At 59.4% G+C, this 56,480-nt stretch carries 57 protein-coding genes (1 of these 57 running past the window's edge); 31 read left to right on the forward strand and 26 right to left on the reverse strand.

What is annotated here, in order from left to right; all coding sequences use genetic code 11:
• The coding region (locus HGP14_RS27135; RefSeq protein WP_168832973.1) for a sulfatase-like hydrolase/transferase at positions 1–682 on the reverse strand (682 nt) is incomplete at its 3' end.
• A 273-nt stretch (positions 683–955) separates the two neighbouring features.
• Between HGP14_RS27135 and HGP14_RS27140 the strand changes: the two genes are divergently transcribed.
• From HGP14_RS27140 to HGP14_RS27170, 7 genes are read left to right on the forward strand one after another with little or no spacing between them, the layout of a single operon-like run.
• Positions 956–2,302: an extracellular solute-binding protein gene (locus tag HGP14_RS27140; RefSeq protein WP_168832974.1), complete on the forward strand. Its 1,347-nt coding sequence runs from the start codon at positions 956–958 to the stop codon at positions 2,300–2,302.
• A 54-nt stretch (positions 2,303–2,356) separates the two neighbouring features.
• Positions 2,357–3,658 carry a carbohydrate ABC transporter permease gene (locus HGP14_RS27145; protein WP_168832975.1) on the forward strand — a complete coding sequence of 434 codons (1,302 nt, stop codon included), beginning with the start codon at positions 2,357–2,359 and terminating at the stop codon, positions 3,656–3,658.
• Positions 3,659–3,660: 2 nt separating this feature from the next.
• Positions 3,661–4,503: a carbohydrate ABC transporter permease gene (locus tag HGP14_RS27150; protein ID WP_168832976.1), complete on the forward strand. Its 843-nt coding sequence runs from the start codon at positions 3,661–3,663 to the stop codon at positions 4,501–4,503.
• Entirely contained in the window at positions 4,503–5,558 is a 1,056-nt protein-coding gene (locus tag HGP14_RS27155; protein ID WP_168832977.1) for an ABC transporter ATP-binding protein, read from the forward strand. The genes HGP14_RS27150 and HGP14_RS27155 overlap by 1 nt, the downstream gene beginning before the upstream one ends.
• Positions 5,558–6,337 (forward strand): glycerophosphodiester phosphodiesterase, encoded by a 780-nt coding sequence (locus HGP14_RS27160; protein WP_168832978.1) that lies wholly within the window; start codon positions 5,558–5,560, stop codon positions 6,335–6,337. Before HGP14_RS27155 ends, HGP14_RS27160 begins: the two co-directional genes overlap by 1 nt.
• Positions 6,321–7,325 carry a LacI family DNA-binding transcriptional regulator gene (locus HGP14_RS27165; protein ID WP_168832979.1) on the forward strand — a complete coding sequence of 335 codons (1,005 nt, stop codon included), beginning with the start codon at positions 6,321–6,323 and terminating at the stop codon, positions 7,323–7,325. Before HGP14_RS27160 ends, HGP14_RS27165 begins: the two co-directional genes overlap by 17 nt.
• On the forward strand, positions 7,325–8,146 hold the full coding sequence (locus HGP14_RS27170) for an inositol monophosphatase family protein (RefSeq protein ID WP_168832980.1): 822 nt from the start codon (positions 7,325–7,327) through the stop codon (positions 8,144–8,146). The genes HGP14_RS27165 and HGP14_RS27170 overlap by 1 nt, the downstream gene beginning before the upstream one ends.
• Here HGP14_RS27170 and HGP14_RS27175 read toward each other — a convergent pair whose 3' ends face one another.
• The 11 genes from HGP14_RS27175 to HGP14_RS27225 all read right to left on the reverse strand — a co-directional run bounded on the left by HGP14_RS27175 (position 8,147) and on the right by HGP14_RS27225 (position 20,112).
• Positions 8,147–8,998 (reverse strand): glycerophosphodiester phosphodiesterase family protein, encoded by an 852-nt coding sequence (locus HGP14_RS27175; protein ID WP_168832981.1) that lies wholly within the window; start codon positions 8,996–8,998, stop codon positions 8,147–8,149.
• 147 nt (positions 8,999–9,145) lie between these two features.
• The gene (locus HGP14_RS27180; RefSeq protein ID WP_168832982.1) at positions 9,146–10,510 is read right to left on the reverse strand and encodes a M24 family metallopeptidase; all 1,365 of its coding nucleotides are present in this window, start codon (positions 10,508–10,510) and stop codon (positions 9,146–9,148) included.
• Positions 10,511–10,775: 265 nt separating this feature from the next.
• Complete coding sequence (locus tag HGP14_RS27185) at positions 10,776–11,669, reverse strand: intradiol ring-cleavage dioxygenase (RefSeq protein WP_168832983.1); 894 nt, start codon at positions 11,667–11,669, stop codon at positions 10,776–10,778.
• A 7-nt stretch (positions 11,670–11,676) separates the two neighbouring features.
• Positions 11,677–13,431 (reverse strand): FAD-dependent oxidoreductase, encoded by a 1,755-nt coding sequence (locus HGP14_RS27190; protein WP_168832984.1) that lies wholly within the window; start codon positions 13,429–13,431, stop codon positions 11,677–11,679.
• Positions 13,424–14,512 (reverse strand): branched-chain amino acid ABC transporter permease, encoded by a 1,089-nt coding sequence (locus HGP14_RS27195; protein ID WP_168832985.1) that lies wholly within the window; start codon positions 14,510–14,512, stop codon positions 13,424–13,426. The genes HGP14_RS27190 and HGP14_RS27195 overlap by 8 nt, the downstream gene beginning before the upstream one ends.
• Positions 14,513–14,518: 6 nt before the next feature.
• Positions 14,519–15,382: a branched-chain amino acid ABC transporter permease gene (locus HGP14_RS27200; RefSeq protein WP_168832986.1), complete on the reverse strand. Its 864-nt coding sequence runs from the start codon at positions 15,380–15,382 to the stop codon at positions 14,519–14,521.
• Positions 15,369–16,088 carry an ABC transporter ATP-binding protein gene (locus HGP14_RS27205; RefSeq protein WP_168832987.1) on the reverse strand — a complete coding sequence of 240 codons (720 nt, stop codon included), beginning with the start codon at positions 16,086–16,088 and terminating at the stop codon, positions 15,369–15,371. Before HGP14_RS27205 ends, HGP14_RS27200 begins: the two co-directional genes overlap by 14 nt.
• Complete coding sequence (locus HGP14_RS27210) at positions 16,088–16,807, reverse strand: ABC transporter ATP-binding protein (RefSeq protein WP_168832988.1); 720 nt, start codon at positions 16,805–16,807, stop codon at positions 16,088–16,090. Before HGP14_RS27210 ends, HGP14_RS27205 begins: the two co-directional genes overlap by 1 nt.
• Positions 16,808–16,871: 64 nt before the next feature.
• Positions 16,872–18,155, reverse strand: coding sequence for an ABC transporter substrate-binding protein (locus HGP14_RS27215; RefSeq protein WP_168832989.1), 1,284 nt, complete (start codon positions 18,153–18,155; stop codon positions 16,872–16,874).
• Positions 18,152–19,249, reverse strand: coding sequence for a maleylacetate reductase (locus HGP14_RS27220; protein WP_168832990.1), 1,098 nt, complete (start codon positions 19,247–19,249; stop codon positions 18,152–18,154). The genes HGP14_RS27215 and HGP14_RS27220 overlap by 4 nt, the downstream gene beginning before the upstream one ends.
• Positions 19,246–20,112: a dioxygenase gene (locus HGP14_RS27225; RefSeq protein WP_168832991.1), complete on the reverse strand. Its 867-nt coding sequence runs from the start codon at positions 20,110–20,112 to the stop codon at positions 19,246–19,248. Before HGP14_RS27225 ends, HGP14_RS27220 begins: the two co-directional genes overlap by 4 nt.
• A 93-nt stretch (positions 20,113–20,205) precedes the next feature.
• Here HGP14_RS27225 and HGP14_RS27230 point away from each other — a divergent pair, with 93 nt between their 5' ends.
• Entirely contained in the window at positions 20,206–21,156 is a 951-nt protein-coding gene (locus HGP14_RS27230) for a LysR family transcriptional regulator (protein WP_168832992.1), read from the forward strand.
• A gap of 95 nt (positions 21,157–21,251) precedes the next feature.
• Here the strand turns inward: HGP14_RS27230 and HGP14_RS27235 are convergent, their stop codons facing one another.
• From HGP14_RS27235 to HGP14_RS27245, 3 genes are read right to left on the reverse strand one after another with little or no spacing between them, the layout of a single operon-like run.
• Entirely contained in the window at positions 21,252–22,313 is a 1,062-nt protein-coding gene (locus HGP14_RS27235; RefSeq protein WP_168832993.1) for an aldo/keto reductase, read from the reverse strand.
• Between the two features lie 48 nt (positions 22,314–22,361).
• Entirely contained in the window at positions 22,362–23,021 is a 660-nt protein-coding gene (locus HGP14_RS27240; RefSeq protein WP_168832994.1) for an aspartate/glutamate racemase family protein, read from the reverse strand.
• A 44-nt stretch (positions 23,022–23,065) separates the two neighbouring features.
• Positions 23,066–24,163, reverse strand: coding sequence for a LacI family DNA-binding transcriptional regulator (locus HGP14_RS27245; RefSeq protein WP_168832995.1), 1,098 nt, complete (start codon positions 24,161–24,163; stop codon positions 23,066–23,068).
• A gap of 199 nt (positions 24,164–24,362) precedes the next feature.
• On the opposite strand from HGP14_RS27245, the gene HGP14_RS27250 reads away from it, so the two are divergent.
• The 6 genes from HGP14_RS27250 (at position 24,363) to HGP14_RS27275 (ending at position 30,785) form a co-directional block, all read left to right on the forward strand.
• Positions 24,363–25,388 carry an ABC transporter permease gene (locus HGP14_RS27250; RefSeq protein ID WP_168832996.1) on the forward strand — a complete coding sequence of 342 codons (1,026 nt, stop codon included), beginning with the start codon at positions 24,363–24,365 and terminating at the stop codon, positions 25,386–25,388.
• Positions 25,389–25,419: 31 nt separating this feature from the next.
• A complete protein-coding gene (locus HGP14_RS27255) occupies positions 25,420–26,430 on the forward strand; it encodes a substrate-binding domain-containing protein (protein ID WP_168832997.1) in 1,011 nt (336 codons plus the stop codon).
• A 100-nt stretch (positions 26,431–26,530) separates the two neighbouring features.
• Positions 26,531–28,084: a sugar ABC transporter ATP-binding protein gene (locus tag HGP14_RS27260; RefSeq protein WP_312862193.1), complete on the forward strand. Its 1,554-nt coding sequence runs from the start codon at positions 26,531–26,533 to the stop codon at positions 28,082–28,084.
• Positions 28,081–29,115 (forward strand): ABC transporter permease, encoded by a 1,035-nt coding sequence (locus tag HGP14_RS27265; protein ID WP_168832998.1) that lies wholly within the window; start codon positions 28,081–28,083, stop codon positions 29,113–29,115. Before HGP14_RS27260 ends, HGP14_RS27265 begins: the two co-directional genes overlap by 4 nt.
• Positions 29,116–29,137: 22 nt before the next feature.
• Entirely contained in the window at positions 29,138–30,139 is a 1,002-nt protein-coding gene (locus HGP14_RS27270; protein WP_168832999.1) for a dihydroxyacetone kinase subunit DhaK, read from the forward strand.
• A gap of 10 nt (positions 30,140–30,149) precedes the next feature.
• Positions 30,150–30,785 (forward strand): dihydroxyacetone kinase family protein, encoded by a 636-nt coding sequence (locus tag HGP14_RS27275; protein WP_168833000.1) that lies wholly within the window; start codon positions 30,150–30,152, stop codon positions 30,783–30,785.
• 221 nt (positions 30,786–31,006) lie between these two features.
• Here HGP14_RS27275 and HGP14_RS27280 read toward each other — a convergent pair whose 3' ends face one another.
• Complete coding sequence (locus HGP14_RS27280) at positions 31,007–31,423, reverse strand: organic hydroperoxide resistance protein (RefSeq protein ID WP_168833001.1); 417 nt, start codon at positions 31,421–31,423, stop codon at positions 31,007–31,009.
• Between the two features lie 424 nt (positions 31,424–31,847).
• Between HGP14_RS27280 and cyoA the strand changes: the two genes are divergently transcribed.
• Genes cyoA through cyoD form a run of 4 tightly spaced genes read left to right on the forward strand, consistent with a single transcriptional unit; the run spans position 31,848 to position 35,894 of the window.
• Positions 31,848–32,777 (forward strand): ubiquinol oxidase subunit II, encoded by a 930-nt coding sequence (gene cyoA, locus HGP14_RS27285; protein WP_168833002.1) that lies wholly within the window; start codon positions 31,848–31,850, stop codon positions 32,775–32,777.
• Positions 32,778–32,779: 2 nt separating this feature from the next.
• Positions 32,780–34,792, forward strand: a complete 2,013-nt coding sequence (locus HGP14_RS27290; RefSeq protein WP_168833003.1) for a cbb3-type cytochrome c oxidase subunit I — start codon at positions 32,780–32,782, stop codon at positions 34,790–34,792.
• Complete coding sequence (locus HGP14_RS27295) at positions 34,789–35,484, forward strand: cytochrome c oxidase subunit 3 (protein WP_168833004.1); 696 nt, start codon at positions 34,789–34,791, stop codon at positions 35,482–35,484. The genes HGP14_RS27290 and HGP14_RS27295 overlap by 4 nt, the downstream gene beginning before the upstream one ends.
• Positions 35,481–35,894, forward strand: coding sequence for a cytochrome o ubiquinol oxidase subunit IV (gene cyoD, locus HGP14_RS27300; protein ID WP_168833005.1), 414 nt, complete (start codon positions 35,481–35,483; stop codon positions 35,892–35,894). Before HGP14_RS27295 ends, cyoD begins: the two co-directional genes overlap by 4 nt.
• 187 nt (positions 35,895–36,081) lie before the next feature.
• Here cyoD and HGP14_RS27305 read toward each other — a convergent pair whose 3' ends face one another.
• Together HGP14_RS27305 and HGP14_RS27310 are read right to left on the reverse strand one after the other, a co-directional pair.
• The gene (locus tag HGP14_RS27305; protein ID WP_168833085.1) at positions 36,082–38,334 is read right to left on the reverse strand and encodes a CDC48 family AAA ATPase; all 2,253 of its coding nucleotides are present in this window, start codon (positions 38,332–38,334) and stop codon (positions 36,082–36,084) included.
• A 188-nt stretch (positions 38,335–38,522) separates the two neighbouring features.
• Positions 38,523–39,101 carry an AraC family transcriptional regulator gene (locus tag HGP14_RS27310; protein ID WP_246704605.1) on the reverse strand — a complete coding sequence of 193 codons (579 nt, stop codon included), beginning with the start codon at positions 39,099–39,101 and terminating at the stop codon, positions 38,523–38,525.
• Positions 39,102–39,681: 580 nt separating this feature from the next.
• Here HGP14_RS27310 and HGP14_RS27315 point away from each other — a divergent pair.
• On the forward strand, positions 39,682–40,887 hold the full coding sequence (locus HGP14_RS27315; RefSeq protein ID WP_168833006.1) for a sensor histidine kinase: 1,206 nt from the start codon (positions 39,682–39,684) through the stop codon (positions 40,885–40,887).
• Positions 40,888–41,033: 146 nt separating this feature from the next.
• On the opposite strand, the gene HGP14_RS27320 is transcribed toward HGP14_RS27315, so the two are convergent.
• Both HGP14_RS27320 and HGP14_RS27325 read right to left on the reverse strand, forming a co-directional pair.
• On the reverse strand, positions 41,034–41,303 hold the full coding sequence (locus HGP14_RS27320; protein ID WP_168833087.1) for a XapX domain-containing protein: 270 nt from the start codon (positions 41,301–41,303) through the stop codon (positions 41,034–41,036).
• Between the two features lie 71 nt (positions 41,304–41,374).
• Positions 41,375–42,031: a hydrolase gene (locus tag HGP14_RS27325; RefSeq protein ID WP_168833007.1), complete on the reverse strand. Its 657-nt coding sequence runs from the start codon at positions 42,029–42,031 to the stop codon at positions 41,375–41,377.
• Between the two features lie 30 nt (positions 42,032–42,061).
• Here HGP14_RS27325 and HGP14_RS27330 point away from each other — a divergent pair, with 30 nt between their 5' ends.
• The 10 genes from HGP14_RS27330 (at position 42,062) to HGP14_RS36515 (ending at position 48,808) form a co-directional block, all read left to right on the forward strand.
• Positions 42,062–42,241, forward strand: coding sequence for a hypothetical protein (locus tag HGP14_RS27330; RefSeq protein ID WP_168833008.1), 180 nt, complete (start codon positions 42,062–42,064; stop codon positions 42,239–42,241).
• Between the two features lie 205 nt (positions 42,242–42,446).
• Positions 42,447–43,142, forward strand: a complete 696-nt coding sequence (locus HGP14_RS27335; protein ID WP_168833009.1) for a response regulator transcription factor — start codon at positions 42,447–42,449, stop codon at positions 43,140–43,142.
• A 175-nt stretch (positions 43,143–43,317) separates the two neighbouring features.
• Positions 43,318–43,944, forward strand: a complete 627-nt coding sequence (locus HGP14_RS27340) for a hydrolase (RefSeq protein WP_168833010.1) — start codon at positions 43,318–43,320, stop codon at positions 43,942–43,944.
• Positions 43,945–44,001: 57 nt separating this feature from the next.
• Positions 44,002–45,879, forward strand: a complete 1,878-nt coding sequence (locus HGP14_RS27345) for an amidohydrolase (protein WP_168833011.1) — start codon at positions 44,002–44,004, stop codon at positions 45,877–45,879.
• 11 nt (positions 45,880–45,890) lie between these two features.
• A complete protein-coding gene (locus tag HGP14_RS27350; RefSeq protein ID WP_168833012.1) occupies positions 45,891–46,364 on the forward strand; it encodes a DoxX family protein in 474 nt (157 codons plus the stop codon).
• 8 nt (positions 46,365–46,372) lie between these two features.
• The gene (locus HGP14_RS27355; RefSeq protein WP_168833013.1) at positions 46,373–46,552 is read left to right on the forward strand and encodes a hypothetical protein; all 180 of its coding nucleotides are present in this window, start codon (positions 46,373–46,375) and stop codon (positions 46,550–46,552) included.
• A 32-nt stretch (positions 46,553–46,584) separates the two neighbouring features.
• The gene (locus HGP14_RS27360; protein WP_168833014.1) at positions 46,585–47,103 is read left to right on the forward strand and encodes a Dps family protein; all 519 of its coding nucleotides are present in this window, start codon (positions 46,585–46,587) and stop codon (positions 47,101–47,103) included.
• A 118-nt stretch (positions 47,104–47,221) separates the two neighbouring features.
• Positions 47,222–48,064 (forward strand): alpha/beta fold hydrolase, encoded by an 843-nt coding sequence (locus HGP14_RS27365; RefSeq protein ID WP_168833015.1) that lies wholly within the window; start codon positions 47,222–47,224, stop codon positions 48,062–48,064.
• 67 nt (positions 48,065–48,131) lie between these two features.
• Positions 48,132–48,488: a DUF1275 family protein gene (locus HGP14_RS36510; RefSeq protein ID WP_312862195.1), complete on the forward strand. Its 357-nt coding sequence runs from the start codon at positions 48,132–48,134 to the stop codon at positions 48,486–48,488.
• Positions 48,485–48,808: a DUF1275 family protein gene (locus HGP14_RS36515; protein ID WP_312862196.1), complete on the forward strand. Its 324-nt coding sequence runs from the start codon at positions 48,485–48,487 to the stop codon at positions 48,806–48,808. Before HGP14_RS36510 ends, HGP14_RS36515 begins: the two co-directional genes overlap by 4 nt.
• An 81-nt stretch (positions 48,809–48,889) precedes the next feature.
• Here the strand turns inward: HGP14_RS36515 and HGP14_RS27375 are convergent, their stop codons facing one another.
• From HGP14_RS27375 to HGP14_RS27385, 3 genes are all read right to left on the reverse strand, one after another.
• The gene (locus tag HGP14_RS27375) at positions 48,890–49,813 is read right to left on the reverse strand and encodes an AraC family transcriptional regulator (protein ID WP_168833016.1); all 924 of its coding nucleotides are present in this window, start codon (positions 49,811–49,813) and stop codon (positions 48,890–48,892) included.
• 94 nt (positions 49,814–49,907) lie between these two features.
• A complete protein-coding gene (locus tag HGP14_RS27380; protein ID WP_168833017.1) occupies positions 49,908–50,813 on the reverse strand; it encodes a helix-turn-helix domain-containing protein in 906 nt (301 codons plus the stop codon).
• 260 nt (positions 50,814–51,073) lie between these two features.
• Positions 51,074–52,018, reverse strand: a complete 945-nt coding sequence (locus tag HGP14_RS27385) for a LysR family transcriptional regulator (protein WP_168833018.1) — start codon at positions 52,016–52,018, stop codon at positions 51,074–51,076.
• Between the two features lie 352 nt (positions 52,019–52,370).
• Here HGP14_RS27385 and HGP14_RS27390 point away from each other — a divergent pair, with 352 nt between their 5' ends.
• On the forward strand, positions 52,371–53,003 hold the full coding sequence (locus HGP14_RS27390) for a cupin domain-containing protein (RefSeq protein ID WP_168833019.1): 633 nt from the start codon (positions 52,371–52,373) through the stop codon (positions 53,001–53,003).
• A 1-nt stretch (position 53,004) separates the two neighbouring features.
• Entirely contained in the window at positions 53,005–53,637 is a 633-nt protein-coding gene (locus tag HGP14_RS27395; RefSeq protein ID WP_168833020.1) for a cupin domain-containing protein, read from the forward strand.
• 177 nt (positions 53,638–53,814) lie between these two features.
• Here the strand turns inward: HGP14_RS27395 and HGP14_RS27400 are convergent, their stop codons facing one another.
• The 3 genes from HGP14_RS27400 to HGP14_RS27410 all read right to left on the reverse strand — a co-directional run.
• Positions 53,815–54,864 carry an ABC transporter substrate-binding protein gene (locus HGP14_RS27400; RefSeq protein WP_205927366.1) on the reverse strand — a complete coding sequence of 350 codons (1,050 nt, stop codon included), beginning with the start codon at positions 54,862–54,864 and terminating at the stop codon, positions 53,815–53,817.
• A 114-nt stretch (positions 54,865–54,978) separates the two neighbouring features.
• Entirely contained in the window at positions 54,979–56,085 is a 1,107-nt protein-coding gene (locus tag HGP14_RS27405; protein ID WP_168833021.1) for an ABC transporter ATP-binding protein, read from the reverse strand.
• A gap of 115 nt (positions 56,086–56,200) precedes the next feature.
• A protein-coding gene (locus HGP14_RS27410) for an ABC transporter substrate-binding protein (RefSeq protein WP_246704606.1) crosses the window boundary here: on the reverse strand, positions 56,201–56,480 show its 3' end. 806 nt of this gene lie beyond the right edge of the window; the window shows 280 of its 1,086 coding nt (coding positions 807–1,086); its start codon lies beyond the right edge, outside the window; it ends in the stop codon at positions 56,201–56,203.

The raw sequence follows: 56,480 nt of genomic DNA on the forward strand, positions 1-56,480 counted from the left end.
CATAGCGTGGCCAGTCGCGGATCGGACCGTTCCAGCCCGTCTTGAATGGCTCCTTGAATCTCTCGGGCGCGAAGAAGGGCTCATGCGGATCGAAAGTTTCTATCTGCAAGAGCCAGTTTTCCGCGCCGCGGTTGATATCGAGGAATTCGAACCCACGCGCGAAGCATTGAACGGACGGAAAATCCTCTTCCTTTTTGATGAACTCGCGGTTGATCATATACGGATTGTACTTGCTGATCGGCCCGCTTGCGGTCTGATTATGGTGGTACTTCTCGCGCAGACGCTCCCAATGAGGTTGAACCATCGCCTTCCACGGATCGCTTTCTTGACCCCGGATGAAGTCGAACGTGTTGTAGCGATTGTGGTAAGTCGCGCCGCCGTCCTCCCAATAGTGATAGTGATCCGTGATCAGGTGCGAATGGACGTTCTTCGTCTTCAGTAATTCCGGAAATGCGTTGTCGAACGGTTCGAGCGGCCCCCAGCTTCGATGAAGGAAAGTCAGGCGCCCGGTCAGGAGATCGCGGCGCGCGGGCATGCATGGCAGCGAGCCGACGTAGTGCTTGTCGTAGACCGCCGTCCGCGCGGCCAGCCTGTCGAAATTTGGCGTCGGAATGCGTGTTCCACCATAGCCGCCAAGCATATGCCGATTAAGGGAATCAAAAAGTACGAAAACGGTCTTCATGATGAAATCTCCGATGATGGCGGCTGAAGCCGCACAATTTTCTACATCCGACAAGATCGTTGAAGGCGATCCGTAGCGGCGAAAAACCCCGCTTGCAATGTTTTATTACCGCGTCATAATCATTTTTGCACACGTGCTCATTTTGTCATTCGACCGTTACATAGGACCCCTAAGAGCGAATTCGTTCGCGCTTTTCATGGGGCCTCCGGGCGGTCGTCAGCAATGGTGATGGCCCGCAAAGAGGTTCACACCAATCATCTGGGAGATGAAGAGATGACTATTCTGCCGACATTGAAGTGCATGACCGTTGCAGTCGCCATCCTGGCCTCGACCACCGCGCTGTCCTTAGCCAAGGACCTGACCATCACGGTCTGGGCCGGCGGAACGGGTCCGAACGACGTCTATCGCCTAGACGCGATCGACATTGCAGCCGAGCAGCTCCAGCGGGAAGCCGCGATCAAGGGTGAAGACCTCAAGATCAAGGTGGAGAAAAAGGCCTATAGCGGCTGGGAGGACTTTAAGCAGGCGATGACGCTTGCCGCGGAAGCCAAGACCGCTCCGAATATCGCCGTCACCGGCCACGAGGACATTGGCCCTTGGGCGCAGTCGGGCCTGATCGTGCCAATCGAGGACTATGTCGATCTCGATTCCTGGCCGCTTAACGACATCTATGAAAACCTGATGAATATCGCTTCCTTCAATGGCACGGTCTACGGCATTCCGCAGGATGCCGAATCCCGCCCGATGTTCTTCTGGAAGCCCTACATGAAGGCAATCGGCTATAGCGATGCCGATCTCGACGCACTGCCGCAGAAGGTCAAGGACGGCAGCTATACAATGAAAAACGTGCTGGAAGACGCCAAGAAGATGCAGGACAAGGGCCTCGTCCAGCCAGGTTACGGTTTCTATCCGCGCAACACCAACGGCCCCGATTTCTGGCAGTTCTACACCAGTTTCGGCGGTACGATGGAAGAGGATGGCAAGCTCGTCTTCGATAAGGCGGCGATGCAGCGCACCTACCAGTTCTTCGCCGACGCCGTGAAGGATGGCGTCACCAAGAAAAACCATATCGGCATGCCCAATGATCAGTGGTGGAAGGAAGTCGCTTCCGGCAAGGCCGGCATCTGGCACGGCGGCACCTGGCACTACGCGCGCTATGTCAATCAGGAAGGCCTGAAGGACTTCTTCGGTAATGTCGTCTTCACGCTGATTCCGGCCGGCGAAGGCGGCAAGGCCAACACGCTGACGCATCCGCTCGTCTATCTTCTGACCTCGGGCCACGACAAGGACGACACCGAGATCGCTGCCCAGCTGGTCAAGATCGCCTCCGAGCCGCGCATCAACGTGCTGCATGCGGTCAAATCCGCCCATCTCGGCATTTCGAAGGCCGAAACCGAAATCGAGCTCTACTCCTCCGATCGGTGGACGCGTGAAGCGACCGAGCGCCTGTTGCCCTATGCCAATGCGATGCCAAACAATGCCGATTTCGGCACGTACTGGAACATCATGTGGAAGGGCCTCGAAGCGTCCTGGACGGGCGCCAAGACCCCCGATGCCGCTGCCAACGATGTCGAGAGCGAGCTGAAGAGCACGCTCGGCGACAAGATCGTCATCCGCTAGGCGCAGTAACGCCCCGGGCGGCGTCGTCCGCCCGGGCTCTTTGCGGAGGATGCCATGAGAACGTCCAGAACGCTTGGCCTCGTAATGATCGCGCCTGCGGCGCTCATGATTCTGTTGTTTTTTCTGATGCCGGTGGTGTTGACCGCCGTCTTTTCCTTCACCAGCATGACGACGGCCACGGGCATTTCCGGTGGCGCCTATCAAGTCACCCCGAACTCGCTCATCGCGCTCAAGGACGAAATGCCGGATGTCGTGCAGCAGCTTACCGAGCCGCGCTACGTGATCGACGAAGACGGGATCAAGGGCCTCGAGGGCCTTGGGCTCGAGCCGGGCATCGCCAAGGAACTGCACGAAAAACACCTCGGCGAAGTCTTCCCCTCACGTCGCGAAGCCGAGCGCATGATCAAGGATCTTGAGGACCGGCCGTCGACGCGGGAGGTCAAGCAAATCTCGGAGCAGTTTAACCGTTCCGTTGCCAATCTACGCTTCTCGAACAAGGAAGAACTCTTCGCCTCGCTCGACAAGTTCGGCATCAAAATGACACCGGAGCAAAAGGAAAGCCTCGCCAAAGCGACCTATACTGGCTGGAGCTGGACGACGGAGAACTTCTCGCGCATCGCCTCCTCGCCGGACATGGCACAGGTCCTCTTCAACACATTGCTCTACGTCGCCCTTGTGCTCGTGCTCTTCAACACGAGCTACGCCATGCTGCTGGCGATCTGGACACATTATATGCCGGATGCGCCGGCAGCGATTTTCCGGTCTGTCTGGCTTCTGCCGCGGATCACGCCCGTCGTCATCTACGTGCTGATGTGGAAATGGCTCGCCTGGGATACCGGCTTCATCTCCACCCTCATGAGCAAATTCGGGTACCCGCCGAAGAACTACCTGCTCGACAACGCTTACAATGCCTGGTTCTTCGTTGTGCTGATCAACGGTTTCATCGGCGCCTCGATGGGCATGCTGGTCTTTTCCTCTGCACTGAAAGCAATCCCGAAGAGCCAATTCTTCGCAAGCGAGGTGGATGGCGCCAGCCGCTGGCAGCAGATCCGCTATATCATACTGCCGCAAATGCGCTGGCCGATCCTCTTCGTCACCTGCTATCAAACGCTGTCGCTGCTCGCCTCCTTCAACGAAATCCTCCTTTCGACTCGGGGCGGACCAGGCAAGGCGACCGAAGTCTGGTCCCTTGCCGCCTATCACACGGCACTCAATAACTATGCAGGTAATCTGGAATATGGCCTCGGCGCCGCCATGGCGCTGGTACTCGTCGCAATCGGCATAATCCTGTCGCTCGCCTATCTGCGCGTCTTCAACTACGCCGCGCTGGTTGCGCGACCGCTCATCGAGGATTGATCATGGCGCAGAAATCGCAGCCCTCGGCAAACTACCGCACCTGGCCGGTCATTCTGGCGCTCACCATCGTCAGCCTGCCGTTGGTGCTGATGTATGCCTATCTCTTCATCGACACGATCACAGACAAGCAGTCCGCGTCGCTGATCCCGGATTCGCTCACCCTTCGCCACTGGTCATTCCTCTGGCAAACACCGCCCGGAAAACCGAACATCTGGCTGGTGACGCTGAACACGCTTATCTTCACGGCGAGCACAACGACCGTGGTACTCATCGTCTCCTCGATGGCGGGCTACGTGCTGTCACGTTTGAACGTCCCTGCCCGCGGCTTCTTCCTCGCCGGGGTCATGGTGCTGCATGCCTTTCCATCGGTCACGCTGATCATCGCGATCTTCATCGTGCTGCAGATGGTCGGCCTCTATAACTCGCTGATCGGCGTCATCCTTGTGAAGGCTGCCATCGACCTGCCGCTTGGCATATGGCTGATGAAGGGCTTCTACGACAGCGTGCCCTGGGAGATCGAGATGGCGGGCGTCGTCGACGGCGCCTCGCGCTTCCGCGTCTGGCGCAGCCTCGTGCTGCCGCAGGTGCGACCGGCGATCATGGCACTGGCGCTCTTCTCCTTCCTTTCGGGCTGGGGAGAATTCATCCTACCGCAGGTATTGGCGCCGGGCGGTCAAGTACAGGTGCTCTCGGTCTATCTTGCGGGACTGATCGCCGATGACAACAACTTCAACTTCGGCACCTTCAAGGCCGTGGGCGTGTTCTATGTGATCCCGGTGCTGCTGCTTTACGCGTTCTTCCACAAGTATCTCATGAATATCTACGGCGGAGGGAGTAAAGGCTGATGCGTATCCTCCTCGACAGTTTCTCGAAGAGCTTCGGCGCCACCAAGGTGATCGAAAACATGAACCTGGAAGTGGCGCATGGGGAGATGCTGGCCCTGCTCGGCCCCTCGGGCTGCGGCAAGTCGACGACGCTCTTTGCAATCTGCGGCATCCATCGCCCGACCGGCGGCCGCATCCTCTTCGGCGACCGCGACGTGACCAACCTTCCGAGTCAGGCCCGCAATGTTGGTGTCGTCTTCCAGTCCTACGCGCTCTACCCGCACATGACCGTTGCCGAAAACATCGGCTTTCCGCTGAAGGTCAAGGGCATGCCCTCAGCCGATATCCGTAAAGAGGTCGACGGCATCGCCACGCTCGTGCAGATCGGCAACTTGATGGGCCGGCGCCCCTCGGAGCTTTCCGGCGGGCAGCAACAGCGTGTCGCACTTGCCCGCGCGCTGATTCGCAGGCCCGACGTTCTGCTTCTCGACGAGCCGCTCGCCAATCTCGATGCAAAGCTCCGGCTGGAGATGCGCTCGGAAATCCGCCGCATCCAGCGTGAGACGGGGATCACGGCGATCCTGGTCACCCACGATCAGGTAGAGGCCATGAGCATGTGCGACCGCATCGCCATCATGAAAGAAGGCGAGATCATACAGATCGCAACACCCGCAGAGATGTACAACGACCCGCACACCGCCTTTGTTGCCGGCTTCCTTGGTAATCCGCCGATCACCTTCCTCCACGGCGTGGCGGCACAGGGTGCCTTTTCCATTCCTGGCAGCGAGATCAAGGTTCCACTCCCCGTTTCGGTCGCCGCCGACGAAGGAACCAAGCTGATGCTCGGCGTGCGGCCGGAGCACTATAATCCGGCGGGCGACGTGCCGGTCACAGGCATCGTGAACTTCGCCGAAACGCAGGGCCGTGAAAATCTCTATGACGTAAAGCTTGCCGGCGGACCGTTGCTGCGCTCCATCCAGCCGGTTCGCCACGATATCAGGATCGGCGACGAGGTCACCTGGGCAATCGACAGCCGCAACGTGCTCGTTTTCGACGAAACCGGACGGAAGCTCTGATGCAACGCGATTTTTCGGCCTTCTTCGAGCGCTACGGCTGGCCTGTCAGCAAGGGCAGGCTGCCTTTCTGCATCGGCCATCGCGGTGCGAGCGGCCATGAGCGGGAGAACACACTCGAAGCCTTCCAGCGCGCAGCCGATCTCGGCGCGGAAATGTGGGAACTCGACACGCAGCTCACCAAGGACGGCGTGGTTGTGGTCTCCCACGACGATCATCTGGAGCGCGTTTTCGGCATCGACCGCCGTATTTCCGAGATGACGGCCGCCGAGCTTGCCGCCCTCGAAGGCGTCAATGTTCCAACTTTCGAAGCAGTCGCGGCACTCGGGCGGCAGACCAATACTGGCCTTTACATCGAGCTCAAGGCGCCGGGCACGGGACTTCTCTGCTGGAAGCATCTCGCCGAAAAGAACCAGCGCTTCGCCTGCCTCGGCTCCTTCGATACAGCACAGGTCCGCGAGCTGCGCGAGGCGGGCTGCGACTATCCGCGTTCCGTCCTGATCCGCGTCAGTCACGATCCGCATGCGCTCGGCGACGAGGCCGGCGCCGATATCCTGCATCTCTGCTGGGAGAGAGCCGGCGAACGGCCTCAGGATCTGGTCACTCCGGCTTTGATGGCGCGCGCGTTCGGCGAAGGCCGCGAGATCGTGCTGTGGCACGAGGAAAGACGGTCGATCCTCGATGAGATAATGAGACTGCCGGTGCTCGGTATCTGCACGGATTTGCCGGACATGATGCGCACCGTGCCTGGTGGGGATGGAAAATTTGGCGGACAAGGATAAAGGACCGCGCCGAGTAACGTCCTTCGACGTGGCGCGCGTGGCAGGCGTCTCGCGCGCGGCGGTATCGCGCGCCTTCACGCCGGATGCGAGCGTTTCGTCAAAGACACGCGAAAAGGTCTACCAAGCGGCCAAGGAGCTGGGCTACCGCGTCAACTATCTCGCGCGCAGCCTGACGAACAAGCGGTCCGATCTTGTCGGCGTCGTCGCCGCAGGGCTCGACAATCCGTTTCGCACGCTTCAGATCGAGCATCTCACGCGGACGCTCATTGCCCGCAATTTCCGTCCGATCCTGCTGCCGACCTCGAAGGAGGCGGATACGTCGACCGTCATCGGCCAGCTTCTGCATTATGCCGTCTCCGGCGTGATCGTCACATCGGACGCGCCGCCGACGGAGATCTGCGAGCAGTGTGCCGCCGAAGGCGTGCCGATTGTGCTGATCAACAAGGGCGACGACATTCCCTTCGTCGATCGCATCATTTCCGATGACCGCACTGCCGGGCACCTGGCGGCCGATCACCTGATTGATAACGGCGCCAAGCGCCTCATCGCGATTGCCGCGTCCTCTGTTTCCTACACGGCACGCCGCCGCAGCGAGGCTTTCCTTGCCCGCTGCCGCCAGCGTGGCCTTGAGGGACAGCTATTATCCGTCCCCGTAAACGACTATCGAAGCGGCTTCGAGACGGCGTCTGGGCTTGTCTCCTCCGGCGTCGACGGGGTCTTCTGCGCCAATGACTATATGGCCTGCGGCGTGATCGACCGGCTGATGGCCGGCCGCAGCCGTCAAGACGCGCCCGCCATACGCGTCATCGGCCACGATGATATTCCCCAGGCAAGCTGGGCCGCCTACGAACTCACGACCATCCGCCAACCCTGCGACCTGCAGGCCGAAAGGGCCATCGACCTGCTAACTAGCCGAATCGCCAAGCCCGACATGACGGCGCGCATAGAATTCACGCCCGTTTCGCTGATCACGAGAAGGACTGCCTGATGAGTTCCGCATTCGATTCCTCTGCCCTTGAGGCCCGTGCCGCAGCTGCGATCGAGATCGCCCGCCGTGTTGGCCGCGAGGCGGCTCGCTTCCGCAGGGAAATGGGTTCCGAATTGAAGGTCGAGAACAAGGGCCTGCAGGATTTCGTAACCATAGCCGACCGCAATGCCGAGGAAGCCATTCGCGACGGGCTGCTTATGCTGTTCCCGCAAGACACCTTCATGGGCGAGGAAACCGGCGGCGGAGCCGGCAGGGCTGGAACCTGGGTGGTCGACCCGATCGACGGGACGACGAACTACATCCGCGGCTTCAGCCACTGGGGTGTGTCGATCGCCTTCTGCGCCGAGGACCGTCTGGAGATCGGCGTCGTCTACGACGCCGCGAAGGATGCGGTTTTCTCGGCGATCCGCGGCCGAGGTGCCTTTTGCGAGGGGACTCCCATTCATGCCGCAGCGACGAACGATCCTGCCAATGCCATTTGCATCCTCGGCCATTCGCGCAAGACGAGCTTCGACGAACACCTTGCGGTCTCTCGGCGGCTGCATGAATGTGGCATGGACTATCGTCGCATGGGTGCCGCAGCGATCGACCTTCTACGTGTCGCCGAGGGAGCGGCCGATCTCTATTACGAGCGGCACCTTAACGCCTGGGATATGCTCGCAGGCGCGCTGATCGCGCGCGAAGCGGGCGCGACGATCGCCATACCCGCGCTCTCGGCGCTCCTGTCTGAAGGCGGCCCGGTTGTTGCCTATTCACCGGGGCTTGCCCGACAATTCGAATTTCTTCTGGAAATCGAGGGTCTGGCGCCGGTCACGGATTGATCAGACCGTCACGCGCCTTTTCCAGGCGCGCTCTGTCGCAGGGGCCTCGTCAGTGGTCACCTCATCCGGTTTCAGCGCCATCAGCGCCGAAAAGTTCATCCATTCCTGGTCGTCAAATCCCGCGTCCGGATTCTTCAATGTGAAGGTCCAGGCATCAACACGCCGTCCCTCGGCCCGGCAAAGGCCGATCATGTCGAAACCGTCGGAGTCGGCGCGCAGGATCAGAGGCCAGTGAAGGTAGACGATATCCGGCTCCGTCGGCCCGCGCAGGTCGATCAAAAGTTCGCGCTCGACGGCGGCCAGACCTTCCCGTTCGTAGATATCGACCAACTTGTCGGTTGGATCGATCCCCCGCTTCAAATGCGGCAGGCGCTCCTTTACCGCCACGATCAGGTCAAGGCAGGCACCGCTGACCACCACCGAAGCGGCGATGTTGCTGAAATGCGCCGCCAGATGCGTAACCCCCTGCTCACCGATCGTCGCGTAATCGTCCTTCATGTCGAACTGCAGCGACGCACGCGGATGGGCCATTTGCATCATGGCAGAAAGATCTTCGCTCAGGATCAACGGCCGCCCGCCCTCCTGCATGCGAACGGAAAGCAGTTCCTCCATCATCTTATCGGCAATTGGCCCGCGTCCCGTCGTCTCGCCCTCCAACACGGCGTCGTGCAGGACGACAAAGCCTCGATCTGCGCGCACACGAAGATCGAGCTCCATCGACGCGCCCTCCTTGAAGCCCGCCCGCATAGCCTCGCGCGAGAAAAGCGGGTCCCGCATGCTACGGCGCAGGCGGTGCCATTTCAGCCGCGTGCAATGGCCTCCATGGTGAATTTCCAGACCCAATTCGCTCATGTCGCTAGCCCCTTCGTTGCCCCTGTGTTGCCGTGGACCGGGACAATTTGCAAGGGGCATAGCACGAAGGCGCACGATTGATACGGCATCTGCGAGCTTGCTCAACCCTACGAGGGCCAGCAGTTCCCCTATCGGCGTTTCGGTTCTTTAGTCTCGCACCAGCACCGCGTCGCTTTTCAACCAAAATGGTGCCAGATAGAGCGGGGTCGATGAGAAGGGCAGGATTTCATCCCGAAGCTCGACCCCAAGGCTGTTCTTCATAAACTCGCGGCGGAGCGCGATACGTCGCGCGGCTTCCGGATGTTTTGCAGCGAGCTCATCGCGCAGGCTGCTGTCTGCGAAGACGACCGTGTCTTCACAATTGAGAGCCCAGCCGGTTGGAACAGGTGTAGGGATGACATCAACTTGAAAGAGCATGCCCGAACGAATTTTATCGGTGGAGCCCGGGCGAACCGGTGTGTTGGTCCATTCTTCATAGCCGCCCAGGTGGCCCGGATTGAGCGCAGACTTCAGGTTCGCTTCGGCCAGCTTGCCGACCACGGCGTCATGGAGCGTTCCGCCCGATACGCCAATCGACGCGGTCTCATACCAGGAAATCAGTCCCTGAAAATAACCCTTGGCGATGGCAAGAAATTCCTCATTTCCGTCATCCAGCAAACCGGCACGGGAAGATAGCGCTCCCCAATGCCCAATGGCCGTGGTGACGCCGTCTCCCTTGTTCAGCTTTCGGCCGGTCGCACTCCGAAGACCAATTATGGGCTCTCCACGGCTCGCCGAGGCGAACATAGTATGAACGTTCAGCGCGTCACCGGCGTAGCCCATGCGGGATACCGCATCAAACTCGGTATCACCGACCTTTGCCCCGGATACAATCCGCCACGTCGCAAGCGAGCAGCGAGTTGCCGCCCACTCGAACTCTGCGATCTGGTCGACGTCAAGCGACGCCGTAAGGCCATTTTCCGGGTGCATGGTCACTCTGGTCTGATCGGTAACCCGGCCAGAGGGACCCACGACCCGCTGAAACGCCTGAACGTAGACAGCCGGAACAAAGACGCCCGTATCAGCCTGCTGATCTTCATATTCTTCAAGGTATTTCCATCCAACGAGGCCGACGTGGTCGCCAGACTTGATGCCCGCGTCGGCGAGCCGGTCCGCAAAACGCGGGTACCGGCTTCTATCCTGTCCCATGAGGCTGAGTGTCTGGCTGAGCAGAACGTCCAGACCCGGCAAACGTGCAAGTGGAGCGTAGCTTTCAGACTCATTGCCCGTGATCAATACGCGCTTGCCCGCCGGACCCAAGAGAAGAAATGCTTCCTCGAAACGTGGCTCGAAACCGGTGAGAAAAGCGATATTACCGAAGTGTTCGCGATCAGCATAAACGGCCAGCCAGTCGCATTTGGCATTTGCATATGCTGCGTTGGCGCGAGCTTCGTAGGTTGGCGAAGGTACCAACGGCTTATCACCAACCGCGCCGAAATCCGGGAGCGCGACCGTCTTGAGAGAGATCGTCATTTTCGTTCCTTTGTCGTTACACGCGTGAGATCAATCCGCCGTAGATGCTTAAAGTTTCACTGCACCTGGCGGGCGCCCGAGGAATAGAGATCGTCGATCGCCTCCCGTTGAGAGTAAGGCAGCGTCGTTCAGACGATACGAAGGTTCGAAGCTACGGTTCCTTACGCAAGGTTCCAATATCAAGCAGTTCTACGGAAAGTTGGGGCGGTCCGGAACTCCGCAAATCAAAAGATCGAACTGGCCCCGCAACTCCGCCTTGACTGCTCTAGCCCCGTTTTTCGCCGAGACGGGCAAGCACGAAATCGTACTGGACGTGCCAGAAGTCGCCATCGAAATCATAGGCCCTGGCGCGATCGGGGTCATCGATACGCCGGAACTCTGCAAGCAAGCTCTTCTTCACGCCAAACACCGCATCGGAGTTGATGTAGGGATCATCGGGGTCGAAGATATGGGTTGTCAGTGTTTCGAAGCCATCGGCCTTGATGATGTAGTGGAGATGCGCCGGTCGATTGGGATGGCGGCCCAGCGCTTTCAGCAGTTTCCCGACCGGACCGTCGTCCGGGATCGGATAGTATTTGGGTTTCACCGCCCGGAACCAGTAGCGCCCGTCCGGGCCGGTACGGAACACGCCGCGCAGATTGAAGTCCGGCTGAATCCCCTTTTGCTGGACGTCGTAGAAGCCCTCGTCGTTGGCCTGCCAGACATCCAGCAGCGCATTGGCGATCGGCCGTCCGTCGGTATCCACGATCCGACCTTCGATCACCATATCCTCGCCCTTCTGGTCGAGGCAGATGTTCGTCCCCATCGGCAGTTCCGGTGCGTCGGCAACGTGAAACGGACCAAGAACCGTGCTCTCCGATGCACCCGAGGGTTTGCGGTTGTTGATCGCATCGACCAACATTGAGACGCCAAGAACGTCGGACAGCAATATAAACTCCTGCCGCCACTCGTTGCACATCTGCCCCGTGCGCGTGAGAAAGAGAATGGCCTGCATCCACTCATCCTGTGTCGGCTCGATTTCCTTGACCGCCTCATGGAGTTTTCGCGTGATGACTTCCATGACCTGTTTCAGGCGCTCGTCTTTAGCGTTCTCATTTCGGCCGGTTACGACGGCGACAGAATCTTCTTCCGTGAAGAAGCCCTTTTCATGTGCTTCCATGATGCTCTCACTTATCAAGAACGGATTTCAGGACGCGGCGCAGCTCGGCTTCCGGATCGGAGACCACTGAATCTGCACGCCAGGCAACATGGTGATCGGGTCGCACCAGAATGGCGCCGGAATCCCGGACTTCGCGCGCGTTGGCCCAGTCGCCAACAAGATCCTGCCATTGCTGGCGCGGTCCGATCATGTGCGTGGCGATCCGGATATTGAACTCCTTTGCGAGCGCCTTGGCGGCCGCGACCCAACTGTCTCCGCCGATGCCGGTCAGAATGGTGAAGACGCCGTGACCGGTCAGATCAAGAGTCGAGCCTTTGTCGCCCCTATGATTGAACAGCCAAGCGTGCGGCAGGCGCGCGCCGGGCCACGTCGTCGGCTGATAGTGAAGTTCCGGATCCTTTGTGAAGGCCGGTTCGGGCTGGCCGTCGGTGAAGATCGCATGCGACTTGTAGCGCTGGTTCATCTCGACGCCATGGGCATCGAACTCGTAAACTTTGTAGGCAATCGCATCCCGGATCGCCTTGCGCTGCTTTTCCGCCTCCGGCGTGTCCTTGCAGCGGGAATCCATATTCTCCTGCATCTTGACGGGATCTACAGAGTCCAACAAGCCGAGCGCCTTGAATATCGGGCCGAATTCTTCGATCGACTTGTTGGCCCGGGTCACGATCTGCTTGGCAATCGGCGCACGCTCGGCATTGTAGGTATCCAGCAGGCCCAATCCTGCCTGTCCCCTCAACACCATGGACAGCTTCCATGCGAGATTGAAGGCATCCTGGATCGATGTGTTGGAGCCCAGTCCATTCGACGGAGGATGGCGATGCGTTGCATCGCCCATGCAGAAGACGCGTCCGTTCGACATCGTCGTCGCATACATGTTGTTGACGGTCCAGGTCGAGACCGACTTGATCTTCGGCTGAAGCTCCTGATCGCCGACGAGTTCGCGAACGACCTTGATGGCGAAATCCTCGGTCACCTCCGGCGCCGGCTGGTTGATGTCGTAGCCCCAGACGATCAGCCATTCGTTCCACGGCCGCACCATGCGCACCAGACCCATCCCGATGCCGCCGACATCGGCGCCCGGCTGCAGCACCCAATAAAGCACGGAAGGCCGGTGCGCGACATGGCGCGACAGATCAGCCTCGAACAGGATGTTCATCGAGCCACCGACGCCCATCCGGCCATCGAAGGAGAGCTTTGCGTGCTCGGCGACCTTCGAGTTGCCGCCATCGGCGCCAATCAGGAACTTGGACCGGACGGTAAGTTGCTTGCCGGTCAGCCGATCCAGACATGTTGTCGTGACGCCCTCGGCGTCCTGCTCATGGCTGATATACTCCGTCGACATGCGCGGCTGTGTCCCGCGCGAGCAGGCTGTCTTGAAAAGCAGCGGCTCCATGAAGGTCTGCGGCAGGTCGTTCATCAAGCTCGGTGAGGAGAGCTGATGCTCGGCGCGAGACAGCGGATGCTTGCCCCAGCTCTTCATGCGGCCGATTTCCTCGCCTGTCAGCGAGGTACAGAAGACATTCTCGCCCATCAGATCCTGCTCGGCAGCGAACATGTAGGCTTCGTCCTCGACATCGCGGCCAAGATCGCGCAGCACCTCCATCGTGCGCTGATTGGTGATGTGGGCGCGCGGTGTGTTGGCTAGCCATCGGTAGCGGTTGATCACCAGGTTCTCGACGCCGTAAGTGGATAGCAACGCTGCAGTTGCCGAGCCCGCCGGGCCGGTTCCGATGATGAGTACATCCGTTGTGATATCAGCCATTTGGCCCTCCTAGTTTCGTATGTTCGATGGGTCCGCCCTTGAGAATTCGGCGAACCGGAAAAAGCTGGATGCCTGTGCGGTCGGAAAACAGGCCCCAGAGCCCGCGCGGCGCAAAAAGCATTGTGACAATGGCGACCAGACCCAGGATCAAAAGATACCAAGAGCCATAGCCGGCAAGCAGGTTCTGCAGCAGAAAGAAGACGATGACGCCAACGATCGGTCCCTCGACCGTGCCGATGCCGCCGATAACGACGATGAAGATCACATAGGCCGTCCAGTCGAGCACCGAGAAGGCGGCATCCGGCGAGATGCGTTGCTTCTGGACATAGATCAGCGCCCCACAGCAGCCTGTCAGGAATGCCGCCGTCAGGTAAACCAGGGTCTTCATGCGCCGCGCATCGACGCCAACGGCGCGTGCCGCCTGTTCATTGTCCCGGACGGCCGCAAGACCAAGCCCGTGCCGTGACCGCAGCAACCCGTAGATCGCCCCGATCGTGACCAGGGCGAGCAGCAGCGCAAGCCAATAGGTCAGCGCATCGCCTGCCTCCGCCGATTTCATCCGGAACAGCGATTTCAAAGACTCGATACCGATCATCTCGCGCGTCGCGTCCCGCGGCAACGATGTGCCGGTGCCGCCGCCGAGCGCCTTCCATTGAGCAAAGAGCAGGCGGCCGACTTCGGCAATGACCCATGTGCCGATGGCGAAATAGGGACCGTAGAGGCGGAAGGTGAAAAAAGCGGTCGGCACTGCGACGATCGCCGCGACGAGGCCGGCGATGATGACTGCCGCAATCGGGTCCAGCCCGAGCAGGCTGACAAGGGCAAACATCGCGTAAGCCCCACAACCGACGAAGAGCTGCTGGCCGACCGAAATCAGGCCGGCATATCCGGCAAGCAGGTTCCAGCATTGCGCCAGCACCAGCATGGTGAGGATGAAGAACAGGTCCTGGACGGCGCCGCGCGATACCAGAAGCGGCGCCAGGAACGCGAGGATCACCGCGATCGCGGCCACGACGGCGAATATTGCGGATGCGCCCGTGCGGGTCTCGACTTTGAAGGTTGGTGCGAGCAGCTGTTCCATGGCGGCTCAATCCACTGCGCGCGGGAAAAGGCCGCGCGGCTTGAACAGGAGGACGAGAAGGAATGCGAGATGACCGGCGAGGATCTGCCATTCCGGATTGATGGCCGCGCCGACCGTCTGCGCGACCCCGAGGATGATTCCGCCGACCAGCGTTCCCCATAGCGAGCCCAACCCGCCAATGATGACGGCCTCGAAGGCGTAAATCAGCCGGGCCGGTCCGGAGGTGGGATCGAAATTGGCACGCGTTCCGAGATAGAGGGCCGCAATGGTCACCACCACCATGGCAAGCCCCGTCGCCATGGCGAAAATGCGTTGCGGCCGGATGCCCATCAGGCCTGCCGTGGTGACATCGTCCGACGTGGCCCGAAAAGCCCGACCGATCGACGTGCGATAGATCAACTGGTTCAGCGCGACGATGACGAGGATTGCCGAGGCAAAGGCGAGCATCGGCATCACACCTGCATTGATCGGCCCCAGTGGAACGGACGCCGTCTCGAGCGCCCCTGCCGAGATTCGCCGGCTGTCAGCCGTAAAGCCCTCCAGCAACCCGTTCTGGATGACAATCGAAAGACCGAAAGTGACGAGCAGCGGCGGCAGGATATCCTTTCCGAGCGTGCGGTTGAGTAGATAGTATTGAAGAATCCAACCGGTGGCGAACATGAGGGGAGCCGCAACAAGCGCGGCCACGAAAGGATGAAGCCCCAACAGGGACACAAGCGACAGGATCAGAAAGGCCGCGAAGACGATCAAGTCGCCATGGGCTAGATTGACCAGCCGCATGATGCCGAAGACCAGGCTGAGCCCCGCCGCAAAGAGTGCGTACAGACCGCCGAGCAAGATGCCTTGCGCTATCGTATCAAGCCAGTTCATGGCCATCTGCTCCGAAGTAAGCCTTGTGAATGGCGTCGCGGTCGAGATCGCACGGCTTTCCGGAGAGCGTGATGCGACCCTCCATCATGCAATAGACCCTGTTGGAGACCTTGAGCGCCTGCGCGATGTCCTGTTCGACGATGATGATCGCAGCTCCCGTTGCCCGGATCCGCGGGAAGGCGGCGTAGATGTCGCGCACCACCACCGGCGCCAGTCCGAGGCTGATCTCATCGCAAAGGAGCACGTCCGGGTTCGACATCAACGCCCTGCCGATCGCCACCATCTGCTGCTGACCACCGGACAGGGCCGTGGCAGGATTGCGCCGACGCTCCTTGAGGATCGGAAACAGCGCATAGATGCTCTCGAGCGTCCAAGGGCCCGTGGCCCTGCGGCCATAGGCGCCGATCAGCAGGTTCTCCTCGACGGTCAATGATGGAAACAGCCGCCGGCCTTCGGGCACCATCGCGATTCCCCGAGCCAGGACATCCGGCGCGGGCAGCGCGCCGACCGCCTCCCCCCGATAGCGGATGGAATCCGGTTCGTTCTTGAGGACGCCCGACAGCGACCGCATCAGCGTGGTCTTGCCGGCCCCGTTCGCGCCGATAATCGCCAGCGTCTCGCCCGCTTCGAGGCGGATATCGACGCCGAACAGCGCCTGGAAATCGCCGTAGGAGGCCGTCAGATCGTGGGTTTGGAGAAGTGCCATCACACATCGATCCCCAGGTAGATCTCGCGGACTTCTTTCGAGTTCATGATCTCGTCGGGTTTTCCGATGCCGATCACCCGACCGAAATGCAGGACGAGCAGACGCCCGACCACGGCATTGAGCGCGTGCAGGACGTGCTCGATCCAGATCACCGCAATGCCTTTGCTGTGCAACCCGCGGATGGTCGCGACCAGCGCCCGGCATTCGCCTTCCGTCAGCCCGCCGGCTATCTCGTCGAGGAGAAGGAGTTTCGGATCGGTTGCCATCGCACGAGCCAACTCCAGCCGCTTGCGCTGCAGCAGCGTCAGGCTGCCGGCCGTTGCATTGGCCTTGTTGATCAGGCCGGTATCGATCAGGATTTCTGCACAGCGATCCGCGACCTCGCCTTCCCGCTTCCGCGCGCCGAACGATCCGGCCACCAGCAGATTCTCGAAGACGGTCAGTTGGTCAAAGGGCTGCGGAATCTGGAACGTGCGGCCCATTCCGGCAAAGCACCGCGCCATCGGCGGGGTTTTCGTCACATCCGATCCTCTAAAACGGATCACGCCGCTTTCTGCCGAGATGTTGCCAGTGATCAGATTGAACAGCGTCGACTTGCCGGCGCCGTTGGGGCCGATGATTCCGAGCGCCTCTCCGTCTTCAACGGCAAAGGAAATCTGTTCGGCGACAGTCAACGCGCCGAACTTCTTCGAAACGCCTTCCAGCTCCAGTATTGGCATCCATGTCCTCCCAGCAGGAAGCCGCCTCCGCGACTTCCTCCTTGATCTACGAACGCTGACGCGCTCAGGCGATCGGCTCCATTTTTCCGCCAGTCGGAATGTTGGGAGCCGTGGCATTTTCGACGATGACGAGATCATAGCCCTTGCCGCCCTGCTTCAGCCGCCACTGGCCTCCGACAAGCGGCGTCTTGGCGACATTCTTCTGGGCGAAGGGCGGCAGTTTCTCGTTGCCCCAGGCGATTGGGCCGACGAGCGTGTCGAGCTTTGTTTCGCCGATGACCTTGGCGACAGCCTCGCCGTCGCTTGGATCGTCGGCGCGTTTCATGACATCGACCGCAAGCTCGAACAGGGCGTGCGCAAATCCGATCGGCTGCGTCCAGGGCCTGCCCGTTGCTTTGGTGAAAGCATCGGCAACCTGAGCGGCAGTCTCACCCGTCAGCGACGACTTGAAGGGGTGGCTTGGCGTCCACCAGACCTCGGTCGAAAGATTGTGGCCGGAATCGCCGAGCGATTCCACCGTTTGCGGGAAAAGCAGCGCCTTGCCGACCGAGGCAACCTTTGGTTTGAAGCCTTGCTGCTTCGCCTGGTTCCAGAAGGTCGTCAGATCCGGTGGAATGACGACACCGGTGACGATCTCGGCGTTCGCCTGCTTGAAGGCGTTGATCTGCGCGGAGAAATCATCCGAAAGGTTCTGGAAGCGGCCGGGATCGGTCAGCGTATAGCCGAGCTTCTCAAGTACCGGCGGGAAGCCCACGACCTTGTCGCCCCATGCGTTGCCGTCTCCATCGTTGGGGAACAGTCCGCCGACCTTCTTGTTGGTCTCGACCTGGCCCCACATGCCGGTAAAGACGGCGATGATGTCCTCGAGCCCCCAGAAGAAGTGGTAGGCGAAGTTGAACGGCTTCCAGGAACTAGGGTCGCCGGGATTTGCCTGCTGGCCGATGAACCATGGCTGCCACGGCGCTACCGTGGAAATGCAGGGCATCTCTTCGGCTTCGCAGGTCGTCGACACCGGGTTGGTGGTTTCGGGCGTCGAGGAAACCAGGACCAGGTTCACCTCATCGGTAACAATCAGTTCCTTGGTCACCTCGGCGGCGCGATTGGGATTGGACTGGCTGTCCTTGACGACGACCTCATAGTCGAGGCCCATCTTCTTGGTCGTCGCCAGAAAGTTGTCGATCACGAACTTGTCCGCTTCGCCAAAGGCCGCGAGCGGTCCGGTTTGCGGACTGACGTAGCCGAGCTTGATTGAGCTTTTCTGTGCGAGCGCCGGCAATGCCAGCCCGGATGTCGCGGCAAGCACGCCGGTGGCCGCAGTCTGTTTCAGGAATTCGCGTCTCGTTGTCATTTCATTCTCCTCCCACTCCCCTTGTATGACGAGTAATTCTCCGGGCGTCGCCCCTCCCAGGCCTGCTGCAGCAACGCACGGATCGATGACCGGTCGATCGGCCGCGGATTCCAGTAGGGATTCTCAACGGCAATCTGGCCCGCCTTATCGAGATCGGCTTCGGTGAGGCCGAGATCGCGGAGCGCCAGCGGCGCGCCGATCGATTTCGCGAAATCCCAAAGCCCGCCGCCGACCGAACCTCCGAAAATCTCCGCCACAGGCTGAAAAAGGTCTGGCACCGCGACGGCATTAAAGGCCGCAGTGTGCGGCAGCATGATCGCATGCGTCTCGGCATGCGGCGTATCGAAAGTGCCGCCAAGCGTGTGACAGATCTTGTGATGCAGCGCCATGCCGACCGTCCCAAGGACCGTGCCGCAGAGCCAGGCGCCGTAGAGCCCTTCGGCCCGCGCCTCGATATCGCTTGAGGCCACCATGATTTTTGGAAGTGCGGACCGGAAGGCGCGCAAGCCCTCGATGGCCATAACGGTCGAGATCGGGTTGCGATCCTGCGCGTAGAGCGCTTCGACAGCATGAGCCATAGCGTTCAGGCCCGAGGTCATCGACAGGCCGACCGGAAGACCGGTTGTCAGCGTGGCATCATAGATCACCACCTCGGGCAAAATCTTCGGATCTTTCACCGTCGTCTTGCGGCCGCCCTCGGTTTGCCCAAGGATCGGCGTGACCTCCGACCCTGCGTAAGTCGTCGGAATGACGATCTGCGGCAGCTCCGTGCGATAAGCAATGGCCTTGCCGAGCCCCGTTGTCGAGCCGCCGCCAAGCGACACCACGCAATCGGCTTGGCTTTCGGCAACCACTTTCATCGCCGTCGCGGTGACATCGACAGGCGTGTGCATGACCGCACCGCTGAACACGCCGACGGCAAGCGAACCCAGCCGCTCCGCCAGTGCCTCGGCATCCGCCTTCTGCTGGGGAGTCGAAAGCACCAGAGCACGCTTGCAGCCCAGCTTCTTGATCCATTCGCCGGCGGTGGCGCTCTTGCCTTCGCCGAAGACGATATGGGCAGGACTGCCGCTATAAACGAAATTGCGGCTCATGCCCCTGTCCTCTGTCTTGCCCGGACCATGACGAAGGTCAGGTCTACCCGCCATGAGCCTTCGCCCTGCCGCTCAAATGTGCGCACCAGTTCCGGCTTGACGCTGAAGATCGCATCCTCGGCGAGATGGGGGTCACTCCCGTCGTAAATATGCGTGGTGATTGTCTCGAAGCCCGGCGCGTTGATCATGAATTGAAGATGGGCGGGCCTGCTCAGGGGATAGCCTGCCTGCCTGAGAAGCTTTCCGACCGGGCCGTCATCGGGCACACCGTAGCCGCAGGGCTTGATCGTCCAATAATGAAACCGTCCGTCGTCGTCTGTTTTAAAACGGCCACGTAAATTGAATTCCGGCTGCAGGTCCGGCTGCTGGTTCTCGTAAAACCCCTGCGCATTGGCCTGCCAGGTAATGATCTCGGCACCGGCAACGGGATCACCATCCAGGTCCTGGACGCGTCCAATGACCTCCAGCTTTTCGCCGACGCCGTCAAGCGAGATGTTCCCGCCGGAAGCCACTTGCGGCACGTCAGCACGAAAGAAAGGGCCGCGGACGGTATTGGGCGTCGCCGTCTTAGGACGGCGTGAATTGATTTCCTCGACAAGCGCCGAAGCCCCGAGCAGGTCCGAAAGCAGCACCCATTCCTGCCTCCGCTCATCACTGGCGTGACCAACATCGGTGAGGAATTCGATGACCTTGCGCCAGTCGGCCTGCGTAGGCCGCAACTCGCGGATGATCGCATGAAGATGCGCGACTGCCACCGCCAAGACTTGGGGCAGGATGTCGTCGTTCGATTGCAGAAGTCGCTGTGCGAAAATCTCAGACGAAGTAGTCTCGCTGAAATTCAGCGCCATTGGACCCGGCGTCATGCGTCTCCTCCAAGGCATGGGTAGTGGAGAAGAAGTTAGCGCAACATCGCGACGCTGAGATGATTTTATTCTTGTTTAATATATCATATCGTTATGAAGATAGACGAACGCCACCTTATCCAACTCGCCGCGGTGGTTAAAACCGGCGGCGTCACCGAGGCAGCGGCGCTGCTAGGCCTCTCGCAGCCAGCCGTCTCGCGCACACTTTCCATGCTGGAAGCCAGGATCGGCGAGCCGCTCTTCATCAAGGGACGCCGTCCACTGCAGCCGACGCCGCTCGGACGGGCGCTCGCCGATCATGGACAGACGATGCTTTCGGCGTCACGCAAGGCATCTGATGTCATTGCGAGCTTTCGCGTCGGCAACAGTGGCGTCGTGCGGGTCGGCGGTACGCCCTTCTTCATGGATGCGCTGATCGCCGGCATGATCGCGGAGTTTCAAAATCTTCATCCGGACGTGCGCATCGACCAGTCCTATGGTTACTTCCCCGATCTGCGCGCAGCACTCAAGGCTGACCAAATCGACATCGCCATTTGCCCGATCGATATTCTGGACGAGGGATCGGGGCTGGAGTTCCAGCAGATTTTGCCCGGACGCAACGTCGTCGCCTGTCGCGTCACACACCCATTGCTCCTGAAACGCCGGCTGCAGCCGGCGCATTTGCTCGAGTATCCTTGGGTGGCGCCACCACCGGGTAGTCCGCTTCTCGCGGACTTGCGCAGCATGCTGCTTTCTTTCGGCGCAACTGAAATCAAGATTCGTTATTCCGGCGGCTCACTCATGAGCGTCATCAACTACATGAAAGCAGCGGATGCCCTGACCGTCCTGCCGCACAGCGTCGTCTTTGCGCAGCGCAACGACCGATCCATCACCGCATTGCCTGTCTCCATCCCGCATCCCGAACGCGCACTCGGCCTGTTGAAGCGCTCCGATGCGCCGCGGACACCCGCTCTCGATAACTTCGCGCGCCATATCCGCATGGGCTTCGACAATCTGAAGCACCTTATCAAGCGGCATGAGCAGTCAGTCGTCTGGGGCGGTTAGCGTGTTTATGACGAGCCGACGCGGTTGAATGCGGGGAGATCGCTGATCAGTCGGTTGACTTCGGAAGCCTCGCTCCGCGTCACTTCCATCATCACCTAGACAGCGCCGAGGTCCTGATAGCTCGAATGAAGCGCCCAGTCGCCTTCACTGAACCTGTCCGTGGCGAAGTTATGCTGGTGCCAATAGGGATAAACATAGGCCGGCCGGCTGACCAGGTTGAGCCTTTCGAGCTCCTCCGGAGACAGCTTCAGATCGACGGCGGCGATATTGTCCTTGAACTGCTGTTCGGACAGCCCGCCCACCACGAGGGAAGAGACGCCTGGGCGCGTCAGCGTCCAGGCAAGCGAAACCTGCGCAACGCTGACACCACGTGCCTTGGCGATATCGCCCAGCACATCGACGATTTGCCAGAGGCGCTCCTGGTCGCGGATTGGCGGTTCCGTCCAGCCGGCCGCCTGGCGCGACTGTTCCGGAGCCCGGTCACGGCCGAAAGCCCCCGATAGCAGGCCCGCGGCGAGCGGGCTCCAGACCATGACACCCAATCCCTGATCGACCGATATCGGCAGCAGTTCGTATTCGGCTTCCCGCGCTTCCAAAGTGTAATGGATCTGCTGCGTCACGAAACGCGGAAGGTTCCTGGCATCCGCGACGGCCAGGGTTTTCATGATGTGCCAGCCGGAATAGTTCGAGCATCCGATGTAACGGATCTTGCCTTGTCTCATGAGGATGTCGAGCGCCGAGAGCATTTCCTCCAGCGGCGTCAAACCGTCCCATTCATGCATGAAGTAGATGTCGATATGATCCGTGCGGAGCCTCCTAAGGCTTCGCTCACACTCGCGGATCAGATGATAGCGTGACACGCCTTCGTCATTTGGCCCGTCGCCGATGCGCATGCGTGCCTTTGAGGAGATCAGGACCTGATCGCGCTTGCCTTCCAGCGCCTCTCCGAGAATCTCCTCCGACCGCCCGAGCGAATACATATTGGCCGTGTCGAAGACATTGACGCCGCCGTCGATGCAGCAATCGATCAGCCGCCGCGCATCCTTGGCATCCTGGTTCGCAACCATCGCGAAAGGGCCGACGCCTCCGAAGGAAAATGTACCCATCGTAATGGCGGAAATCTTCAGGCCGGAACGGCCAAGGGTCCTGTATTCCATTGCGTAACTCCTGGATGAAAATGCTGCGTGAAATTTCCGGATCTGGCCTCAAAGCACGGCGAGCAGGCCGGCGACATGGGCCATGCCCAGTTGCGGACTTGTCAAAACGGGAACATCTGGCGCCTCGTTGACGGATGAAAGCGCCTGTGCCATCGAAGCCTGCGCCAGGACGACGAGTTCGACGGATGCGGCAAGATCGCGATAGCCGTCGATGACAAGGCGATCGTGCCCTGTCCGGTCACCCGTCGCGAGCCGCTCAAATGCGCCTTCACACAGGCGGGACGTGATTTCGCAGCCTTTTCCTGCGGTCGCAGCAGTCTCTTCCAGGAGCGCCCTTGTCGGCTCCAGCGTCGTTGGCAACGTCGCAAGGACGCCGATTCGTTTTGCCCGGCGGACAGCCTCGACCGCCATGCCTCGATCGATGCGAAAGAGCGGAACCGACGATAGCGGTCGGATCAGGTCGACCGCACCGCCGAGCGTGGAACAGGTGACAACGATGGCATCCGCGCCGCCCTCCGTTGCCAGGAATATATACTGGCTGAGCCTTTGCATGGTCTTTACCGAAAGCGCGCCGTCCCGGATCGTGTTCTTCAGGAGGCTTTCATCGGCGATGTTGAAACTCGTCCAGTCGGGCAGGATGGCTGCAGCAAGCGGGCGAAAAGTGGCTGCGAGATCGGGTACGGTATGGATGAAGGCAAGGGATGGCATTTAAAGCTCCTCCATTCGAATGCCAGCCAAAGACTTTGCGCCGGCTAGTTCGCCGGCTGTTTTTTGCGCGTGCGGGACCTGTGGCTCCCCTGCCGGCGCTCCGTCTGCGGTTCAGAGCGGGAATCACTTGACCGGACAACGAGTTCGGCGCCGACAAGGACCTTGACCGGCGGCTGCGGATCGGCCGCATTGATCAGATCATCAAGCACGGTCACTGCGAGATACCCGATCTTGCGCTTGGAGACCTCGATGGTGGTCAGCGGCGGCTCGATCGTCGCACTTTGAGGCAGGTTGTCGAAACCGATGATCGAAACCTCATCGGGAATGCGAATACCGAATTCTTTCAATGCCTTGATAAAGCCGTAAGCAATGATGTCGTTCGTGCAAAAATAGCATTCGGCTAGGTCGATCCCGGTTTCCAGTAGCGCGCGCGTGTCGGTGTAGGCGCCCTCATGAGTCGATTCGATCGAGATGATGTCGCTTTCTCTGACCTTAAGTCCAAGCCGCGCCATGTTCTTGAAGAAGGCATCCCGGCGAAGCCGGAAATTGGTCGTGTCGACATGGCTGGCGACGAAGCCGACCCGGCTGAACCCGTTTGCCTGAAAACGCGACAAGACCTTGTAGACGGCATCTTCGTTGTTCATGTCGACGAAATTGGCATCCACGATGTCGTAGAACGTATCGATGAAGACGGTGGGAAACCCCAGGCCCTGTATGAGGCGGATGTCGGCTTCGGAAAGTTCCGTCCCGAGTGCGATCACGCCGTTGATCGGCGCCCCGGCCAGGGATTCGGCCACAGCGCTGATAGGCTGCCCCTCGAAGCTGACAACCTCCAGCGTGTAGTTCCGCCGGGTCGCTTCCGCCGACATCCCGTCTATGTAATCCGAGATGAAGACGCTGTGATCGCGGTTTACCGTGTGGCCGTGCTTGGAGATTTTCAAAAATCGAAGCGTGTCGGTCGGCTCGCTTCCGCCTTTGGCACTGCGCGGCACATAGTTGAGGCTGGCCACGGCTTCCAAGACGCGCGCGCGAGTAACGCCTGAGATATCGCCCTTGCCATTCAGCACCAGAGATACCGTGGCGGGAGAAACGCCCGCTACGGTCGCGATGTCGCGGATCGTCAGGGTCTTTTTCACGTTCATGCTGCTCTTAAAAATATGAAAAATGCAATATCGGGCGGCTCTTGTTTAGTAAACAGACGTCGCTGTTTGCGCTCAGCGTTAAGGCAAAATCGCGCACCATGCAATCCAAATCCGCCAAAAACCCCCTTGCTAAGCGGTTTTCCCTTTGCTAACTCTTTTAGTAAAGCATAGCTAAGTTTACTAAACATGGGAGGAGACCATGCGCAGAACTGGCGGACAGCTGGTCATGCTCGTTGCCATCAATTGCCTGTTGCTCGTTCTGGGCGCGGCAATATCCGATGGGTCGTTCCTTTCGCTTTTTAATCTACAGTCGATGGCAAGCCAGGTGCCTGAAATCGGACTGCTTGCCATTGGTGTGATGTTGGCGATGTGCGCCGGCAATGGCGGCATCGATCTCTCGGGTATCGCGCTTGCCAATATGTCGGGCGTGCTGTCGGCCGTCATCGTCGGGTCATTCCTGTCAAGCAGCGAAAGCCCGCTGATGTTCAGCCTCGCCTTCATGCTCGTCGCACTCACAGCCGGTTTTGCCGGCGGAGTGATCAATGGCCTGCTGATTTCGCGTTTGAACATCACGCCGATCCTGTGCACGCTCGGCACCCAGATGGCTTTCACCGGGCTTGCGGTCGTCATCTCCGGCGGAAAGGCCGTGACCGTCGGCAGTCCCGACCTTTTGTCGCGCATCGGCAACGACATGTTTGCCGGCGTGCCGATCAGCTTCCTCATCTTTGCAGGCGTTGCCGCCCTGATCGCCGCAGCCTTGAAATTCACGCCTTATGGCCTGTGGCTGATGCTGATGGGCACCAATCCCAAAGCCGCCGTCTATGCCGGTTTCCCCCGCAACGCGGTGCTTGTCGCGACCTATGCCATGAGCGGCACGCTATCCGGGCTGGCGGGCATCATCATTGCTGCGCGCAATGTCAACGTGAAGTTTGACTACGGCAGCTCATATCTGCTGATCGCGATCCTGATTGCGGTCATGGCGGGCGTGAAGCCGGAGGGCGGCTATGGCCGTGTGATCTGTGTCGTGCTCAGCGCCATTGCCCTGCAGCTGATGTCCAGCCTCCTGAACTTTGGCGGACTTTCCAACTTCGTGCGCGATTTCGCCTGGGGCCTGCTGCTTCTGGCATTTCTTGCCATCGGTCGCCATGACCTGGTCGGCTTCCTGTTCCGCGGCAATCGCCAGCGGGTCGGTTCGGGTGCCAATCCCTCAAGCACCAGAACGTAAAATCTGAGGGAGTTCTAGCGTGGAGGAAATCATGAACATGAAATCGAAGCGGTTCCTGGCCGGATCCGTGTTCGCAGCGGCTCTTCTGGCGGGATCTGCGGGTACTCTGGTGGCGCAGGAAAAGCCGGTTATCGCAACCGTCGTCAAGATCAGCGGCATTCCGTGGTTCGACCGCATGAACACCGGCGTCGACGCGTTCGCCAAAGCTAATCCGGATGTCGTCGCGAGCCAAAGCGGCCCGGCAACCGCCGATTCCGCCCAGCAGTTGCAGATTATCCAGGACCTGATCGCCAAAGGCGTGAACGCGCTTGCCGTCGTGCCGATGGACCCGGCCGTTCTGGAAGGAACCCTCAAGCGCGCGATGGATCGCGGTGTCGTGGTCGTCACCCATGAGGCCGACAACCAGATGAACACCAACGCTGACGTCGAGGCCTTCGACAATGCCGATTATGGCAAGGCGCTTAACGCGCGTCTCGCCGAGTGCATGGGCAAGAAGGGCAAATGGACCACCTTCGTCGGTTCGCTCGGCAGCCGCACACATATGCAATGGGTGGGCGCGGGTGAGGAAAACGCCAAGCAATATCCGGACATGGAGCTGGTCGATCCGAACAACGAGTCCTTCGACGATGCGAACGGCACTTACGAGAAGGCCAAGGAGATCCTGCGCAAGCATCCCGACATCAAGGGCTTCCAGACCTCCGCCGGCAACGACGTTCTCGGCGTCGGTCGGGCAATCGATGAGGCCGGCCTGACGGGCAAGGTGTGCCTTGTCGGCACGGGCCTGCCCAATCCCTCCGCCGATCTCCTCGAATCCGGCGCTATCACGGCGATCGGCTTCTGGGACCCGCAGAAGGCCGGCATGGCGATGAATGCCGTCGCCAAGCTGCTGCTGGCCAAGAAGGAAGTGACGGACGGCATGGACCTCGGCGTCGAGGGCTACAGCAAGGTGACGGTGAAGAAGGGGCCTGGGGCAGGCCTGCTTGTCATCGGCAATGGCATGGTTCTGGCCGATAAGGCCACCTATAAGGACCACCTCTTCTAATGGCACTCCCAAGCCAGCCGGGGATCTCGTTCACGAGGTCCCCGGTCGTCATGCATTGCCGCATCATTTGCGGCAGGAATTTCTGACAGAGGATTTCCACGTGTCGGCAAACCCGAACAGCGAACCGCGCTCGAGCCGCTTCCTGGAGCTGCGCAACATCCAAAAATGGTTCGGCGGCGTGCATGCCCTCCGCGGCATCAACCTCACGCTGGAACTCGGCCAGGCCTATCATCTTCTCGGTGAGAACGGCTGCGGCAAGAGCACGGTCATCAAGATCATGTCCGGCGCAATCGAGCCCAGCAGTGGCGAGATCGTGCTCGACGGCCAGACCTTCTCCTCGCTGACGCCGATTCAGTCGTTGAGTGCAGGCATCGAGACCGTCTATCAGGACCTGTCCCTGCTTCCGAACCTGACAGTGGCGGAGAATGTTGCCCTCAACGAGCAGCTTGTCCGAGCAAACGGCAGGCTTGCCAGGCTCTTCGACCGGACGCGCTTGCGGCAGACGGCGGAGAAGGCGCTTGCAACTGTCGGGCTGCCGACCGATCGCGCATTTCTGAACACCATCGTCTCCGAACTGCCGTTGGCAGCGCGCCAGCTGGTCGCCATCTCGCGCGCAATAGCGACCCAGGCCAAACTGGTCATTATGGATGAACCGACGACCTCCCTGACAAGGCGAGAGGTCGACAATCTGATCCGCGTGGTCGACCGGCTGCGCTCCGAGAACGTGGCGGTGCTTTTCGTCACGCACAAGCTCGACGAATGCTACCGTATCGGCGGCCATGCCGTCGTCTTTCGCGATGGGCAATGCGTCGCTCAAGGTCCGATCGAGACCTATACCAAGACGCAGCTTTCCGAACTGATGACCGGGCGTCTCATCGACGCCGAGCGCTACCGCACCGGTAAGCCTGGTGCTTCCGAGCTCTTCAAGGCAAACGCGCTCCGCTCCACAGGCTTTGAAGACATCGATCTCACCCTCCGCAAAGGCGAGATCCTGGGCATTACCGGACTTGCCGATTCCGGCCGAAATGAGCTGGCTCTGGCGATCACCGGTGTTGCCCCGGCGACGTCCGGTTCGCTGACGCTCGATGGCGAAAGGGTTTGCATTCGTCGCCCAAGTGACGCCATTGCCCACGGTATCGGCTACGTTCCGGAAGATCGGCTGGCGGAAGGACTGTTTCTCGACAAGTCAATTTTCGAGAACGAGATCGCTCTGATCGTCACCAAGCTCAGCAACGGGTTGGGTGTCGTCGACAAGAGCGAGGGCCGCTCCATCGCAGCGCGGCTTTCGGAGGAAATGCGGCTCAATACCAAGGATCTCGACCTGCCGGTCGGAGCGCTTTCCGGTGGCAACCAGCAGCGCGTTCTGATCGGCCGGTGGCTCACCATCGCTCCGAAGCTGCTCGTGCTGCATGGACCGACCGTTGGTGTCGACGTCGGATCGAAGGACACGATTTATCGTGCCATCCAGTCTCTGGCGGAAGCCGGCATGGGTCTTATCATCGTCAGCGACGACCTGCCCGAACTCCTGCAGAACTGCGACCGTATCCTGGTGATGAACAGCGGACGCATCGTGTCGGAGTTCGGCGCCGAAGAGGCAGAAGAAGATCAGCTCTACAAAGCCATGCTGACTTCCAAGACGGAGAATGTCCAATGACAACGTCACAGGTCGAGGAGCTTCAGGAAGGTTCCGCCACCAGCCGCTCCTTCAGCCTTGGAGAGCTCATCCGCAAGCGGCCGGAATCGATTACTTTCTTTCTGCTGGTGGCAATCTGCGTCATCGTTGCCGTGATCAACCCCGACTTCCTGCAGCCATCGACTTTGGTCGATATCGGTCGTGCCAGCGTGGTCATGGGGCTGTTTGCGCTCGGTGTATTCATCATCCTGGCCGCCGGCGGCATCGATGTTTCGTTTACCGCCATCGCTGCCTCCACCATGTATTCCATGACCGTGCTTGTCCTGAACCATTTCCCGGGCATGCCGATCGTCGCGATCCTGTTGATCGCGACGGCGGGCGGAGCAGTGCTCGGCATCATCAACGGCCTGCTCGTCCATCATCTCAACGTCCCGTCTTTGATCGTCACCATCGGCACGCAATATCTGTTCCGAGGCTTTCTCCTGTCCTTCATCGGCACGGTCTGGATCATGTCGCTGCCACCGCAGATGGGCGCCTTCGGCCGCATGCCGCTCTTTCAGTTAGAGGCGGCCAACGGGGCGCTGATCACGCTGCCGGTCTACTTTCTGATCCTGCCTGTGGCGGCCGTCATTACCTGGTGGATCTTGAACCGAACCCTGATGGGCCGCGCGATCTTTGCGATGGGCGGCAATGCCAATATCGCAAGCCGTCTGGGCTACAACCTCAAAACCGTTCACATCTTCCTGTTCGGTTATGCCGGCGCGCTAGCCGGGCTCGCAGGCATCATCCATGTCTGCGCCAACCGCCAGGCAAATCCTTTCGATCTGGTCGGCACCGAAATCAACGTCATCGCGGCCGTCGTGCTTGGCGGGGCGCGCATCACCGGCGGCACGGGCACGGTGCTGGGCACCATCCTTGGCGTTCTACTGGTCGTGGTCATCAACAGCGTACTCGTCATGGTCGGCATTCCAAGTACCTGGCAACGGCTGGTGGTCGGAAGCTTCATCCTTCTGGCCGCGGCGTTCTTCGTGACCCGCCAGCGCAAACGATAAAATCCCAATCAAAGAGGAATCCATGAAGAAGTTTCTGAACGATCCGGTCAATTTCGTCGATGAAATGCTGGAGGGTATCTACAAGGCTCACCCTGATGTCACCTATGTTGCCGATGACAAGCGCTGCCTCGTGACCGCCAAGCCGAAGGCCGGCAAGGTCGGCATCGCAACGGGGGGCGGCTCCGGCCATCTGCCGCTGTTCCTCGGTTATGTCGGCGACGGCATGCTGGATGGAGCAGCCGTTGGCGGCGTCTTTCAGTCGCCGAGTGCCGAGCAGATGCTGCAGGTTACCAAGTCCATCGACCAAGGCGCCGGCGTTCTATACATCTACGGCAACTACACCGGCGACATCATAAACTTCGACATGGCCGCCGAACTCGCCGATCTCGACGGTATCCAGGTCAAGCAGGTGGTGGGCAACGATGACGTCGCCTCCTCCGTAGTCGGCGAGGAGCACAAGCGCCGCGGCGTCGCCGGCATTTTCTTTGTCTACAAGGCCGCCGGCGCCGCTGCCGCAAAAGGCCTTTCGCTCGAGGAAGTGACCCGCATCGCCGATAAGGCGAGACTGCGCACCCGCACGATGGGCGTCGCCCTTTCCAGCTGCGTCGTGCCGGAAATCGGACATGCGACGTTTTCGATCGGCGATGACGAGATGGAAATCGGAATGGGCATTCACGGCGAGCCCGGCATCAGCCGCAAGAAGCTCGCTACCGCCGACAACGTGATCGATGAGATGATGGAACGCATTTTCGCCGAGCAGGACTACCAGCGCGGCGACGAGGTCGCGGTTCTGGTGAATGGCCTGGGCGGCACGCCGATGGAAGAGCTCTACATTCTGTACCGGCGCGTCTCCCAGCTTCTTGAGGAGCGCGGCGTGAAGGCCAAGCATGTCTGGGTCGGCGAGTTCGCAACCTCAATGGAAATGGCCGGCGCATCGATCTCCGTTCTGCATCTCGACGCCGAGCTGGATCCATTGATCGGCGCACCGGCCAACACTCCGTTCTTTAAGCACCATTCAGCCTGAGGACATGATAATGGACGCGATCAAAGCATCCGATCTGATCACGCTTTTCGAAGCGTGGAAGACGCTCTTTGCCGAACAGCGCGACTTTCTGATTTCCCTGGACGGCAAGGTCGGCGACAGCGATCTCGGCATCACGATGAGCAAGTCCTTTGCCGCAGCGGCCGAGACCGTCGCAGCCGAAGGCGAAGCAGCGGGCATCGCCAAGCTTCTTCGCAGCGCCGGAGCCATCATGGCAAGGACTGCACCATCGACCATGGGCACGCTCACCGCCACGGGTTTTCTGCGCGCCGGCAAAGCGTTGGAAGGGGCAGAGAGCCTTGGCACGGTTGAGATCGCGGCGTTCTGGCGCGCCTTTCGCGATGGCGTAGCCGAACGCGGCAAGGCCAAGGTCGGCGATAAGACGCTTCTTGACGTCCTCGATCCGATCGCATCGACTCTGGAAGCGGCCGCGGCCGCCGGCAAGCCGCTCAAGGAGAGTCTTGCTTCCGCGACCGCTGCGGCCGAAGCGGCTCTTGAGGGCACCAAGGCGATGGTAGCGCAGCACGGCAAGGCTGCGGCATTCCAGGAAAAGACCGTCGGCCTTCAGGATGCCGGCGCGACGGTCGGTTTTCTCATCATCGAACGCATGTCCCGCTTCGTCGCGTAAGACCGCATGCGAGAGATCGCCGGGCTGCTCGGGATCGTCGAGCAGCCCGGCCACTTGCTTAATCGCATCTTAGCGGTTCGCGGCCACCGCCGTGAGCAGACCTGTCAGAGGCGACGGCTCCCGCGAAGATAGGTCATAGACACAGGGCGCCGCGAAAACCGCCGCGACCAAAGCACAGATCATCATCCGTTTCATCTTACCCTCTCCTGGATCGGCAAACATCAGATAAACGCGAACTCGACATGAATATTGCCGCGCGTCGCCTTCGAATAGGGGCAGGTCTGGTGCGCTTCGTCGACGATCGCACGGGCAACCTCGGGCTCGATGCCCGGTAGGCTGATGTTCAGCCGCGCCTGGAGGAAGTAGGCATCGTCGGTCGTTCCAAGATCGACTTCCGCGTCCACCGCCGTATCCGGCGGCAGTTTGAATTGGCGTCGGCCAGCGGCTTTGGTCATCGCACCGATGAAGCAAGCCGACCAGCCAGCGGCGAAGAGCTGTTCCGGATTGGTGCCGGGCTTTCCACTGCCAGGAGGCGAGAGCTTGACGTCGAGCTGCTTATCGTCGCTGCGTGCGAACCCGTCGCGTCCGCCGGTCGTCCGGGTCTTGCCAGTATAGAGAACTTTCTCGATCCTCGTCATGAGGCACTCCTTTGTTTCGCCGCCACCTGGCGGCATCTGCTGACGGGAGTGATTTGCCGGACCGGCGTATCCGGCATGTTTCCAGAAATGCCGAAAATGTACCAAAACGTAGCGCCAGCCGAGACGGATAGTTTTTGCCTGCAACGCGCAGACCACCGGACCGGCGCACTCGCGATTGCAGGCGCAGAAGTTCATGCCTACGCGGTCCAGGCCGCCAGGCGAGCCTTTGCGGCTCTTTACTCTGCATCTTCGCAACACGGCCTGTCCCCCGCCAATCGCGGACTTAAGCGGGGATCTCGGCCTAGGCGAGCACTTCTCCGCTGGATTTGGCTATTTCGAAGGATCGCCGCGGGGTGTATAGCTGACCATGGGAACCCCTTCCGGTTTTTGGGGAATTGGGGCGCCCGAAAAAGGGAGGCTTCGAATGACCGCCTCGAGACCCCTGAGAGTCACGCGTACTCACGCCAGCCGCGCCTGCATCCTGGGCCTCATTGGCCTTGGACTTTCTTCCTGTTCGCCCGCCATCTTGAATTCAGTCGGTCCCGTGGGCGCGGGTAATGCAACGATTCTGATAGATGCTACGGTGATCATGCTGGCCATCGTCGTTCCGACGATCCTCCTCGCCTTCTGGATGGCCTGGCGCTATCGGGCCTCGAACCCGGATGCCGAATACCTCCCGTACTGGTCCTACTCCGGCCGCATCGAGGCCGTTGTCTGGTCCATCCCGATCCTCACAATCATGTTCATCAGCGGCCTGATATGGATCGGTTCCTACAAGCTCGACCCTTTCAGGCCCTTGCCGTCGGAGACCCCGCCGCTGGAGGTGCAGGTCGTGTCGCTCGACTGGAAATGGCTGTTCATCTACCCGCAACATGGGATCGCCACGGTCAACCAGTTGGTGGTGCCGACGGGCACGCCGGTCCGTTTCTCGATCACGTCTGCCAGTGTCTTCAACGTCTTCTTCGTACCGCGCCTGGGATCGATGATCTACGCCATGCCCGGCATGGTTTCGCAGTTGAACCTGCAGGCAGACAGCTCGGAGACGCTCCTGGGAATTTCGGCGCAGTTCTCCGGCGACGGCTTTTCTGACATGCAGTTCGAAGTGCGAAGCCTGCCGGCTGCCGAGTTCATGCCTTGGGTCGACAGCGTCAGGAACACGGGCCCGGTGCTGGACCAGGCCGCCTATGGCGAGCTGCTGCAGCAGAGCCAGCGCGTGCCGCCGTCCACCTACCGCGCTACGGATCCCCACCTGTTCGACGCCGTGGCGAGCCAGAAGATCCCGCCAGGCCCGGGACCAAAGCCTGAGGCTCCGGAGCATGCCGGACGCGAAGTCTCTACCGGTGGAAAGGATTGATCATGTTCGGAAAGCTCAGCCTTTCAGCAATCCCATTTTCGCAACCGATCCCGTTGATCACGTCCGCCGTCATAATTCTCATCGGGCTTGGTGTGTTGGTCCTAATCACCATAAGAGGCTGGTGGCCGTACCTGTGGCGCGAGTGGATCACGAGCGTCGACCACAAGCGGATCGGCGTTATGTATTGCCTGCTTGGTGTCGTGATGTTGATCCGCGGCTTCGCCGACGCCATCATGATGCGAACGCAGCAGGCCGTGGCGATCGACGCTCCAGGCTATCTGCCCCCTGAGCACTACAACCAGATCTTCACCGCGCATGGCACGATCATGGTCCTGTTCGCGGCGATGCCGCTTGTACTCGGTTTCATGAACTTCCTGGTTCCGCTGCAACTTGGCGTCCGCGACGTGGCCTTCCCGACCTTTAACTCGGTCGGCTTCTGGTTGACCGCTAGCGGCGCCCTGCTCGTCAACGTCTCGCTTTTGGTCGGCGAGTTCGCCCGCACGGGCTGGCTGCCCTACCCGCCCCTCAGTGAGACCACGTATTCGCCGGGCGTTGGCGTCGACTACTATCTCTGGGCGGTCCAAATTTCAGGGATCGGCACCCTGATCACCGGGATCAACATCGTGACTACCGTGCTGAAGATGCGCTGCCGCGGCATGAGCTACCTGCGGATGCCAGTCTTCTGCTGGACAGCACTCGCGTCGTGTCTGCTGATCGTCGCCACCTTCCCGATCCTGACCGCTACACTTGCCATGCTTACTCTCGATCGCTACGTCGGCTGGCACTACTTCACGAACACCGCTGGCGGAAACCCAATGATGTTCGTGAACCTGATCTGGGCGTGGGGCCATCCGGAAGTATACATTCTCGTTCTACCGGCCTTCGGCATTTTCTCCGAGGTCTTCTCGACATTCTCGGGCAAGCCGCTGTTCGGCTACCGGTCCATGGTCGCGGCCACCTTGTTCATCTGCATCGTCTCGATGATGGTGTGGCTGCATCATTTCTTCACCATGGGCGCGGGCGCGGCGGTCAACACGTTCTTTGGCATCTCCTCGAGCATCATTGCCGTTGGGACCGGCGTAAAGATCTACAACTGGATCTTCACGATGTATGGCGGTCGAGTGCGCTTCGAGACCCCAATGCTGTGGTCCATGGGCTTCATCTTCACCTTTATCATTGGTGGTTTGACCGGTGTGCTGCTTGCCATCCCACCTGCCGATTTCATGACCCATAACTCGATGTTCCTGGTGGCGCACTTTCACAACGTCATCATAGGCGGTGTCGTGTTCGGCATCTTTGCAGGCGTGGAATTCTGGTTTCCCAAAGCCTTCGGGTTTCGATTGCACGCAGGCTGGGGCAAGGCCGGCTTCTGGCTCGCGTTCATCGGCTTCTGGGTGACGTTCACACCCCTCTACGTGCTGGGCCTCGACGGCATGACACGGCGCCTGCAACACATCAACATCGCCGAGTGGGGGCCATGGCTTTACGTCTCCGTGGTCGGTATCGCAATCCTCATCCTCGGCGTGATCTCGCAGATCGTGCAACTCGTCGTCAGCATCCGTGACCGTGACAAGCTGCGCGACGTGACCGGCGATCCCTGGGATGGACGCTCCCTCGAATGGGCCACCCCGTCGCCGCCGCCCTTCTTCAACTTCGCCGTGATGCCGAATGTCGAAGGAGAGGAGGCCTATTGGGGAATAAAATTGCGCGCCGTGGAAACACAGCAACTGTCCCCGGAGCCGACCTATGTGCCGATCGAAATGCCGGTGAACAGCCCAGTGGGAATCTATACGGCATTCTTCTCCACAGTCTTCGGCTTTGCAATGATCTGGTACATCTGGTGGCTCGCCATCGTCGCTCTGGTGGCGGCCTTCGTGGGCTTCGTCGTCTTTTCCTGGCGTGACGTCCACGAGTTCGAGGTGCCGGCCGACGAGGTGGCGCGGGTGGACCGTGCCCGACGTGCGGCGCGCGAAGCTCTTCTCTATCGCCTGTCCCAGCAAGGGGCTCTGCCATGACCGACACCGGATTGCCCGCCAGCGTCGAGGCCATTCGCCGCGTTCGTGAAGATCCGCACAGGCTGGGCCATCGCGCCCACGGCCCAACAGAACCCCTCGAAGGCACGGGCCAGGGATCGACGGGCCCGGCCGGGAAAAGGATCCTCGTGGGCTACGGCTTCTGGATATACCTGCTGAGCGACATCGTCATCTTCTCCTGTTTCTTCGCGGCGTTTGCAGTTCAACGAGGAGCCACAGCGGGCGGCCCCACGATCGCGGAAATCGTCGACGTCCGCCGGGTGGCCTTCCAGACCGCGGCGCTGCTGCTCTCCAGCTATGCCTGCATGCTGTCCTTCGCAGCGACCAACGCGAGAAGCCGCCTCTGGACGCAGGTATTCCTCCTGATCACCGGCCTGCTGGGACTCGTGTTCGTCCTGCTCGAACTGCAGGAATTCATCGAACTGGCCAACCGGGGCATCACACCGCAACGCAGCGGCATGCTGACGTCATTCTTCGGCCTGGTCGGTCTGCACGGGCTGCATGTCACTGCCGGCGGGCTGTGGCTTGCGACCATGATGGCGCAGGTTCAGATCAAGGGCTTCCGGCGCGAGATCATCCACCGTCTGATCTGCTTCAATCTTTTCTGGCATGCGCTTGATATCGTCTGGATCGGCATCTTCACGATCGTCTACCTTATGGGGAGCGGCACATGAGCAATCTCGAATCCGACCCGCCTCTTCACGCCGGCGCATTGAACCCTCGGGAAGACCATTCGCCGGGAGACGAGCCTCCGGAGGACAGCGGCCATTGGGTGCTTAACGCGAACCTGGGTCTCAGCTTCTCCATCCTGCTTACCGCTGCGGCCTTTCTGCTGGCTGGCTCGGATATCATCTATACCCCGGCAATTCCTGTCGCTCTCATCGTGCTCGCCATCGCCCAGATGGGCGTCCATCTGGTGTTCTTCCTCCACATCACCACGGGCCCCGACAATACCAACAATGTGCTGGCGTTGGCGTTTGGAATCCTGGTGGTCTTCCTGATCGTGGTGGGATCGATCTGGATCATGGCCAACCTCAACCAGAATCTGATGCCGATGGATCATATGCTGCAAATGCAGCCATAGGCATTGTGGGCAACCGGGGCCCTTGCAATGGTTCAACTGAAGGGCGCCAGCTTGCCAACACTGGCAGCGGGGCATGGCGTTAAAACGCCAGGTTTAAAATTCAGTCTCGCGACTATGATGCCGCGAGACTGAATTCCCGGCCGGTCAAGTAAAAACGGGCAGAACGCGTCGCTGGTTCAACAGCCAGTCACCTGGTAGCCTGACGGAACGATGTGAACCCGTACTGCTTCGGCTGAGGGTTCTCCTGCCGCAGCGTCCGCAACATATCCTCATACTCGCGTTCGACTTCCGGCGTTACGGACGGCCGGACTTCTTGAAGCGCCTTTGAGAAGTGCTCGTTGGTTACCTGCGACACATCCATTGATTCACGCAAGGCGATCAGCCCCGCGCGGCGCGTAAGGTCTTCAAGGTCTGCACCGGTGAACCGCTCAGTTTTCTCCGCAAGATCATCGAGCTGAACGTCGTCGGCAAGCGGCATTTTCTTGGTATGGATGCCCAGAATCTTCCGCCGCGCTTTTGCGTCAGGAACAGGAACATAGACCAATTCGTCGAAGCGGCCAGGGCGCAAGAGTGCCGGATCGAGAAGGTTCGGACGGTTCGTCGCCGCCATAACCACGACACCCTGCATATCCTCCAAACCGTCCATCTCGGCGAGCAGCGTATTGACGACGCGTTCGGTCACCGCTGGCTCACCAAGGCCACCGCCCCTGACCGGAGCCAGAGAGTCGATCTCGTCGATGAAAATGACCGTGGGAGCGACCTGTCTTGCTCGCTCGAACAATCTTGATACCTGTTGCTCAGACTCGCCATACCACTTCGAGAGGAGATCGGACGATTTAGTCGCCACAAAGTTAGCCTCCGCCTCGCGCGCGACCGCCTTGGCGAGAAGCGTTTTGCCTGTACCTGGAGGCCCGAAAAGCAGGAAGCCCTTGGCAGGCCGGATACCCAGCCGCTTGAACGATTGAGGAGAACGCAAGGGTAGCTCTACGCCCTCCTTGAGCTTGACTTGGGCCTCGTCGAGACCGCCAACGTCTTCCCAGCGAACATTGGGGGCCTGGATCATAATTTCACGCAGTGCCGAGGGCTGTATTCTCTTCATCGCGGAAAGAAAATCGTCCTGTCCGACCGCCAGGTTTTCAAGAACTTCGGACGGGATCCCGTCTCGGAGATTGATGTTCGGCAGAACGCGCCGAAGAGCATCCATGGCCGCCTCGCGAACAAGCGCACCAAGGTCTGCACCCACGAAGCCGTATGTCGTGCGTGCTATCTCATCGAGATCGGTGCCTTCTGCAAGCGGCATGCCTCTCGTATGAATGCCCAGCACTTCGCGGCGTCCGTTTTGGTCCGGAACACCAATGACGATTTCCCGGTCAAAGCGACCAGGACGGCGCAGTGCCTCATCGATGGCATCGCGCCGGTTGGTCGCTCCGATCACAACGATGTTCTGGCGGGGCTCCAGGCCATCCATCAGCGTCAGCAGTTGGGCAACGATCCGTCGCTCGACCTCACCGGTGACCTGCTCGCGCTTGGGCGCAATGGAGTCGATCTCGTCTATGAAGATAATCGAAGGGGCATTTTGGGACGCTTCCTGGAAAACCTGCCGCAACCGTTCCTCGGACTCGCCATATCGGCTGCCCATGATTTCCGGTCCCGCGATGTGATAGAAGTTCGCCTCCGTTTCGTTGGCCACCGCTCTTGCCAGCAATGTCTTGCCAGTACCGGGCGGACCGTAAAGTAAAACGCCTTTGGGCGGATCGATGCCCAGACGCTGAAAAAGCTCCGGATGCCGAAGCGGCAGTTCCACCATCTCGCGCACCTGAGCCACTGAGGAACCCAGGCCGCCGATGTCATCGTACGTCACATCCGCACGCCTGGCCTCCTTTGGTTCTTCGAACTGAGGACGAAGCTCTACGACCGTTCCCTCGTTCATCTGAACTATGCCGCGCGGCTGCGTGGACACGACGACAAGCCTGATCTCCTGAAGCCCGTAGGCAGGAAGATCGATGAGGCCACGAAGGATTTCGTCCGAACCTCGGTCCCTTCCGCCGATCCGCTGTTGCACGGACGTCGACACGACGTCGCCAGCCACCATTGGCCGACGAAGGAACGTTCTTTGAAGAGCCTCACCCGATCCCTGCAGCCGCAGGTTTTTCTGTGCGGGCGCGAGCACCACCTTTGTGGCAGGCCGAGCTTCGGCTTTTCGAACTTCAATATGATCGCCGCTAGTCGCACCAGCATTCACTCGCTGGAGCCCGTCCAGTCGAACGATGTTCAATCCCTCGTCTTCGGGATATGGCCGCATTGCAATGGCGGCCGTGTGCCGCTTTCCGACCAGTTCTACAAGATCCCCTTCTTTGACGCCGATCTTGCTCATCACCGCCGACGTCAGTCTCGCGACGCTGGCCCCAGCGTCTTGGGGCCGCATGTTTGCGACCTGCATTTGGATGCTCGATTCTTCGGACACGTTTAGCCTCTCTTATTTCGTCGAGATCATTATCACTTAGAAGATGATTGCTGCCTGGAAAGTGCTCGGGGCGAAGTTTGGCGGAGCATCTTGGATGAGATGCAAAGGGAGGCGGTCCAGCCGGAGGACCAATGGGACTCAACTTCTGCTAAGATGGCCCCTGCTCAGCTCGCTGCCATCAGCATATCGGGCCGCCTGCTGTATCGCCGCCATGCGCTCGGAGTCATTCCCGTGGCCCGCCGGAAGATACGCGACAGATGAGCTTGGTCTGCAAGGCCACAATCCAGGGCAATTTCGCTCAACGGAGCGTCGGTATGCGCCATCTTGTGCTTGGCGTGCTCCACCCTTCGGCTCAAGATGAAGTTATGTGGTGAGGTGCCGAAACTGACTTTGAATGCCGCTGAAAAATAGCTCGTGCTTAACTTTACCAACTGAGCGAGATCGTCGAGCGATATTGAGTTCGACAGGTTTTCTTCGATAAACCGCTTAAGTCTGTTTACTTGCCACGGAGCCAAGCCGCCTACGGCAATCCGCTGCCGTTCGTTGTCGGCATCCACCAATCCGTATGGGCGCAGGAGATTGGAAGCTTTCTTGATCAGGTCGATCGCGATCGCCTCATCGCGTTCCACGCACGTTATGGCGTGCATGACCAGGCGGGATACTTCGTTCGATGTGTCCGTATTAATTTGACTGAAGTTCAGCGGAACGTCGTTCGTGAGAACAGCGGTGCTGGTAGGCATCATCGGTCTCTCCATAACTCGTAAAGTGATGTTTACGGGTTGATATTGAAGCGAATCCCGCCTTGAACAATCGTACGATCATCGTGTTTTGCTAGACATCAGTTCTAGCGGACCATACCTTCGTATGATTGCTGTCCTTTCGCCTTTCTCTGGGAATCGCTGAAATCCCCACCAAGCGTAGGACGATTTCGGAAGGTTGCTGCTCTGTGGCATGAGACCGAGCCGCCGAGAACCAAGGCTCAAGCAGACCAAGCTTCGAAGCGATTCCGAACTGCTGATCCGGCAGCGCAGATTCTTTGAGATAAAATCTCCTGCGATCGCGATCGCAAGGGGTTAGCGCGGCACTGGGATGAGCATCGGCCTGATCGAATCGCAGCTGCCGGGAGGCCAAGGCAGTGCCCCACCTTCGTGCTTAACAGCGACAGCACTTCCAAAAACTCCTCCTTCTGCCCGCGACAGCTTTGCCAGCATGTTCGCCTTACAACCGATGCTCTTATAAGCTATCAGCGTTACGCCGCGAAAACTTGAACATATCGATTGCATGTTGAAACCCGACAGCAGGGGACTTGGAGCCCATCAAGACATGAACGGTTCGGAGAAAGAGACGAGCTTCTTTTCGGCCTCGCCACTGAGCTTAGTCAGGCTGGATATCCGTAAAACGCGCGCCCTGATCAGCCACCTCCGTATCATTGAGAGGAGCGATCAGACCTCGTGCGATCAACCGACTATCTGCGGAATTACCAACAGTGCCACGATACTAGGAGCCAACCGCTCAGCGAAGGCGCTTCTAACAGTCGCCGGAGAAGCCCTGCCTGAGCGGATGGCCGGTCTCATTCCCGAGACCCTTCAAAGACAATTTGCCGACGGTCTGATTTCCTTGGTGAAAGGGGCAAACCATTTTTCGTTCGAAGGCATTCTGAAGGCAGCGAACGGCAACGATATTCCGGCTGTTCTCAACGCATGGCTCGATGGGGATGAACGGCCGGCGTCGGAAGTGTGTGTGAGCATCACTCAGGTCAACCAGTCCAACGACCAAGCGAAAACCGCTCTTCTTGGCGAACTGGCCCATGCAGCCAGAATTTCACTATTGGGCGAGCTGACTGCTTCGATCTCGCATGAGGTCAATCAGCCTCTAAGTTCGATCGTCACAAGCGCTGAAGCAGGTTTGCGTTGGCTTAGCCACGATCAACCCAATCTTGAGGAAGTGAAATCTCTGCTCGAGCGTATTGCAAGCAGCGGTAAGCGTGCCGGCGACATAATTGCCGCATTGCGGGGCATGGCACGCAACACCAAACCCGCAAGAACTGCCGTATCCTTGCCAATCCTGATCGACGAATGCGCGTTGATCCTTCGCGCTGACCTTGCAAGCCGGCAAGTGGGATTGCGGGTCGAGCTATCTCCAAATCTCCCCGAGGTCCTCGCTGATCGAACTCAGATTCTTCAGGTAATCGTTAATTTGGCCACGAATACCGCTCAAGCCATGTCCGATGGTCAGGCTTGGAACAGAAGCCTTGCTATTCGAGCGCAAGAGCAACGAAGCAATCGAGTTTTGATTGAGGTAGAGGACAGTGGCCCAGGCGTGGATCCCAAGGTCCGCGATAAGCTCTTTGAAAGCTTCTCCACCACGAAGGCCGCAGGGACTGGCCTGGGCCTGGCGATTTGCCGGTCAATCGTGGAGGCGCACGACAGCAAGATCGAGCTTCAGTCGTCCTCGTATCTCGGCGCGCGTTTCAGTTTCAGCCTTGAAACGGCTCAGGCTGCCTCTGCGTCGGCGGTGTACCAGGGATGACCCCACGCTCGGCAGCCGCAAACGCAAAGACTTCATCCTCATAGAAATGGAGTCTCTGCTCGCGGTCTCGTGACGATGCACTCCTTGTCGACGGGTTTGCGAGCGGCCCGTGAGCCGCTCTGCAGCGATGACGATATCTTGGAGCGCTACACGTTGGTATCGACTGGCGTTTTAGATGGCTTCTGGGCTGCCGGCAGGTGCCCAAACATGTGCGGCTTGATTTGATTCAGCCACGAGACCACCGCAGGCTCCTTGTTCCAGAGCGTCTTTGCGAATGGCAAAATCTGCTCGCCAACCAGAATCCCAAGCAGACCGACGAGCGCCACGACCGGTGGTGCTGGCGAGCGAACATTCAACAGGCTGTAAACGATGCCAACGATCAGACCGGCGCCCAACGATAAGAGATAGACCTTCACGAGAAAAACCCTCTTCAAGCAAAATGCCGCTCCGTCGAACGAGCGAGGAGCGGCAGACTTTTCCGATAACCTCAGTGGCCTTCAGAGACGTTGAACATCGTCTTGGCATAGATGATGCCAAGGCCGTAGGCACCGCCGAACTTCCTGGCAATGCCGGTCGTCATGTCGTAGGTTTCGGTGCGAGCCCAGTCGCGCTGCAGTTCGAGCATGTACTGGAGCGAAGTCATCGGCTGAGCGCCGGCCTGAACCATACGATCCATGGCCCGGTCATGGGCCTCATCGGAAACATCACCGCAGGCATCCGCCAGAACATAGACCTCAAAGCCCTGCTCGATGGCCGAGAGGGCCGGTCCAACGATGCAGACGCCGGTCCAGAGTCCGCTCAGAACGATGCGCTTCTTGCCGATGCGGTTGACTTCGTCAATGACGGCCGCATCTTCCCAGGTGTTCATCGAGGTGCGATCGAAAAGCTTCTGGCCCGGAAATGCGTCGGTGATTTCCGAGAATATCGGACCGGAGAAGCTCTTTTCAGCAACCGTCGTAAGGATCGTCGAAACGCCAAACCCTTTGGCTGCGTGAGCCACGAGGGCCGCATTGTTCCGCAGATTGACAGCGTCGATGCTCTTGGTCGCGAAAGACATCTGCGACTGGAAGTCGATCATGATCAGAGTATGGTCTTTCGGCGTCAGGAGCTTGGAACCCGGCGTCGGCGTTGCTTTGTTACTCATCATGAATTCCTTCTCGTTATGCAGAATTGCATGAGCGAATTTGCGACAAATCGATACTCGCTGCTTGTCGCATACAAAGGTCGTTTGGATTTTTCTATTTTGAACGTGAGCAGCGATGGCAAAAAGATTGAGGCGGGTGGCACCGTCAATCGCCTCACCGAAAGGAATCTCAGGCAAGCGCCTTCATTTTTTGGAACAAAAGTGCCGTGAATTGACGAATGCTCCCACTTTAAATTCGCGCCTATGGCGCTTCCCGCGCGCTGGTGGTAAGCCCTCGTAATAGCTTCGAAAACGGCTTCGGAGGGTTTGCCATGCCAATGCTGACCGTACGCGATAACACCCGCCTTTATTACAAGGATTGGGGTAGCGGACATAGGGACCAGCTGAACAGCGATTTGCTGGCATTCTTGCGCCAATGAGCGTTTCGCGCAACGATCAGGCGATTGTCTACATCGTCGAAGATGATGAGGAGCTACGGCTGTCGCTGGGCAGCTTGTTTCGGTCTGTCGGATTGAGAACGCAGCTCTTTGGAAGCGCACGTGAGTTTCTTGATGCGAAGCGAGTGGATGGAACCAGCTGCTTGGTCGTCGATGTCAGGCTCCCTGGGCTTAGCGGACTGGACTTTCACGAGCAGCTCATGCGAGGCGGATCATTCATCCCTGCGATCTTCATCACTGGATACGGTGATATCCCGATGACGGTTCGTGCAATGAAGGCTGGCGCGGTCGATTTTCTCGCCAAGCCATTTCGCGACCAAGACATGTTGGACGCGGTCGCTTCGGCATTGGAAATCGACCGCAGGCGAAGATGCAAAGAAGGCGAATTGGCAGCCCTCAAAGCTCGGTTCGCGGAAATGAGCCAGCGTGAAAGGGAAGTCATGGCCCTCGTAACGAAAGGCCTGATGAACAAGCAGGTTGCTGGAAAGCTCTCTCTAAGCGAAGTCACGGTTAAGATCCATCGCGGCTCCGCGATGCGGAAGATGGAGGCGCGGACTTTGGCAGATCTGATCAAAATGGCGGAGCTGCTTAACCTGCCAGGCGACTACGGGCCTTTTAAAGCCGAAAGCGTGCGGCGATCGCCTCGTTTAGCTTCTGAAGGGGGCCGTTCGTAACAAACGGCTTCGCGGCCGCGCATTGCTGGTCACGACCCGCCCAGTCCGTCTATCCGCGCACGGCTGCGATAACTTTTGAACTGTTTTGGAAAAAAACAGCGATTCTATCCAAGCCAAGCGGGAACATGAAAGTTAAGTGTTCGCTTCAACGCCACTGGAACTCTGGAGCGAACACATGACCGATCTCCCGCTGTTAGAACCCGGTCAACCTGTCCTTCTTATGGTCGACCAACAGGCTGGACTGGCATTTGGTGTCGGATCTGCGGATCGTCAGCTTCTGCTGAGCAATGCCGTTGCATTGGCTAAAACAGCCAAGGTTTTCAATATTCCAACGATCGTTTCGACGTCGGCTTCGAAGGTCTATAGCGGACCGCTCCTGCCTCCGATAAAAAACGTCATACCCGATGTCCCAGTTATCGAGCGGCGCAACATGAATGCGTGGGAAGATGACGCCGTCCGTAGCGAGATTGCCAAGACGGGTCGCCGTAAACTGCTTGTCTCAGGCCTTCTGACTGAGGCTTGCGTGACATTCCCGGTTCTATCGGCGTTGTCGGAGGGTTACGAAGTTTTCGTCGTTGGCGACACCTGCGGCGGCCTGACGCTGGACAGCCATAACCTTGCGCTTCGCAGGTTAGAGGCGGCGGGGGCGACGATGACTTCATGGATCCAAGTCCTGCTGGAGCTTCAACGCGACTGGACGCGTAAGGAAACCTACGACGGTGCCCGGGCAATCGTGGAAGCGCACGCAGGAGGCTACGGCATCGGCCTCGCCTACGCGCGGGATATGATCCATCCGGTTTGAGCCGCCTACCCGCATCAACTTCTCGACTGCAATTCTCTTGAAACCCGGGAGCTATCCATGACAGCCGACATCATCCTTCACCACGGCCTGATCACCACGCTCGATCGTTCCAACCCGGCGGCGAGCGCGGTCGCCGTCAAGGAGGGCAAGTTCCTCGCCGTCGGCGATGACCATGAGATCATGGCGCTCGCTGGCCCGAATACGAAGATCGTCGATCTCAAGGGCAAACGCGTGCTGCCGGGGCTGATCGACAACCATACACACGTCGTCCGCGGTGGCTTGAACTTCAACATGGAGCTCAGATGGGACGGCGTGCGCTCGCTTGCCGACGCCATGAGCATGCTGAAGCGGCAGGTGGCGATCACCCCACCGCCGCAATGGGTGCGCGTGGTCGGTGGCTTCACCGAACACCAGTTCGCCGAAAAGCGCCTGCCGACCATCGAGGAGATCAACGCGATCGCCCCCGATACGCCGGTCTTCATCCTCCATCTTTATGACCGGGCCCTGCTCAATGCCGCCGCCCTGCGCGCCGTTGGCTACACCAAGGAGACGCCTGAGCCGCCCGGCGGCGAGATCACCCGCGATGCCAATGGCAATCCGACCGGCCTGCTGCTCGCAAAACCCAATGCCGGCATCCTCTATGCCACGCTTGCCAAGGGCCCGAAGCTGCCCTTCGACTACCAGGTCAACTCAACCCGCCACTTCATGCGCGAGCTGAACCGTCTCGGGATCACCGGCGTCATCGACGCCGGCGGCGGCTTCCAGAACTATCCCGATGACTATGCCGTCATCCAGAAGCTCGCCGACGAGGGGCAGATGACGGTGCGGCTTGCCTACAACCTCTTCACCCAGAAGCCGAAGGCCGAAAAGCAGGACTTCCTCAACTGGACCGCCTCGGTGAAGTACAAGCAGGGCGACGATTATTTCCGTCACAACGGTGCCGGCGAGATGCTGGTCTTCTCCGCCGCCGATTTTGAGGACTTCCGCCAGCCGCGCCCGGACATGCCGCCGGAGATGGAAGGCGAGCTGGAAGAGGTCGTGCGCGTGCTGGCCGAAAACCGCTGGCCCTGGCGGCTGCATGCCACCTATGACGAGACGATCAGCCGCGCGCTCGATGTCTTCGAGAAGGTCAACCAGGACATCCCGCTCGAGGGCCTGAACTGGTTCTTCGATCACGCCGAGACGATCTCCGAACAGTCGATCGATCGCATCGCGGCGCTTGGCGGCGGCATCGCCGTTCAGCACCGCATGGCCTATCAGGGCGAATACTTCGTCGAGCGCTACGGCTTGGGCGCCGCCGAAGCCACCCCGCCCGTCGCCCGCATGCTGGAAAAAGGCATCAAGGTATCGGCCGGCACGGACGCCACCCGCGTCGCCTCCTACAATCCCTGGGTCTCGCTCGCTTGGATGATCACCGGTAGGACGGTTGCCGGCATGCAGATCTATCCGCGCCGCAACTGCCTCGATCGCGAAACGGCGCTGCGCATGTGGACGGAAAACGTCACCTGGTTCTCCAACGAGGAGGGCAAGAAGGGCCGCATCGAGAAAGGCCAGTTCGCCGATCTGATCGTGCCGGACAAGGACTTCTTCGCCTGCGCCGAGGAGGAAATCTCCTTCCTCACCTCTGACTTCACCATGGTCGGCGGCAGGATCGTCTACGGCGCCGGCGACTTTGCCAAGCTTGACGAGAACCCCGTTCCGCCCGCCATGCCCGACTGGTCGCCGGTCAAAACCTTCAAGGGCTATGCCGCCTGGGGCGAGCCTGATGGTGCCGGAAAGAACTCGCTGCACCGCCGGATGGTCGCCTCCTGCGGCTGCGCCAACGACTGCAACGTCCACGGCCACGCCCACGCCAATGCCTGGGGCTCGAAGTTGCCGGTCGCCGACCTCAAGAGTTTCTGGGGCGCCCTCGGCTGCGCCTGCTGGGCTGTTTAAAGGGGACAACGATGCAAGCAAACACGAATTCTAAGTCTGAAGCCGAGGTGCTAAAGGCCTTTGGGGCATCCCGCAGCGTGGAGTTCATCGCTCTGCTCGGCCTTTGTTCAGCCTATATCCAGGGACCTCTCGTCAAGATTTTCGATTTCAACGGCGCGATGGCGGAAATGGATCATTTCGGCTTGAGGCCGACGATGTTCTTCGCGGTCGCGGTCATTGTCTTCGAACTTGCGATGTCGGCTCTGATCCTGGCCGGTGTCTTCCGTTGGGCAGCCGCCTTGGCGCTTGCGGGATTCACGCTGTTTGCGACTTTCCTCGCAGTTCGTTTCTGGGAACTTCCGCAGGGAATGGAACGCTCGATGGCCATGAACACTTTCTTCGAACACCTTGGTCTCGCTGGAGCATTCGTGCTGGTCGCCCTTTACGATCTTCGGGGAAAGGCCGCTGAGGATAAGCGACGCGTTCACAATACGCATTCAACGTGAGATGTCTTATGACCACGAAGACAGACCCGAAGACAGACAGACAAAATCCCAGTTCGTCCCGACAGCCCAAGACCGAGGCACGCCAGCCAACCGAACAATCGCGTGACCGCGAACAGGAACGGCTCGACGAGGCATTGCTTGAGACGTTCCCCGCCAGCGATCCTGCCGCGTCCGGGCGGATGGAGTGATTTCAAAAACTCGGAATACCCAGGAGAAGAGAATGGAAGCGCCTCTGAAGGCACGCCGTACGGCATCATTGAACACCCCCACAGGACTAAGCGAGCAGGCTGTTCGAGACATTTCGGCGGGAGCGACTACGTTGCTAGCAGACGTCTTCGCGCTCTACCTCAAGACAAAAAATTTCCACTGGCACATGTCCGGTTCGAATTTCCGTGACTATCATTTGCTGTTGGACGACCAGGGCGATCAACTTTTCCAGATGACCGATCCGCTTGCTGAGCGTGCTCGAAAACTGGGTGGGACGACGTTGCGTTCGATTGGCGACATCGCACGTCGTCAGCGCATCGACGACAACGACGCTGACTTTGTGCATCCCCATGAGATGCTCGCTGAGCTCCGCGAAGACAACGGCTCGCTGGTAGCCAGCATGCGTGCACTCCACGGCACCTGCGACGAGCACGGAGACGTTGCCACGGCAAGTCTGCTGGAGAATTGGATTGATGAGGGCGAACAGCGAGTCTGGTTCCTGTTTGAAATTCTTCGCGATACCAACGCCTAGTCGCCGCCGACAAATCGCATCGTTACGGGTCGCGGGTGCGGCGTTTTCCGCTGCAACGGCTGTTCCGGAGCTCGCATTCCCGAAATCAACCAGCACCTCCCCGAAAGGAAATTTCGAAATGACCGACGGTTTCGTGAAGACCAAGGACGGCGTGAACATCTATTACAAGGACTGGGGTCCGAAGGATGCGCAGCCGATCCATTTCCATCACGGCTGGCCGCTCTCGTCGGACGATTGGGATGCTCAGATGCTGTTCTTCGTGCAGAACGGCTACCGCGTCGTCGCGCATGACCGCCGCGGCCATGGCCGGTCGTCGCAGGTCGCAGATGGTCATGACATGGACCATTATGCCGCCGACGCCTCTGCCGTCGCCGAGCATCTCGACCTGAAGAACGCCGTTCATATCGGCCATTCCACCGGCGGCGGCGAAGTCGCACGCTATGTCGCGAAGTTCGGGGAGCCGCAGGGCCGCGTCGCCAAGGCCGTGCTCGTCAGCGCCGTGCCGCCGCTGATGCTGAAGACCGAATCCAATCCCGGCGGTCTGCCGGTCGAAGTCTTCGACGGCTTCCGCAAGGCGCTTGCCGACAATCGTGCGCAGTTCTTCCTGGATGTGCCGACCGGTCCGTTCTACGGCTTCAACCGTCCCGAGGCGAAGGTCTATCCCGGCGCCATCCACAACTGGTGGCGGCAAGGCATGATGGGCAGCGCCAAGGCTCACTATGACGGGATCAAGGCGTTCTCGGAGACCGACCAGACGGAAGACTTGAAGAAGATTACCGTCCCCACCCTCGTCATGCATGGCGATGACGACCAGATCGTGCCGATCGCGGACTCCGCGGAGCTCTCCGTGAAGCTTCTCAAGAACGGCACGCTCAAGGTCTACAAGGGCTATCCCCATGGCATGTTGACCACGCATGCCGACGTGATCAATCCGGATCTGCTCGCCTTCATCAAGGGCTAGGCTGAAACCAGGCCCGCCTTCGCGAATTCGTAGGCGGGCCCTCTTCCATGGGTGTCGAGGGGGCGTAATGCGACGGGTACCACTTTCTGTTCTTCTAAGCTTCAACGGCGGCTATGTTGACACCGCCGGCTTCCTTGCCCTGCAGGGATTGTTTCCGGCGCATGTCACTGGAAACTTCGTGACGCTTGGAGCGACTGTCGTGATGGGAGGCTCGGGCGCCCTACCGAAGCTCTTGGCCCTGCCCGTCTTTTGCGTGGTAGTGCTCCTCACCAGAATTGTCGGCCTATTACTGGGCGCTGGAAAGCCGGTGCTCAAATGCCTGCTGGCCACAAAGGTCGTTCTGCTGTTCGCAGCAGCGATCTTTGCCCTCCTATACGGACCATTGGGAACGCCAACAGTGTCGCGAACCTGGTCATGGGCATGACGCTAGTCTCCGCGATGGCCGTGCAGAATGCTCTGCATCGCGTCTATCTGTCAAAGTCGCCGCCCTCGACGCTAATGACCGGCACAACGACCCAGATCATGCTCGATCTCGCGGAAATCGTCGCCGGCGAAAAGGGTGAGAGTGCCGCCCAGGCCTACAGCCGGGTCAAGAAGATGATCGTTGCTGTGATCGCCTTTGCGCTCGGTTGCGCGTGCGCTGCGCTGGCGACTGTGGTCTCGCCTGTGTGGTGTTTCTTCATTCCCGCCGTCCTCAGCGTCTTCTCCTTTGTGGCGAGGATTGAGTCCCCCGAAGGCGGTTGAACGAAGCCGGTCTGTGCTCGGGCTTCCTGCGGATTGGCTCGATGACTGGCTGCGGGTGCCAGCTAGCGCCTGTTCTGCCGGCTACAGATCGTCTTCTCGCTCGGTGCTCGTTGAAGAAACGGGCCGGTACTGCCGTCGCCACTTGCCCGGTGTTTCGCCAGTAACTCCCCGAAAAACCCGCGTCATATGGCTTTGATCGGCAAAACCGCACTCTGTGGCGATCTCGAGCATCGAGGCGTCCGAGAGCAAAAGATCTTTGACCTTTGCAATCCTGTACTCGATGACCCAGCGATACGGCGTTTTGCCGAAAGTCTCCTTGAAGGCGCGGATGAAATAGCTCCGCGACAGTCCGCAGATGCCCGCGAGCTCGACAACCGAAACCTGATTGAACGCGTGAGAGGTCAAGAATTCGAGCGCTCGCTTTTCCTGCCATGGCGCAAGAAGGCCGTTCTTTTTTGAAGGAAAGTATTGATTGCCATACGTCTGTGTTAAATGCGCCAGCAGGACAAGGCCAATTTGCTCAAGAAAAAGCGGATTGGGTTCATGCTTACTCAGGAGATAAGGCAAGATCGCCTGGGCGAGACCCAATATAACCTCGTCCCTGGTACCCGGTAGACATTCAAACCCATCGAATTGCGGCCTCCCAAGCTCGTCCAGGAATGAGCGAACACAGGACAAGGGGATATTGAAACGGACATTATCGAACGGAGACAGGTGATGGCACTGCCACTCTTCTCTCAGGTCCGTGATCGCGATCGCCGCCTTTGGATGTCCGCCCTCGAACAGAAGCTTACCGTTCCGCCAAAGACGATGCATCCTGAAATCCACGAGCTGGACGATAGCCGATACCGCCTCCTCACGCTTGCTGGGCGGCGCTATTGGGAGATCGTCTTCGTCCGAGCTGAGGCGTGTTACTGTGATGGCGGACGCCTTGACGGTCCATTTGTTCACTTTGGCGGCAAAGGTTGCCGAGGTACTTTCAGACTCTCTTTCCAACGTCACCATCCGCAAAGTGGTTTACGAGTAATGTCACCGTAGGACAATCCTTTTGTAAAAAGCAACGATTTCTCGGACGCAGACCTAAGCGTAGAGAGATGGATCAATTGACGCGTCTGTTTTTCCAAGCGGCCGGAGTGACGCCTACTTCCTTGGCGAAGACTTTCGTAAAGTGGCTTTGATCCACGAAACCGCATGCCTTGGCGATTTCCCGCAACGTCAATTGGTGCTCTGAGAGAAATTCTTTAGCAGCATCGACTCTCGCCCGCACGAGCCATTGGTGGGGAGTGAGCCCGGTCACTCTCCTGAAAGCTTGTGAAAAGTGGTTTGCCGAGAGGCCGGTTACCGCTGCGATATCGGAAACCGATAATTCGCGAGCGAGGTTCTCTCGTATGAACTCCTTGGCAACTGCCTGCCGGTGGTGCGACAGGACCGCGTCGCTCTTATTTGCCCTGACGTCAAGGCAATCCTGCAAGAGATGCGCGGAAACCGCGATCCCCAAGTGCCCTAAAATCGCTTCCGAAGAAGCGGACTTTCGCTCAAAAAGGGAAAGCAGAACCGTCCCCAGGTTGCTGATGACGGGATCGCGCTCGGCCCTTCTGCACCGAAGCTCTTTACCGACCAGCCCGGACGAAAGAGCCGCGACCTCTGCAATCAGCGATTTTGGCAGGGTGATCGCAATGGACGACAGCGTCCTTTGCAAGCTCACAGAGGCACCCCCCTCGCATAGGTCAACGAGGCAAATGGAGCCTCGACCGCAAAACCGCGGCGGACCCAAACTTCCATCCGCTTTGATGTCGCAATGAACCGTGTCATCGAGATACAGCATCACAAGGTATGCATCGCAGCTTGGCAGTGTAATCCGCGGAAGCTCGCCAGGACCGGCTGTTCTGTATATTTTAGTGACCTCGATCGGCGACGATTTCAAAGGTACAGCCCGAAGCGAACACCCTTCCGGAACGCCGAAGAACGGTACAAGAGATATGAAATCTGGATAGTCGAGATTCAATCTCTTTCCTCCCAGCGCGGACCAGGTCACGAACGGCAAAATACAACCGATCGGCGATAACTTCACATCTCTGCTCTCGCTTGAGGAAATGTCAAGCCCAGGGAACCTGAATGCTGATTTAGTCGGTTGATAAAGATCTTCGGCGCCAAAAGCCGAAGCTCTGCGTCATAAAGAGGCAGTACTCCTGCCGAGGGTGCGATCGAGAGGTGACCATGACGGCGCCATGAGAGCTTCACAGGGAGATCCGCGTAACTCCTAGGTCAAGCGTCGTCGTCAAATCTGGAATCGACGATGGTCGAATACGGCAAAGAGGCGCGATGTATCCGGCGAACGAAATCTCTGACGAAGGGGCCGAGATTTTCATCATCGAGCGGTGAACGTTCCTCACTGCGCCGAACCAGATAGAGTGTCCGGTGTAAAGTTGGGCGTACGATGCGGCGGATCGCGAATATTCCGCGGTTAACGCCGTCAGCAACGCTGCCGTAAGGCAGAAAACTGCTTCTGCCTTCGCTCACGCGCGAGCGTATGGCGGAAACGGATTGTATGTCGGTCGTGATGCGACACGGAAGCGACAGTCGCTGCGCGGTACGCATGACGAGCGAGCCGATGCCGCGCCCGCCTGCGAAACAAGGTTCCTCAGCCAGCGCTTCAGCGAAACTGATCGGGCCTTGGCCCCGGGCATGCCTAGCCGAGGTGACGAACACCAGCTCATCCTCGATGACGGCTTCGCGCACGAGGTTGGGGCGGCTCTCGACATCGTAGGCCAGCGCGAGATTCAACTCCTTGCGCTCCAGCGCTTCAATCAAGGCAAAACTCAATTCCTCGACCAAGTGCACGGCCCTTGCCAGGCGTCGTTCGCCGGCATCAATCAGGATGTTTGCGCCAACCAGTCGCATTCGGCTGGGCGTGAGGCCGATAACAAACGGCTTGGTAGCCATGTTGGCGGCGGAACGCACGTCCCGCACCGTCCGTTCGAGATGTTGCTCGAGCTCGTTGTAGCGTTCGAAAAGCAGCGCTCCAGCATCTGTCGGAACGACCCCGCGTGAATGGCGGTCGAACAGCCGCACGCCCATTTCCCTTTCGAGCTCACGAATCTGGATGCTGATCGCCGTCTGCGCAAGTTCCAGTTGCGATGCCGCATGCGAGATATTGCCCGCCTTTATCACTTCGGCAAAATATCGGAGCTGTCTGAGATTAAGGTTCACCTCGCCGCCCGCCTCCGTAGAACGCGTTCTATTTCCGCAAATGATGCGATCAAAAGGAAAGATGACAGCTAATAAAACGTGCCTGCGATGAGGAACTCATCAACCTCCACCCCTAGCTGCAGCCTCCCAACCACATTCCGAATTGCGACGTTATATGCACGCGAGCCAACGGCAAGAATGGAATTTTGCTATCTGCCAGATCAAGATTAGCTTGCTATCTCGCTGCATTGGGTGGGAACCGCTGACAGCCTGTCACAGCGTTAAATTTATGGCTTGTGTAATATATCCATCTTAGACAGCACTAGGTGAGCGTGTGAAGATTTCCCCAGGCCAATCAAGAGACAATGAGGATATGAAAACCCAGGAAACGTCGCCGGAAACGCCGGGCATCAATCATAATTCCAAGCATCTGAGCAATGAAGAGAAGATTGCCGGCCTTTATCACTCGAAAAAGGACCGCGTCTTTGTTCGCCCCATCCAGGGCGCTTACAACTTGAAGGAAGAGCTGGATCGTTTGCGCTCGGTCCCGCGCGTCAAGAAGGCCAAGGAGACCGGTTTCGTCGACGGGCCGCAGGCGTTCAGCCGCCACTATGTCGAACCGAAGGACGGCATCACCCAGACCTTCCATCTGCATCTGGAAGAGTACGCGCCGGGCGCCGCATCCCAGAAGCACGGGCACGTCAACGAAGCGGCTTTCTATATTCTCGACGGCACCGGCTACGAAATCCATGACGGCGTGCGCTACGACTGGGAAGCAGGCGATGTCGTCATCGTCCACAACAACTGCGTCCATCAGCATTTCAACGCCAGCAAGGAGAAGCCTGCCCGTGCCTTGGTCATCAAGACCAAGCCCATGTATCTCTTCCTCAACATGCTGTTCCAGAAACAGGTCGTCGCCCGCCAGGTCGAGGATACGCCTGAAAGCGCCGGCTTCGAGGTCCGCGAGCTCGAAGACGACCTGAACCATCCGAAGGGAGGATACTGATTTGGCGTGGGATGAAACTTCGGTCTGGCTGAACGGCGCCGGCAACGAGCGGCTGTATCAGCGGCTTCTCGATGAGGCCCAGGACGCTCCTTCCCGCAACTCGCGTCGGAAAAAGATCGTCAAACCGCAGGAAATGCCCTGGGAAATGTCCCGGCAGGGTCTGCTCAAGCATCTCATCAACGAGAACATGAACACCCGCATGGAAACCGTCGATGCGTATATGCAGATCATTCCGCCCGGCTCCCGCTCGGGCAAGCATCGGCATCTCGCCGAGGAATGCGTCTATGTTCTCGAGGGCCGCGGCTACGATATCCATCAGGACTGCGATGTCGAAATTACCGATTCCTTCGAATGGGTTCCCCAGAAGGAAACCAAGCGCTTCGAGTGGGAGGCGGGGGACGTCGTCTACATTCCCCCAAACACGATCCATCAGCACTTCAACCTGCAGCCGGATCGTCCGGTGCGGTTGATCTCCGCAACGAACCGTATCTTCAAGCAGATCGGATTGAATACGCTCGACCAATTGGAAGATGCGCCGGAATTCAATCCGAGGGTCACGCTGACCGACGACATCGTGCGCGAATATCTGAGGGGCACACGTCAGCCTGCTGGGCATATTCCCGGACGCCCGTGATGGAAAGGCATGATCTGCGACACGCAAAAATCACGCGATCGCGGATCATGCTTTAGGTGTCTTCGCTACCATGATCACGGTAGCGCTATTTTCGACCCTCAAGTCACGCAGCATTGCCTCATAAAAATGGCCCGGCCATCGGAATGGCCGGGCCATCTTGCTCTGCACTATACGGTGTCAGCCCGGATTTCCTTGTAGCACGATCTTGTCGTAAAGCGGCTCCCACTTGGAGGCGTTGTCGAGCTTGTCCGCCGGATCGGCGATCTTCAGCTCGATGGATTCGAGCGGTGATTTCACCTTGGTCGACGTCGGAATATAGTTGAGCGAGGTCAGGATCGGTTGGCCCTGGCTGATCATGTAATCGGAAAAGAGCGCGGCGGCGTTCGGATGCGGAGCGGTCTTGACGACACCGATGCCGTTAGCGCGGGCGATTGCCGGCTCCAGTGCAAACCAGTCGATCGGGGCGCCATCGCTCTTTGCCTGCACCGGCATGTAGTTGTAGAGCGTCAGACCGAGCGGCACTTCGCCGGCGACGACCAGATTGTTCAGCAACGAATGCCCCTTACGGACGGAAAGGCCGTTGGTCTTCACCAGATCGCGGAAGTACTGCAGCCCCTTGTCCTCGCCCATCGTCTCGACGACCGACGTGAACCAGTCGATGTCCTCGGCTTCGAAGCCGAGTTTGCCCTTCCATTTGGGGTCGAGCAGATCCGCATAGGTTTTGGGCAGATCCTCCTTCTTCACTTTGTCCGTGTTATAGGCCTGAACCCATACGGAAAGCAGGGTGCTGACCCACTCCTTGTGCTCGGGCACCGCGCCCTTGAGCAGATCGGCGTAATACGGCGACTCCGTCTTCTGCAGGAGGCCTTCCCGGTGAAGCGCCTCCATCTCGGGCGCGCTGATGTGGATGCTGTCGACGGTTGCGCGCCCCGCCTTCTGTTCCTGCACGACGCGCTGAAGAACGTCATCGCCGCTCGCGCGCCAAGTGGTGACCTTGATGCCGTATTTGTCCTCGAACGGCTTGATCAGCGGCTCGAGGTCGTTCTGAGCAATCGACGTATAGAGCGTCAGCTCGCCTTCGGCCTTGGCGGCCGCCTCCAGCTTCGCCTCGCGGTCGGGGGCCGTCGACGTCAGCAGCGAGTCGTCGGCCTGTGATGGTATGGCGAAACTTGCGGCCAGCAGCGAAGACGCGGTCGCAAGCATGAAAAGACGCCTCTGCAATTTCATTCTGTTCTCCTCTTCTTTCTTCTTTGAACCCGCCTTCACTCCATTGCAGGCGGGTTTGTCGTGATTGACCGTCTCCAAACAGGTCATCGACCGCACGAATGGCCGAGGCTGCGATCAGTTGTGGATCAGCGTGCAGTGCTCAGGATCGATATCGACGAAGATCCGATCTCCGATCGGCGTGCGCAGCGAAGGATGGGCGCGGGCGAGCAGCAGGGTGCCGCCCAGATCGATCTGGAAGTCGATGAACTCGCCGAGGAACAGCTTGGTGCTCACGGTGCCTTCCAGCAGACGGTCCGAGGGGACGCTGTTGTCCGCGGTTTCGAGAAGGCGCACGTTTTCGGGGCGGATCGATACCGTGATCTTGTCGCCGGGCTGCAGGCCCTCATTGCCGGCCATCCGGATCGTGCCGATTTCGCTGTCGATCACCCATTCGTTGCTGCGCGTGTCACGGCTTTTGACCGTCGCCTGCAGGAAGCTCGTCGTGCCGACGAAATCGGCCACGAAGCGGGAGGCAGGCTTTTCGTAGATATCCCGCGGCGTTCCCAGCTGGACGATCCGGCCGTTCTGCATCAATGCGATCTGATGAGAGAGCGCGAGCGCCTCCTGCTGGTCGTGGGTGACGTAGATCGTCGTTATGTTCAGCTCGCGCTGCAGGCGCTTGAGCTCGAACCGCATCTTCTCGCGCAGCTTCGCATCGAGGTTGGAAAGCGGCTCGTCGAGCAGCAGCAGCTTCGGCTCCATTACCAGCGCCCGCGCCAGTGCCAGTCGTTGCTGCTGGCCGCCGGAGAGCTTGGTCGCCTCGCGCTCTGCGAAATTTTCGAGCGCCACGACGGAGAGGACGCGGTTCACCTTGTCCTCGATCTGCTGCTTCGTGAAACGCTTGCGGCTGACGCGGAGAGGAAAGGCCGCATTCTCGAAAACACTCATATGTGGCCAGATGGCGTAGCTCTGGAACACCATGCCGAAATTGCGCTGGTTCGGCGCAACAAAGACGTTGCTGCTGGAGGAGAAGACCACCGTATTGTTGACCGAGATTATTCCCGTCTTGGGCCGCTCGAGACCTGCGATCGACCGCAGCGTCGTAGTCTTTCCGCAGCCGCTCGGTCCCAGCAGCGTGAAGAGCTTGCCCTCCGGGATCTCGAAGCCGACATCCTGTGCGGCCTTGACGACGTTCCCCTTCTTGTCGGGATATTCGGTGTAAAGCTCCCTGACGGAAAGCATGACGGTTTTCTCCTCATTGCGGGATTGCAGAGACGACATCCACACCCGCCGATCGGGATGTCCGGCCAAAAGCAACTGATCTCCCGCAGCGGCGATCCGCTGCGGGAGCGAGTATTCACTTCTTCTGAAGAACGATCTGATCGAAGAGGTCCTGCCACTTCTTGCCTTCGTCGAGCACGATCTTGGAATCGATCACATCCAGGCGGACACCTTCGGGCAGCGGGAAAAGCGCAACGTTCGTGGGCGTGAAACCTCGCTTGGCGAGGATCGCTTGCGCATCGGTCAATTCGAACTCATAGAAAAGCAGGGCCGCATTCGGATGAGTTGCATGACTCGAAATGCCGATGCCGTTCACGCGGGACGGAATGGGCGATATGCCGAAGGAATCCACCGGC

Source organism: Rhizobium sp. P32RR-XVIII, assembly GCF_012641395.1.
GTDB lineage: Bacteria > Pseudomonadota > Alphaproteobacteria > Rhizobiales > Rhizobiaceae > Rhizobium.

Bases quoted from the DNA above. Each gene is read 5' to 3' on its own strand.
- HGP14_RS27240 (WP_168832994.1), bottom strand. From the start codon at position 23,021: ATGCCATCCCTTGCCTTCATCCATACCGTACCCGATCTCGCAGCCACT.
- HGP14_RS27275 (WP_168833000.1), top strand. From the start codon at position 30,150: ATGGACGCGATCAAAGCATCCGATCTGATCACGCTTTTCGAAGCGTGG.
- HGP14_RS27150 (WP_168832976.1), top strand. From the start codon at position 3,661: ATGGCGCAGAAATCGCAGCCCTCGGCAAACTACCGCACCTGGCCGGTC.
- HGP14_RS27205 (WP_168832987.1), bottom strand. From the start codon at position 16,088: ATGGCACTTCTCCAAACCCACGATCTGACGGCCTCCTACGGCGATTTC.
- HGP14_RS27180 (WP_168832982.1), bottom strand. From the start codon at position 10,510: ATGACGATCTCTCTCAAGACGGTCGCGCTCCCGGATTTCGGCGCGGTT.
- HGP14_RS27295 (WP_168833004.1), top strand. From the start codon at position 34,789: ATGACCGACACCGGATTGCCCGCCAGCGTCGAGGCCATTCGCCGCGTT.
- HGP14_RS27225 (WP_168832991.1), bottom strand. From the start codon at position 20,112: ATGACGCCGGGTCCAATGGCGCTGAATTTCAGCGAGACTACTTCGTCT.
- HGP14_RS27340 (WP_168833010.1), top strand. From the start codon at position 43,318: ATGACCGATCTCCCGCTGTTAGAACCCGGTCAACCTGTCCTTCTTATG.
- HGP14_RS36515 (WP_312862196.1), top strand. From the start codon at position 48,485: ATGACGCTAGTCTCCGCGATGGCCGTGCAGAATGCTCTGCATCGCGTC.
- HGP14_RS27160 (WP_168832978.1), top strand. From the start codon at position 5,558: ATGCAACGCGATTTTTCGGCCTTCTTCGAGCGCTACGGCTGGCCTGTC.
- HGP14_RS27375 (WP_168833016.1), bottom strand. From the start codon at position 49,813: ATGGTGACGTTGGAAAGAGAGTCTGAAAGTACCTCGGCAACCTTTGCC.
- HGP14_RS27360 (WP_168833014.1), top strand. From the start codon at position 46,585: ATGGAAGCGCCTCTGAAGGCACGCCGTACGGCATCATTGAACACCCCC.
- HGP14_RS27245 (WP_168832995.1), bottom strand. From the start codon at position 24,163: ATGAACGTGAAAAAGACCCTGACGATCCGCGACATCGCGACCGTAGCG.
- HGP14_RS27255 (WP_168832997.1), top strand. From the start codon at position 25,420: ATGAACATGAAATCGAAGCGGTTCCTGGCCGGATCCGTGTTCGCAGCG.
- HGP14_RS27230 (WP_168832992.1), top strand. From the start codon at position 20,206: ATGAAGATAGACGAACGCCACCTTATCCAACTCGCCGCGGTGGTTAAA.
- HGP14_RS27400 (WP_205927366.1), bottom strand. From the start codon at position 54,864: ATGAAATTGCAGAGGCGTCTTTTCATGCTTGCGACCGCGTCTTCGCTG.
- HGP14_RS27365 (WP_168833015.1), top strand. From the start codon at position 47,222: ATGACCGACGGTTTCGTGAAGACCAAGGACGGCGTGAACATCTATTAC.
- HGP14_RS27200 (WP_168832986.1), bottom strand. From the start codon at position 15,382: ATGAACTGGCTTGATACGATAGCGCAAGGCATCTTGCTCGGCGGTCTG.
- HGP14_RS27170 (WP_168832980.1), top strand. From the start codon at position 7,325: ATGAGTTCCGCATTCGATTCCTCTGCCCTTGAGGCCCGTGCCGCAGCT.
- cyoA (WP_168833002.1), top strand. From the start codon at position 31,848: ATGACCGCCTCGAGACCCCTGAGAGTCACGCGTACTCACGCCAGCCGC.
- HGP14_RS27145 (WP_168832975.1), top strand. From the start codon at position 2,357: ATGAGAACGTCCAGAACGCTTGGCCTCGTAATGATCGCGCCTGCGGCG.
- HGP14_RS27390 (WP_168833019.1), top strand. From the start codon at position 52,371: ATGAAAACCCAGGAAACGTCGCCGGAAACGCCGGGCATCAATCATAAT.
- HGP14_RS27350 (WP_168833012.1), top strand. From the start codon at position 45,891: ATGCAAGCAAACACGAATTCTAAGTCTGAAGCCGAGGTGCTAAAGGCC.
- cyoD (WP_168833005.1), top strand. From the start codon at position 35,481: ATGAGCAATCTCGAATCCGACCCGCCTCTTCACGCCGGCGCATTGAAC.
- HGP14_RS27335 (WP_168833009.1), top strand. From the start codon at position 42,447: ATGAGCGTTTCGCGCAACGATCAGGCGATTGTCTACATCGTCGAAGAT.
- HGP14_RS27325 (WP_168833007.1), bottom strand. From the start codon at position 42,031: ATGAGTAACAAAGCAACGCCGACGCCGGGTTCCAAGCTCCTGACGCCG.
- HGP14_RS27280 (WP_168833001.1), bottom strand. From the start codon at position 31,423: ATGACGAGGATCGAGAAAGTTCTCTATACTGGCAAGACCCGGACGACC.
- HGP14_RS27185 (WP_168832983.1), bottom strand. From the start codon at position 11,669: ATGGAAGCACATGAAAAGGGCTTCTTCACGGAAGAAGATTCTGTCGCC.
- HGP14_RS27250 (WP_168832996.1), top strand. From the start codon at position 24,363: ATGCGCAGAACTGGCGGACAGCTGGTCATGCTCGTTGCCATCAATTGC.
- HGP14_RS27330 (WP_168833008.1), top strand. From the start codon at position 42,062: ATGAGCGAATTTGCGACAAATCGATACTCGCTGCTTGTCGCATACAAA.
- HGP14_RS27190 (WP_168832984.1), bottom strand. From the start codon at position 13,431: ATGGCTGATATCACAACGGATGTACTCATCATCGGAACCGGCCCGGCG.
- HGP14_RS27155 (WP_168832977.1), top strand. From the start codon at position 4,503: ATGCGTATCCTCCTCGACAGTTTCTCGAAGAGCTTCGGCGCCACCAAG.
- HGP14_RS27405 (WP_168833021.1), bottom strand. From the start codon at position 56,085: ATGCTTTCCGTCAGGGAGCTTTACACCGAATATCCCGACAAGAAGGGG.
- HGP14_RS27305 (WP_168833085.1), bottom strand. From the start codon at position 38,334: ATGCAGGTCGCAAACATGCGGCCCCAAGACGCTGGGGCCAGCGTCGCG.
- HGP14_RS27175 (WP_168832981.1), bottom strand. From the start codon at position 8,998: ATGAGCGAATTGGGTCTGGAAATTCACCATGGAGGCCATTGCACGCGG.
- HGP14_RS27355 (WP_168833013.1), top strand. From the start codon at position 46,373: ATGACCACGAAGACAGACCCGAAGACAGACAGACAAAATCCCAGTTCG.
- HGP14_RS27315 (WP_168833006.1), top strand. From the start codon at position 39,682: ATGAACGGTTCGGAGAAAGAGACGAGCTTCTTTTCGGCCTCGCCACTG.
- HGP14_RS27215 (WP_168832989.1), bottom strand. From the start codon at position 18,155: ATGACAACGAGACGCGAATTCCTGAAACAGACTGCGGCCACCGGCGTG.
- HGP14_RS27220 (WP_168832990.1), bottom strand. From the start codon at position 19,249: ATGAGCCGCAATTTCGTTTATAGCGGCAGTCCTGCCCATATCGTCTTC.
- HGP14_RS27195 (WP_168832985.1), bottom strand. From the start codon at position 14,512: ATGGAACAGCTGCTCGCACCAACCTTCAAAGTCGAGACCCGCACGGGC.
- HGP14_RS27270 (WP_168832999.1), top strand. From the start codon at position 29,138: ATGAAGAAGTTTCTGAACGATCCGGTCAATTTCGTCGATGAAATGCTG.
- HGP14_RS27265 (WP_168832998.1), top strand. From the start codon at position 28,081: ATGACAACGTCACAGGTCGAGGAGCTTCAGGAAGGTTCCGCCACCAGC.
- HGP14_RS27140 (WP_168832974.1), top strand. From the start codon at position 956: ATGACTATTCTGCCGACATTGAAGTGCATGACCGTTGCAGTCGCCATC.
- HGP14_RS27210 (WP_168832988.1), bottom strand. From the start codon at position 16,807: ATGCCAATACTGGAGCTGGAAGGCGTTTCGAAGAAGTTCGGCGCGTTG.
- HGP14_RS27235 (WP_168832993.1), bottom strand. From the start codon at position 22,313: ATGGAATACAGGACCCTTGGCCGTTCCGGCCTGAAGATTTCCGCCATT.
- HGP14_RS36510 (WP_312862195.1), top strand. From the start codon at position 48,132: ATGCGACGGGTACCACTTTCTGTTCTTCTAAGCTTCAACGGCGGCTAT.
- HGP14_RS27310 (WP_246704605.1), bottom strand. From the start codon at position 39,101: ATGATGCCTACCAGCACCGCTGTTCTCACGAACGACGTTCCGCTGAAC.
- HGP14_RS27345 (WP_168833011.1), top strand. From the start codon at position 44,002: ATGACAGCCGACATCATCCTTCACCACGGCCTGATCACCACGCTCGAT.
- HGP14_RS27290 (WP_168833003.1), top strand. From the start codon at position 32,780: ATGTTCGGAAAGCTCAGCCTTTCAGCAATCCCATTTTCGCAACCGATC.